This window comes from Paenibacillus sp. NPDC058071, assembly GCF_042885235.1.
Taxonomy (GTDB): Bacteria; Bacillota; Bacilli; order Paenibacillales; family Paenibacillaceae; genus Pristimantibacillus.
On the sequence record NZ_JBHVSK010000002.1, the window covers coordinates 183,435 to 241,105 of the forward strand.

Genomic DNA, 57,671 nt, shown 5'->3' on the forward strand with positions numbered 1-57,671 from the left:
TAAATGCTCGACTTGCTCAGGAGAAGCAATAAATACATGCTCAGCTGTCTCTTCTACAACCTTTTTCAAACGTATAATCAAAATGCTTACTCTCGCTGCCGTATAAGGCTTAAGGATATGGTCCGGCATTTTGATAATGGCTTCCACAATCGCTTTCTCCAAGATTAAGTCTCTTAGCCTTTTACTTGACCCGCTTCCAAATAACGTATTCTCGGGCACAATTGCAAGCACATAACCTCCGGACTTCGTCAATCGAAGCGCTTTTTCTATCATAAGATCCGATGCTTTTGCCTTGCCGTGTTTCGTGACTTCATATTCCTCAGTTAACGGTGCGGAATAGTTATAGCCCAAAGGCGGATCAATCGTTACAAGGTCAAAGTTGCTTGCATGTCCCTTTGGCGGTAACCACGAAATGGCATCCGCTTCAAGCACCTTTATCTGCTCAGTGCTCTTTCCCTCAAGTAAAAATGCTAATCGACAAACGGAGCTAGCAGATCTTGAAAGCTCAAGTCCAATTATTGTTTCGTATCGGCATGTCTCATGAACGGCTTGAATGATGAAACCGAATCCGCTTCCCATATCCAAAGCCTTTGCATTGCTTTGCTCCATTCCTTCGATCACATTCCGAAAAAAAGTAGCGATGTGAGGAGAGGTGATGAATTGACCGTCATCCCCCCCTCTTTCTCTCGAAAGTTGCGAGATCAATTTTAGAAAAGCCTTCGATAGTTCAACCCCTGATGGTGGGAAGCCGTCGAGATATTTAAGTATGCTCGTTAGATTCGGCAACGTATCCATCGATCCGCCGAAATTGAGACCGAAAGCATCCTCGGCTTCTTTGACGACTTGTGCGAATTTTTCGTTAGACAATTCCTCCCATTCGATCATTCGATCTCGTTCATGAAGGAAAAATCGCACTAATAACACGGAACACAGAATTGGAAGATACTGCGAAAGGGAAATGTACCCCCGAAGTTGATTGAACATTTCAAACAACGCCTGACGCAAGTCATCCTCATTTTGTAAGTAGGCAGCTTCGTTTTCGAATGCTGGCGGCTCTTGCAATGGAATGAATGTCTTCGCATTAAACCAATGAGATTGTCCTTCCAAGATGAATAGAACATATTTCGCACCTAATTCCTCTGCAGCTTCGGCCATTGGGGGAATTAGGGTATGTATCGGTAGCATCCTTTGTTTGACTACAACGAGCACTTCCGCTCGCAGCCTTCCATCTTTTCGAATCGTATAACCAACGAAATCGATCATACCTTTATTTCGTTGTTTGCTCCAGGAGATCCCGGATCTAACGATCACGCAGCCCAATGCCTTGAGTTCGTTCTCGATATCATATTGCTTTTCATATTCGATCATCTAGTGTGCTCCTCCAACCGTTTCCTGAATAGGGTTCTTCGGACGATAGGTCATCAATTTTAGCAAATAGAAGTTATCTTGCTCTTCCAACTTGCCTCTCTCAAATGCTGCCTCGTCAATTCTTTCGATACGCAACGCGCCTCTGTTCTTAACGCCTGGCATATTCTGTACCAAGTTCATCACATCTACAATGCCGAATTCGGGTTCAGATTGAATGTATCGAGCAACGCTCACTTCTTTCCCTTTCTTAACATGACCATACCGTAATACTGCACGCCAATATTTATACGCCACCGAAACCACTCCTCATCATTATAATTGATTTATAATGTCAATGTCGTGTTATTTGTTGGTTTCATCTTACCAACCTATATTTGGCATGTCAACACATCTGTGTAAGATTAAATATTTTATTTGTCACTGTCGTGTTTTTGTATTTTCTAAATATAATCCTTTAATTCTAATCTTACTCGCTTCTTTTGACTACAAATTGCCAGCGAATAAATGTTCGCAAAATTCTTTCACAAGCGGGTAACTTGCCTACCCGAACTTCTCCGAGATTGGAATTAGAGGCTCCACGCAAAAGAGGCAAATACCAATCCAATAGACAGGAGTGACATTCGCCTTATTTTAGAAGAGAACGGTACTTTCTGATCTTATCTTGTCGAACCGAGCAATGGTTTCACGGCAGTCGCAACATCATGTTGCCCAAACTCCTAATTGAATAAAGTACAGACCGACTTCTTTCACCTTGAAACCAAAAGCCTGCTCCCATTCCCAAGCATAAGCCTGAACCTGTGGCCGGTAGAAATCAGTAAATGGTTGCAATTTCTCTTCCGTTACGCTGTCCGTCTTGAAATCAACAATAACCCAGCCATCCTCTTCCTCAAAGAGAAAGTCAATGACCCCTCGAACATAGGCATATTTATTTGAACCTGTTCCTTCCAATGCGGCCGCAACCTCTGATGCAGCACTCTCAGCATCGCTAGATACGCTGACTTCATCGGTATTCATGCGAATCATCAGCGGCACCTCGAATAAGCGGCGGCGAGCACGCAAGCTCCTCTGCCACAATTCGCTGGCCATTACGCTTCTTATAACTCGAGTGGCTTCGCTTATGAGATCTGCAACCATGCCTTCTTCATCCGCTATAAAGCGTACAGTGTCCTCGATTTCCGACTCCGGTAACCCCTTGCCCAGCATCTCAATCGTTCTGTGAACAACACTTCCAAATGCCATTCCTTTACCTTCCGCGGACCATTCGGGCTTATCTCCAGTTGCTTTGGTTTGACCGGTAACTGACATAACTGCATAGGTAGGTTCAGCAATCGCATCTAATGGTGTACCCATTTGAATAATCCCTGTGATATCTTCGATGATATTATTCAAGTGAGACTTTTCCTTGCGATGCGTTCCCATAACCTTGTCATAAGCGGTATCGAACCCAGGAGGTAGCTTATCCTTATCCAGCATGGAGGGAAGCAAGGAGAATACGAGCGATTCCTGCTCAGTAAAGTTAAGTGGATAAATAAAGAATTTTACCCATAAATCGGTAGCCGGTTCCTCTGCCCTCTCTAGAGACCGGGGCAATTAGCTCGAGAATATCCATATCTCTGTAAATGGTACGAATATTTACATCACATTTGAAAGCTAGATCTTTTGCCGAAATTCCAGGGTTTGCCTGTATTGCGTTTATGATATTAAAAATGCGAATTACTTTGTCGATCATGACGATCCCCTCAATTTCCCATAATAGGTAGTATTCATTAGAGTTATCGTATCATTGTTGAGGGAATCTATGAAGAAATTCTTTCATTTGTATTCAAAAAGAACAGCCCAAATTTCCTGGCTGCTCTTACAAGGACTGTAATCTATGCACAATGGATTCACTCCATTGAGGAAGGGAATCCGACCGATATGTTATTGAACCGTTATCTGCACTCAGAATAATTACACCTTCTGTATGGCTGTTATCTATAACAATCAGATGGTCGATTAAATGTAGATGAGAAAGTAAATTTTGAATGGAAGTGTCATGTCGTCTGATAATATCCTCAGTAGGAATGTGATGTCCGCCATTTTTAACACGAACCGCTACTCTCTCGATGTTCAAGTGATAATCACCCAGACCAACATAAAACATTGAAACTTCGAATCCATTCGCCCTAGCATCATACATGAGACGAATAACATTGCCTCCGGCCAATGTTGTTTCAACTGAGAAATCACGTTTGTTACGAATACAGTCCCTAGCTAATTTGATAGCCTCTTTCCCTGCAGAAATTTTTCGGCTCTCCGGATTAATTGAATCGATTCCTCGGGCCAAGACATCGGGATCAATATTAACACTGATTCCGAGTCGATCAACAATTAGATTACGGATTGTACTTTTTCCGCTCCCATTGTTCCCTGCAAAAACGTACATGATGGGAGTCGGATCATGCATGAGAACCGTCCTTTTCAGGCACGGGGATAACATTACCGTTATTGTATTCCTTTACAATTTGGCCTTGTGCAGTTTTATATACAATGTATGTCTCGTTTGCTTTAGCATCCAACTTAGCTCGATCACCCGTAAGCTTAATTAGTTTTTGGATGTCTTTGAATTGATTCATTTGCATCACCGTCCTTGTTCGTTAAGTATCGGCATTTGTTTATAATTATAGCACACGTTTCTCATTACATCGGAGTATCAATTATTATATCTATTTGATGACCATCTTCGGGTCTATGGTACATACGGCAAATAATTAGTGCAATCTTGGTGCCGGCGATCCTTCCTATTAAAAATTCATCATCAGGTTTCAATTGAAGCTCTTGTCGCAATTCCTACAAGTTCCGTTCAAAATATTCTATTAGCTCATTAATTTCCTTTTTCAAAAGGGTTCTTCCCCCACTGTCCTGTCGTCTTTTTTATTTCGGCTAATTTCCGATCGGCTTTTATTTCAAATTTACAAGGTTGCTAGGTTGCCGATGCTTAGACAAAAATGTTTCTAGATTACTACAATTCATTAAGCTGATTGATGTTCGCCTTGAGTAGGCCGGTCATTCTTTTCCTGTTCGGGTGAATGTTTTGTTTTGCTTGGTAAGATTGGTTCTATTATTACATTTAGGAATAAAAACGGGAAGTCCTGCTTCTTTTACAATTCTTTGAGCCTCGAAAATCTGTCTATAAAACGGCAAAACGGCACAATTGGTCCTTTATCTTTTCACATCCAAACGGAAGACCTTTACACCATGAATGGTCCTATATGTGGTTCTGACAATTCGTTATGATAAACGGATTTCGATACATATGGTTTCATGATCTTCGGCACACTTCAGCCACGATTCTGATTAATCAAGGCGTACATGCTAAAATCATCTCGGAGCGTTTGGGGAACGGAAGCATCACCACAACAATGAACATACATGGCCACGCTCTTCGAACTGCCGATAAAGCAGCAGCTGATAAATTTGAATCGTTCTTTACATCTAAACCTGCACAAGGACAATAACGAAGACGCCTAGGAGTATCCTGGCGTCTTCGGTTCATTTGGGCTAATTTCTGATCAATTTTTACATCAGTTTTACATCAAGCCTTTATTTCGTCCTCTATACCACTAATATTCTGAATCTGTGCCACATCGAAAAATCCAATATATATAAGGTTTTTATTACGCTGTACCATTCCTCACCAGCAAAGCCACCGATTCTACGTGAACCGTATGCGGGAACATATCCACAGGCGTCACCTCTACTGTCTTGTACCCGCCGTCTTCAAGCACGCGAAGATCACGGGCAAGTGTGGATGGGTTGCAACTGACGTAGACGACGCGCTCAGGCTTCATCGCAAGTATTGTCTCAAGCAGTGCGTTGTCACAGCCTTTGCGCGGCGGGTCGACGACGATGACGTCGGCGACGATGCCTTCCTCACGCCAACGTGGAATAACAACCTCTGCCGGTCCCGCTTCAAAAGAAGCGTTTTCGATGCCGTTCAGCGCCGCGTTGCGTTTGGCATCCTCGATCGCCTCCGGCACAATTTCAACGCCGTACACGCGGCCGGCTTGCCGGGCCAGGAATAGCGAGATCGTGCCAATTCCACAGTAAGCGTCAATAACCGATTCCTTGCCGGTCAAACCAGCATATTGCACCGCTTTGCGGTATAGCTCGACCGTTTGGAGCGGATTCACTTGATAGAACGAACGAGCCGAAATTGCAAAACGAATGCCGTCCAATTCGTCATAGATAACCTCGCTGCCCCATAGCACGCGCGTTTCGTCACCGAAAACAACATTCGTATCCCGCGTATTTACGTTTTGTACAATACTCTTAACCGCAGGAAGAGCTTCGCGAATCCGAGCGATCCATTCTTCTGAACGAGGCAGCTTGCGCCCATTCGTGACAAGCACGACCATAATTTCGCCGGACACAAAGCCGGTTCTTGCCATAACATGGCGAAGCAGCCCTTTGCCGCTTTCCTCATCATAAGGTGCGATTCCAAGCTCACGGCCGATCGTTTTAACCACCCGCACAACTTCATCGTTGCGATGATGCTGAATGAGACAATCGTCCATGTCGATGATCCGATGGCTTCCTCTTGCATAAAAACCGGCAATCAACTCGCCGTTGATCGGTGCGGCCGCGCCGCCGGCATTCGCACTAGGCGTACTGGCGCCTATCGGCACCTGCGCCTTATTGCGATAACGCCACGGCTGGTCCATCCCGATAGTCGGATGCACCACAATACCGCTCTCTGTGGAAGCAGCGCCCGCCGCTCCCCCGTTCGACATCCCTCTATCGCCTTCCCCTGCAACCTGCAGTTTGCCAATACGAGTAAGCGAGTCGACAACGTGCTGGCGCTTCCACTCCAGCTGCGCTTCGTAACTTAAATGCTGCAGCTGGCAACCGCCGCATTTATCGAAAATATCGCAAGGCGGCTCTATACGATCCGGGCTTTCAGATAAAAGCTCCATCAACCGCGCATATCCATACTGCTTCTTAACCTTCATCACTCGTGCCCGTACGCGCTCGCCGGGCAACGCCCCTTGAATAAACAGTGTAAACCCGTCGGCTCGGCCGACACCTTCCCCGTCATGAGTCAATCCGATGATATCGACAGTGACTTCGTCATTTTTCCGAAAAGGCGCGTCGGCACGTTCGCGTTCGACAACAATACCTCCAGACTCTTTCAAACCTGCCGATGCCGCCGATGTTCTGCCGCCGCTCGTTTTTACACGAGATCCGTAGCCGCCCTTTGGCTGCCCGCCCCCGCTTTTGCCACCACGATTGCTATTACCTCTTCTGTTCATAACCTTCTCCGCTTCCTCTATATTAAATAACTGCAAAAAGGCAGTTATTACTTGCCGGTTTGGTCAACACAACCCAAATAAATGACTTTTTGCAGTTATTTCTCACTCTTTCTTAAGCAAGATGCCGATTTCCCGAAAATAGCTGCTCTTTTGCAGTTATTCTCTCAGAACTCCCGCTTTCGCCAAAAATAACTGCCTTTTCGCAGTTATTCTCCTTACAGCAGCATCAAGCATCAACCCTATCCTTCAACACCAGATACTCAAGCCAACGCACTCGGCTTCCTCTCAATTCTCTCTAGTGTAATCCATCCGCAAGCAGAAATAAACCTCCATCTCTACGCTCCGCTACAGGTAGCTAACGTATTAATGAAGGTTCATGACTGAGTTCAGCACTTAGCTCTCAGAATTCAATTTCAAATCATCCTATTTGAAACTGCGAAAAGGCAGCCGAGTCACAAACGCCACCCACCACCACTATACTGCGTACCCCTCACCGACCGTTATCGATACGTCGAAATGCCGAGCTCATCGACAAAAATATCGATATGCCCAGGCAATACCTTGAACTGGAACGGCAGGCGGCCGCCATACTCCCCGTCCAGATTAATTTGTACGTAATCCGGAGTGGTAACCCGAAGGTCGTTCGTACGGAAGTGGATGACATGCGAATCGTTCAAATGCTCCCCGCGCAGCGCGAGCGAGACAAGCCGAATAAACTCGGCAAGGTTGCACTTCTTCACCAGTATAACGTCGAACATGCCGTCGTCGACTTTGGACTCGGGGGCCAACTTCTCGAAGCCGCCGACCGAGTTGCTGTTGCAGATAAGGAACATCATAAATTCGTCGTTGAATTCGCCGACACCAGCCGCATCGAACCGGAGTTCCGTCGGACGAAGGCGGGTCATTTTCTCCAAGCCCTTCATATAATAGGCCAACTGCCCGATCATCGTCTTCAGCCGGCTTGGCACGTCATAGGTCAACTCGGTCAAAGACCCTCCGCCCGCGATATTAATAAAATATCTGCTGTTCGCCTTGCCAACATCAATACTCTTCGTATACTGCTGAAGAATTAAGTCGCAGGCATACTCCCAGTGTCTTGGGATTCCCATCGCGCGGGCAAAATCGTTTGTCGTCCCAAGAGGCAAAATGCCAAGCGGCGGCCTGTTCGGCTTTTCCGCCAGCCCGTTAATGACCTCGTACAGCGTACCGTCGCCGCCTGCTGCAATGATCATATCGTAGTCGCGTTCCGCCGCTTCCGCCGCCGCAAGCGTCGCATCGCCTTCGCCTGTAGTTGCGTGACAGCTAGTCTCGATGCCGGCCTGATCCAGCTTTTGCAAAATATCCGGGAGCCGCCGTTTCATTTCCTCGCGCCCCGATGTCGGGTTGTAAATCAATCTTGCCCGTTTACTTAACATATCGAAAAGCCTCCACACTTACGAAATCGTATTCGCTCGAAGAAAGAAACGACCTTTACTTCGGGAAACTTCATCGTCATTTATAGACGGTCTAACTCGCTCAACGCACGCTCGCGAGCCACCCTATCATCTGGCGCACGAGCCAGCGAGTGACGGCGGGATGAGGAAGCAAAGCTTGCCCGTTATATCTATAATCCAACCCCGCTAATCGGCCGGGGATAACCTTATTCGTAAAATAGCCTTTGCTCAGGAACAGAGGCACCACTATCACCGAATCGCCACTCGGTTGTCCAAGCGCAAGCTCCCGAAGCCGTTCCGCAGCCTGATCTGGGAGCAGCATCGCTGTACCCGCTGCTGCGAAGCCGCCTAATTCACGCAATCGTTCCGCTAACAGCGATAGCCCTTGCTGCCATCGTTCGTGAAATACCGGCTCCTTGCTTCCATGGGCTACCAGCAGCAAGGACTCTCCTGATGGATTAATCGATAGCGGCTTAATGTTGGACAGCAACAGCTCGGCAATTTCCGGATCGTCGTCAATCGGCGTTCCCATATGTATAGCCGCTTCGTTCACTCGAAACACGCCCAAATCGCCTTCCAGCTCCGCAACGGGAGGAAGTCCGAACGCTTGTCCAATCTCATCAACATGCGTACTGCCTGAGGAAACGAACAGCGGAAGTACGAGCATCTCCGTCACACCCGCTTCTTCAAGCCGATCGATACCGTCCTGGATAAGACGCCCCTCTACAATTTCAAGGAACGCGGACACGACCGGGACCTCTGCAAGCTCCGGCGCCGAAGCGGCGGCGGCAACAGCTTCGTCGACCAGCCGTACCCATTCAGGTTCTCTTGAGCCATGGCTGATGACCAGCACTCCCGGCTTCTTCATCGCTATTATCGTCCTAGACGCTCTAATGCCATTTTATAACCATCATTTCCATAATTCAAACAACGCTTCACCCTCGAGATCGTCGCGGTGCTCGCGCCCGTTTCCGCCTCGATCTGGTTGTACGTGCTGCCTTTGCCGAGCATTCTAGCCACTTCCAGACGCTGGGACAGCGATTGAATTTCGTTTACCGTGCACAGATCGTCGAAAAAGACGTAGCATTCTTCTACCGATTTGAGCGTCAGAACGGCCTCGAACAATTGATCGATTGCTTTATCGTTAAGCTTCTTAAGCTGCATCAAACTCACTACTTTCCACTTTTATTTATTGCACTTATTGTAAAGGTTTTAAGTTTTTTATTCAAGCATTACCGTATTGATGCTTTACAGGACAGAAGAGGCTAATCCCTTCAGCCGAAGGGATTATAAAACCTGTAAGAGAGTACATTGCAGAGCAAGAACTTGAGAACTTGAGAACTTGAGAACTTGAGAACTTGCAGTGCGTTCATCTAATCGTTATACATGAGCCATCCTCTAATCAAAACTGGGCCGAATAACGGGAGAATAGTACTGTCAGTTCCTATAAAAGAAGCTACTCCACCCGAGCAACCCTCTACTCAGCCTCACCATCAGCCACTGGCGGATATTATATATGAATTATCATACATATTCGGCCGAAAAACAGAAAAAGGGCCAATTATATATGAATATTCATACATAATTGATCATTTAGCGTCTTTTTCTTAAATTATATATGATTATTCATACATATTGAAATACGAGTGGTACGTATATGACTTTCGGCAGCGCGTGCACCTGCGAGTAGGGCGAGTATCCATAATTTTATTGGGCACCCGTGACAATCGTCCAATCCGTATGTTTGCCTACTCCATAAACTGTTCATAAGCAGATATTATTCAAAAAGGTTGTGATCCGCGTGAACTACCGCAACAACGACGGCAGCGGCGGTTATCCGCACCAGCAGCACTATCCGCCGCACTCGCCTCACGGCGGCCACCACCGCCAAGCGCAGGGGGCAAAAAGCCAAGGCATTCCGAGCTTCTCCTCTAAATCGGTAGGCATCAAAAACAGCGATCCCATTCTGCCGGTATCGGCCGAAATTATCGAAGAAGCGGCTCTTCCCACCGTTGTCGTTCCCGCGACAGCCGCCGAACTCGTCGAAACAACTACCCCCGCAAAAGGAGGTCTACCTTTCTCGCTCGACAAGTTGGGCGATATTAAAGGCTTTGTAGACCGGCTTGGCGGTCTAGACGGCATCCTCAATACCGTCTCCAAAGTGCAAAAGGTTGTTTCCAGCGTTTCGCAAATGGCGCCGCTAGTGAAAGTGCTGATGGGTTCTTTCAAAAAGAGCAGTGACGACGATGATGAGGATGAAATCGATGTTGTGCCGAAAAAACGCAGACGGCGCAAGCCGGGCGGCAGCGGTACCGGACCAAAAGGCCGCAGACGCAAACCGAAGCGTCGACGCTAACCGCAACAACGGCCCGGGTTTGCTAGCTTACGTACCGCCGCTGACTGCAACAACGACCCGGGGTTGCTAACTTATAGCGTCGACGCTGACTGTAAAAAGCGGCCTGACACCGCTTGCGAATCAACGTCCTGTTAACTGACCACTAGTTCCTACTGTTCTGTCCATGTTCCTGAACAGCAAACCTTGTCTTTCCATCGCTATACCGCAGTTTCCCCCCCACCCTTGCTGGCCCGTAGCAACGCCCACCACTATCCCCTCCATCCCACCGCCCTACGCAAAAAAGAGACGTGCAACCTGGAGCAACCACCAGTTTGCGCGTCTCTTTTCATGCAAAGCATTATGATCAATAGAACACATTGTCGATGACCCAGAAAACGATGTAAGCCATAATGACCGTAAACGGAATTGTAATGAACCAAGCGACAATGATTCGGCCCGCTACGCCCCAGTTTACGCTGGAGAAGCGCTTCGCGCTGCCTACACCCAGCAAGGACGATGTAATAACGTGAGTTGTGCTGACCGGCAAATGAATCAACGTAGCGGTCATAATAACCATTGCCGAACCGATATCGGCCGCAAAGCCGTTGATTGGCTCGATCTTGAATATTTTCGTACCCATTGTCTTGATGATTTTCCAACCGCCGACCGAAGTTCCGAGCGCCATAGCCAGCGCCGCCGCCAGCTTGACCCAGAACGGTACGTCCATCGTGTCCTGCACTTCAGCCGCAACCAGCGCGAACGTAATGATACCCATCGCCTTCTGAGCGTCGTTCGTGCCATGCGAGAACGATTGGAAAGCCGCTGTAATCATTTGTCCCGTACGGAAGCCTTTGTTAACCCTGTGAGGACTTGATTTGGCGAAAATATATTTCAATATAATCATGAATGTATAACCGACTGCAAATGCAATGAGCGGCGAAAGAATGAGCGCCTTCACGATGTCGACCATACCCGAGGCGTTAATCGCCCCTGTGCCCGCACCCGCAATAACGGCGCCGGCAAGCGAGCCGATCAGAGCATGGGACGAGGAGGACGGAATGCCGAACCACCATGTAATCAAGTTCCACGCGATTGCAGAGATGAGCGCTGCAATAACGATCTCTACGCCGTTGGTCAAATCGGCCGGATTGGCGACGCCGCTCCCAATTGTCTTCGCGACCCCGGTAAAGGTCATTGCGCCGACAAAGTTCATGACAGCGGCCATCACAATGGCAACCCGCGGTTTCAGGGCCCTTGTCGATACCGATGCCGCAATGGCGTTGGCCGTATCGTGAAAACCGTTAATAAAGTCAAAACTGAGCGCCAGAAAGACAACAACAGCTAAAACAACTAATTCCATTAGAACCTTCTCCCACTCTCTACTGTCATGTTAGCTGTTGCGCATAATGATCGATTCCAACGTATTGGCGACATCTTCGCAATAGTCGGTCGTAAGCTCCAGCATCTCGTAGATTTCTTTGCGTTTGATCAGTTCAATTGGATCTTTTACGTTGGCGAACAGACTTTTCACGGCTACGCGCAGCAGATCGTCGGCCTGATTCTCCAATTCGTTGATGGCAATGTTAGGCTCGCGAATAGCCAGCAGCTTCTTCTCAGTCAGCAAATAGATCGCCTTCTTGATCTGGTTGGCGGAGCGCAACAAAATATCGCCGAATAGCGTAATATACTCGTCCTTTTCATGAACATAGTACATCTCGAAACGCGAAGCGCAAGCTTCAATGCCGTCCAGCACATCGTCGAGAGAAGTCGTAAGCGCCATTATATCTTCCCGTTCGATCGGGGTTATGAACGTTTTGTTCAGTTCTTTCAAAATCGTATGCACGTAAACGTCGCATTTGCTTTCGTACTCTTTCATCGTTTTTGCGAAAGTGGAAACATCCGACAGGTCAGATACCCCGTTAGCGAAGTATTGAACCGCTTCAACCAAAGTGTCTGCCATTTCTTCAAACGTTTTAAAGAAAATGTCTTTTTTCTTGAACATTGTAATCCCCTTTACCTGACTGGATGTTTAGGCTTCTCTAGCAAATAGGCCCAGAATATCTTAACACAGTTTACTTTATATTTGTTAAGGGAATGTAAAGGTTTTATGAAAAGTTTTAGATTTTCACAAAAAAAAGGACGCCCCTTGGCAGGTAGCGTCCTTTTACCATTCGTACCGCACTGTCACCGCGATTGCAGCTCATACGGAAAGCACAACCCTCGCCTAATAAAGAGTGTTTCCTGCGAAGCGTCTTTTTACCCGTATTTCACATGCTCGTCAAAGCTAGGCGTATTCGGGACGATATGGAAAAACGTTTTGCCTTGGACGAGCTTCACTTCTGCCCCGTCCTTCATAATTCGAATCATGTTGTCCTCAGCACGTACCCACTCGCAGTCGATGACCCGGCCCTTCTGCAGCAGCACCGCCTTGCCTCCGGAAGTCAGATTGACTGCCAGCCTGCCGACATCGTCCAATGTTTTATGGCTCGCTTCGAGCACAACCAGGTTCGCCGCCGACAGCTGCTCATTGTTGTTCATATCCACATGCGGTTCATTGTTAATGAACCGTTTGTAAAGTCCCGACGCCTTATCGTAGTCGTAGGATACTTTGTAGTTTTTCAAAGTAAACATAATCTCGACATGCGAAACGTCCGCCACTCCCGTATCGTTAGTAGTCGAAGTGACTGCCGCTACGCTATCCTCCTCTGGAAGGAAGGAATAGACGGGAACGGCTTTGCCCGCAGAATAACCCCGTTTCTCTGCGCCTTGCCTCAGCTTGTCCAGACTTGCGTACAAATTGTGAGGCGCTTTTCGGTCTTTGCTTCTCCAGAAGTATGTACCAGCGTTCGAGATTTCGTCCAAGTACGGCTTCTTCTGCTGCTGTAAAATCGCATACGCATCGGTGCTCGCTCCTGCATGCGCAAGTACAGCCCCATAGGTTTCGCCAATCTCAATCAAATAAGGACGAATGCTGCGAATCGGGCCAATGTTGTCAGTCAATCGATCGGTGCTTTGGAAAATGGCGATCAGTCTTGTAACCCCGCCCTCGGCGAGCACTTCCCATATCACATCGGCGTTCGTCAGCCCCGATTGCGGGCGGGCCGGCTTTAAATTGTTAATCATGACTGCAATCGGTCGTTCCGCCGCTTCCGTCTGACGGCCGACTCCCGTGAGCGGCGCGACATAGGGATAAGCGGGCGCTTCGGTCGCGACTGCGGGCGAGTCAGTTGCCTCGGTCGCTGTCGGATTCGGCGGCGCTTCACCGCCTTTGCCTGCGCAAGCGCTAAGCAGCATAGCTGCCGACAATACGAGTCCTGCCGCCATATTGCGGACTTTGATTCGCCGCTTTCTCGGCTTCTGCCGTTCTTCACGTTTGATATCCATCATTTCTCCCGCCTTTTACATTATTAAAATTGAAATTCGGCGAATTCCTTCTATTCCCATTTAAACACAAACAAGCTCAAACGGCTATTGTCGATTTATAAGACAGCCAACCGCGAGTCATCATTGCTTTTGTCGAAAACGGATGATTTATCCATTATTCGCACATTCTAACGGTATCTCCCGATTGGAAAGGACGTATCTCGCGATGAAAAGAAGGGGTCAAATTAGTATTTGGCTGGCGTTCTGCATTTTGCTGCTTAGCGGAGGCTTGGTTTCCCATGTCATGGCAATCCCGCTTATATTGGGCGCAGCCCATCGCGACGCCTGGGTATCGACGCTCGTCGCGGCTCCCCTATTCCTTCTATGGATAACGATCCTTTATTTTATTATGAAACATTTGGATGGACAACGGCTGACTGATTGGCTGGAGCGGCAGCTCAGCCCATTCGTCGCTTGGCCGTTTCGTATCATAACCGCCGTGATGATCTTCGTTCTTGGCGCTTATACGTTAAACGACACCTCTACCTGGGCGGTCGTTACCTACATGCAGCAAACACCCGCTCTCGTCATTGTAAGCATTGGAGTTCTTGTATCTGCGATCGCAGCTTGCCTAGGCCTCCGCTCGATTGCGCTGACCAGCGGTATTCTGCTGCCGATCGTCATCCTTTTCGGCCTATTTGTCATGACGGCCAACTCCAAGTACAAAGACTACAGTCTGCTGTTTCCGATAATTGAACATGGTTGGTCTCCCGTCCTGAAAGGTGCCTTTTATTCTATTACCGGCTTGATGGAGATATGGATACTGCTGCTCTTCCAGCATCAAATAAAAAGCAAAATCAAGCTATGGCAGCTTCTTGCCTTGTCCGTCTTGCTGATTATTATGACGATCGGCCCAACCGTCGGCTCGATTACCGAGTTCGGTCCGCAGGAAGCGGCAAAGCAACGAAATACGGCCTTTGAGCAATGGAAAATACTGCAGATCGGCGAGTTATTTCAGCACGTCGATTTCATGTCCATCTATCAGTGGATGTGCGGGTCTTTCACCCGCGTCGCGCTTTCTCTTTACCTTTTGCCCGATTTGCTCAATATTCGCAAGCCGAGGAAACGGTACTGGACCATTGCCGTCTTGTCGTTTGTCATGGGCGCCATTGCGGTCTATCCATACAAAGACGATCTGACGCTGGCCTATTTGAGCCAGATTCACTTTCCGGCGTTCTTTTTGTTCATTGTGTGCGTAACCGCGCTTCTGCTCGTTACGATTCCGATCTCTATTTATAGAAAGAAGGCGAGCGCCAGTGAATAATCGCACCGAATCAGCAGAAAAAACAGAAGCGATATTTCCGAACGAGCATATTCTGCGCAAGTGGTTCGGCCATTGCAACGATATTCTCATCCATAGCACCATGTTCGGACAGCCTCCCAGCGGTTCGCATATTACGTTTATCTATTGCAGCGGCATGACAGACTCGAAAGTACTGAACGACGTCATTATGCCGGATTTGCGCGATGTCTACGAGAAAACAAAGTTCGTCCGCAAAGAAGAGTTTATTCGCGCCTCTCAAGTGGAATGGTCTTCGCTTGACGATATATCGCCGAATTACGACCGCGATTTTGTAGCCGCTCGCGTCTTTGAAGGCCATCTGATTTGCTGCATCCCGAATTTAAAAACGATCTATTCGGTCGACATCGCCAACTTTCCTGTCCGTACGCCAAGCGACTCTTCCAGCGAAGTTTCAATTCGGGGACCGAGAGACGGCTTCGTCGAACTCGTGACGACCAATGTCGCCTTAATTCGGAAGCGGCTCCGTACCCCTACGCTTGCTTGCGAGTACTATATTATAGGCACTCGGACGATGACGAAGGTCGCTTACCTCTACATCGAGGATATTACAAACAAAAGCTTGACGCGGCTTATCCGCAGGAAGCTTAAACATATCGATATCGAAGCGCTGCAAACCGTCAATCAACTCGACGAGCTGCTCGTCGGCCATAGATTGATGCTCTTCCCATTGACCGGCTATACGGGCAGGCCCGACTTTGCCGTAGAATGCCTGCTCAATGGACGGATCATTATACTTGTAGACGGCAATCCAACCTGTCTGATCGCGCCGGTTAATTTATTTTTGCTCATCAAATCGCCTGAGGACGCTCATTTCAGCTTTCTTGGAGTCAATGTCGGGCGTGCTCTGCGTGCTGCTGGGCTGCTGCTGACGATTTTCTTGCCAGGCTTCTATATTGCGCTTACGTCGTTTCACCTTGATCAAATTCCATTCGCTCTGCTCGCCACCATTTCGGTAGGACGAATAGGGCTGCCAATGGAATCCGGGCTCGAGATGTTCTTCATTATGTGCTTAATGGAATTGTTTCGCGAAGCAGGCGTCCGCCTTCCTAGCATGATCGGCCAGACGCTTACCGTCGTGGGGGGTCTCATTATCGGGGATGCCGCTATCCGCGCCGGGCTTGTATCACCGCTTATGATCGTCATTACGGCCATAACAATCGTTGCGGGTTCGACGTTAGTCAATCAGGTTTTGACCAGCTCCATGATCATGATGCGCTTCGTTTCTTTTCTGCTGTCGGCGTTCATCGGCATGTACGGTCTAATCCTGTCCTTTATCATCTTCATCCTCTACGTGACGAGCCTGAAGTCGTTCGGGATGCCTTATTTGACTCCGATCTCGCCTCTTAATCTGAAAATGGCCATGCATGCGCTGTTCAAGCTGCCCTTCTTTTGGCGCAAACGTCGCCCGGAATCTTTGCACACGCAAAAACCGATCAGAAGCGGAGAAAATGGATGAGCGCCCGGCTGTTCACTCATCCTGTCCGCCATTTGTACGGAACCGCCGCCCGAATCGCTCTGTCGATCGTATTGCTCATCACGATGACCGGATGCTGGAGCAGCAAGAGCATTCAAGTGCAAGGCTATGCAACAGCTTTAGGTATCGATTACAAAGAGGGGATGTTTACGGTATACGTCCAATTGCTCGATTTCAGCAGCATCGCTAAAAAAGAAGGAGCCGTGCTGAATCCGGAAGCAGCGGTATGGGTCGGCAAAGGAATGGGACGAACGTTGAACGACGCGGTAAACGATGTCTATAAAACATCTCAGCTCAGTCTGTTCTGGGGGCATATTACAGCCATCGTTTTATCGGAGTCGGTGCTGATGGAGAAGGGAATTCTGGTTGCCGATATGCTGGTGCGCTATCCGGAAATTCGTTATAACGCCTGGTTGTATGGAACGAGGGAGCCGATCGACAAGCTGCTCAGCGCTACGCCCCTATTCCGACTGTCTCCGCTCGATTCGATTCTTCATCATCCGGAGGACAGCTACAAGCAGTATTCGATGTTTAAGCCGATTCTGTTCTTCAAGTATATTTCCGATTTCAAAGAAGAGGCAGTTTCCGCCTTCCTGCCGAGTCTTGCCTTGAACAATACGCAGTGGAAAGAAAATGAGAAGGAGCACCCGCTTCTGACAATCGACGGCGCCTTTGTCGAATCGGATCGACAGGTCAAAGGATTTATGCCGCGCAGCAAGCTGCTTGGCTATCACTGGATGGAGCCAAAAATGTACCGCGCACCGCTTCCGGTAATAAAAGACGGCGTTGTGTACGGTCAGCTGTCAGTGATGCTTACGAAGCTAAAAATCAAACCGGTTGTTCAGGGCTCTACGGTTAAATTCCGTGTTAAAGCGAAGTATCTGGCCGGGATGTATGAATACGATACGCCAATTTCTGCGGAGGAGATGACTCAGATCGCCTCGGATACGATCAAGAAGGAGATTATGGAGACCTACGAGAAAGCGTTGGCGAAAGAGGTGGACATCTACAATTTGGAGGAAAGGCTTTATCGCAAAAATCCGACCAAATGGCATGAACTAACGGACAACGGAAAGCATTTGTTTCTGGACAAGCAATCGATTGAGAAGCTGGACTTGAAGCTGGACATTGTCTACAACGGGAAGCATAAGCGCGTTATGGAATAGTCTGCTGATCGGTTGGCGACGATGTCAGCGGGAACAAAAACGCACCGCGCTCAACTTTCTGCGCAGTGCGTAAGAGGAGTACCGAGCACCACGTGCCGCGATGGCACCGTACGCGGGAGTCGCGCGCGGTACGGCTTAGCTAGCCTCTCCCCATCGTTAAATACTCCAATGATGCCATTCCTGCTGCTGGCGCTCTAATCCTGCCAGCCACTCGGAGCTAACGCGAATCGCTTCTTCCTGGTGAAGACGCGTGGAGTAGGTATGATTAGCTTGAAAAATAATTTCTTTATCGCAGAGCCCTTCGCTGCGAGTCCAGAATACTTTTTGGTACAAGAAGCTGTAATCGACCGGAATCAGCTCGTCGCTCGTTCCGTGAACGAGCAGCACGTCTCCGCCGAACTTGGTCGCCGCTTGAAACGGCTGATGCTGAAGCAGCGAATCGAAGAAAACCGGCTGCAACGTAAAGCCGTTGTAATCGGTACTGCCTTGCTTGACCGCCTCGTCATAGCTGCTTCGGCCGACGATCCGCACGATGTCGTTAAACGGATAGGCGACCGGGGACCACAGCACAAGCCGTTTTACCCGTTTGTCCTTCACGGCCGTCATCATCGCTATCGCACCGCCAAGACTGTGCCCGAGCAATACGATCTTTCTCGGATCGATGCAATCCATCGAGCTGATGTAATCGATGGCGGTGCGCGTCTGATCGACCATGCTGTCGAAGCCGAGCGCGCCGTAATCGCCGTCGCTTTCACCGCAGCCGCCGTAGTCGAAACGCAGCACGTACGAGCCTTGAGCAGCAAGCGCCCGTGCCGTTTTCACGAATAGCCGATCCACACCGATCCGGCTTCCGATAAACCCGTGGCAAATAATAATCGCTTGTTGCTTTTTATTGCCGCAATCCGTTCCATTTGTCGGATAATGCAGTGTCGCAGCAAGCTCCAATCCGTCATGGTGCAGTACCAGTTGTTTTTCCATAGCAAAGCCCTCCGATCAAGTCCGTAAATCCGTCGTTCGATTTATATAATTCCTACCCGAATACTTTGAATTAAGTTAGGATCATATTATCACCGACCGGTCGATAATGTCAACATGAAATTTGACGCAGATTGGGCATACTAGCTCTATCCGGCATTCCGGCAGCAAGCTGCCGAATCATGCCGAGAAGGAGTTGAATTGCCGATGCCTGCTTGGATCGAATGGCTGACGGATCATTGGCTGTCCGTCATGCTAATACTCGGAGCGATAATCGCCGCCGCTTACGTTATTGTTAATCGGGATCTGCTATTCTATAAGGAATAGCAGTCCCTTTTTTTTCGCCGAACCGACAGCGCATTTGAAGCGTGATTCGTCATTCGGGATGCCGGGAGATCGGAAGCTTAACCGTTACGACCGTCCCGGCTCCATGCTCGCTGTCCACGTTCAGCTCCCCGCCGTGCAGCTCGGTAATTTCCTTGCATATCGCAAGTCCGAGCCCGCTTCCTCCTTGACCGGTCTTTGCCTTATAGAATCGTTCCGTCACATGAGGCAAATCTTCCCGCTCGATGCCGCTGCCCGTATCCGCAACCGTTAACAAGGCGTATGACAAGTCTGCATTGACCGTGGTCGAAATTCGAATCGTTCCTCCGCTTGGCGTAAACTTGAACGCATTGTCGATCAAATTAATAATGACCTGCTTCAGCCGGTTGGCATCTCCATAGACCAGAATGGGCCCTTTGCCAAGCGAAGCGGTCAGCTTCACGCCTGTTTTTTCTTCGCGAACCGCCAACTGGTGAACGGTTTCCTTCACCGGACTGTTCAAATCGAGCATTTCCGAATGCAGCTCCATACTTCCCGCCGACAGCTTGGAGAAGTCGAGCAAATCCTCGACAAGGCCGGACAGACGGTCGGTTTCTCGGCTAATAATATTTAAGCCAAGGCTTAAGTCCTCCGCGTCTTCACCGGGCTCGCCTTCTTTTAACGTTTCGCTCCACCCCTTAATCGACGTAAGCGGCGTCCGCAGCTCATGCGAAATCGAAGATATAAAATCGTTTTTCAGCTTCTCGCGTTTGTTCAGTTCGACAACCATCGCGTTAAACGTCTCCGCCAGCTGTCCGATTTCGTCATCGCTCCGTTTTACCGCCCTTCTGGTCCAGTCGCCTTCCGCCATGTAACGAGCCGCTCTCGTCAATTCCCGAATTGGCCTCACGATCCGCTGCGTCATCCACAGGCTAAGCGCCAAAAACAGCAGCACAACGGCTGCGGCCACTATCGCCGACATCTGCAGAAGTCGGCTGACCATATCATCGACTTGCTCGAGCGAAGCCGAGTACCTCAGCATCGATACGACCCGCTTATCGTTAAATACCGGAATAGTGACCGAGGTGACCCGTACGCCATAATACGGATCGACGCCCTGCCAAGTGCCCGGCATGCCGCCAAGCGCTGTTCGGACATCAGGAGTCGAATATTGCGCCCGATCGGCAAAACCGTCTGAATCGATGCGAATTTCGCCGGTATTGTCGAGCAGCTGCAGCCGAATATCGCCCTCCGCCATATATTGCAGCATATACTCTGCCTGGTCGTGGACCTTCAAGGAAGCGAGCGAGCGGCCGTGCATCGTCAGAGCCGATACGGCCCGCTGTTTCACCGAGCTTTGCGCGCTGCCGTAATAATAGTTCCAGATCAAGGTGAAAAACAGTCCGCCAAGTACGCAGACGACAAGAAAAATAAGCAGCATATAGCTCCATACGATTCTCGTTTTCAAGCTTTTCATCCGCCGCTGCTCCGTTTCCACCGATAGCCGAGTCCCCATACCGTCTCAATGAATGCGGGCTCGGAAGGGTTGCTTTCAATTTTTTGCCGAATTCTGCGAATATTGACGTCAACGACCTTTAAATCCCCGACATAGTATCTGCCCCATACTTCCGTTAAAATGTCATCGCGGCTGACGTTCTTCCCTTCCCGCTCCATTAGGAGGCGAACAAGCGTCCACTCCGTCGGCGTGAGTACGATTTCCTCCACGCCCTTCCACAGTTTACGGTCGCCGAACGTCAATCGAAACGGTCCGATCCGAAGCTCGTCTGACGGTTGGGCTGCTATGGCGGCGGCTTCTGCCAAAGACTGTACCTGCAGCGCATCACCAGCCTCTACCTCGGCGCCCTGAACCGGCTGCCCCTGCCTCATCCGGCGATGCAGCGACTTGATTCGAGCCATCAACTCGCCGGGGCTGAACGGCTTTTGCACATAATCGTCCGCGCCCAGCTCCAGTCCGTATATTTTGTCCTCCTCCTGCGATTTGGCGGTTAGCATAATGATGCCCATCGCCGGGTATCGCTCTCTTAGCCGCTCGCATACTTCAAAGCCGCTAATCGTCGGAAGCATGACATCCAGCAGCGCGATATCGAAGGGTCCTTCCGTTTCCGCCAGTGCAAGCGCCGCCTCACCATGGTCGGCCTCCATGACCTCCATGTCGTTGCGTTTCAAGTTAATCCGTACAAAACCGCGAATCGCTTCTTCGTCTTCCAGCAATAAAATACGCATCATTGGCTAGTCCTCCAACTGGCTAAATAAAGAAATAAGCTCTTGATCGGTCAGCTTCATGTCCTGGAGCGCCAGAAGATCGGCTCCGCCTATTCCTGTTGACGGCTCCGCATACGAGAAAACGTACAATACGCCGCCCCCGGCGCCTAACAGAACATAAGAGCGCCCTTTGTCTTTATAATTAGCCTCGGCTTCATTCCATTTCTGTGAAGGCACGGCGTACAAGACTCCCAGCTTGGCCTTGTAGTCGGTCTCTTCGTTCCAATACTCGAAAGCGGCAATGCCGTACTCATCCGATTGGTCCGGCTTGCGAAGCGTGAAACGATTCTGCCACTTCTCAGGAATGGTTAAGCTGATCCGATAGTCGTAATCGCTATATTCCAGCCTGATCGGCATAAAGCCTTTTTTTCCGTCCCACTGCACCCAATCGTTCAGCCAGAGCTGATCGACATAAGAGAACTCGTCGTATCCGTAGCCCGGCGCTTGCCGCGCCTTCATCAGTTCGATAATGCCGTCGCCGTTAATATCCTCGCTTTGAACTGGCCGTCCTTCAATCGAGCCGTCCTCGTCCGGACCCTGCGCTTCCGCTTGCGGACGCACGAGCTTCAGCTTTCCGTTCTCCCATGCGTACAAAGCCGTATAGGTCGCATGAGCTCCGGTGGATGCTTCGACGATCACCCCATGATGACGGTCGGAAACCCTCCCGATGACCATTCGCTCGTACGTATTGACGCCGTCATACAGCGGCACCTCCTGCTGAAGCTTCATACTAGTATCCTGCCACCCGTAAACGGTAAGCCGATAGGAAGGCAACTGGTACTCTTGATTCAAACCGTCTGCCGTAATAACGGCCAGCTCCGTATTACCGTCTCCGTTGATATCGCCGGTCTCCGCGTAGATATAAGGAATCGAAGCGAGCGGCTGCAGCGCCAGCTTGCCGTCGTCGTTGCGGGAAGGCTTCGACTGGAACGAGTAGACCTCCGCAAGGCTTGGACTTTCAAAAGAGCCGATCCATCCGATAGCCAGCTCCACTTGGCCATTGCGGTCGAAATCAACAAGTCGGATCCAATCGATCTGTCTCGCCATCGGCTGTTGTATCGACAGCCATGGACGCCACATGCCCGACGTAAAACGCAACGTAAGCAGCTCCGGCGTGCTGTATTCGTTGTAAAAAGAAACAATCGCTTCATCGATCCCATCGCCGTTTAGATCGACGAGCCTGACCGAACCGAGGCCGTCGTCGCGCAGCGGCAGCGTCAGCTTCGCATACATCGGCAGCACGTTGTTGACCGCCTGCATCAACGCTTGTTTTTCGCCGGACAACGTCGGCTTCGTCAATAAATCAGCCGGGGCTGCCGTATACCGGCAGCCCGACAGAAATAAACAGAACAAGACGGCTGTAAGCGCCGCCCTGCTGAATGAATATCGTTTCAAGGGTTAACCTCCTATATCCGCCCGCGAAGCGAACGTACCGTTCTCCGTTCGCCTCGAGAGTTTAGGCCGCCAATTCATCGGCGGTCACGAATGTATAGCCCATTTTTTTCAAATCGTCGATAATGCCCGGCAAAGCTTCAACAGTATGCTGAATGTTTTTGCTGCCGAACGAATGCATTAATATTATATCACCCGGATCGGCTTCTTTCCGAATCATTTCGCGCATCGCTTTCGGGCTCGTTCCCGCCCAGTCTTTGGTATCTATATTCCAGCCGACCAGCGTACGACCGTCCTCTGCAAGCTGCTTCTTCAATGAATCCGACACAGCGCCGTAAGGGGCGCGGAACATATTCGGCTTCTCGCCAATCGCTTTCTCAATCAACTCATCCGCCTCGGAAATTTCGTCGGCAATCTCTTGATCGGTCAGTTTGGACATTTTTTTATGATGCATCGAATGATTGCCTACCGCATGCCCTTCATCTACGATTCGCTTTGCTACTTCCGGTTCCTTCTTGACCTGCTGTCCAACGAGGAAAAAGGTTGCCTTCACTCCCTTTTTCTTCAATATATCCAAAATAGCCGGCGTATAACGCTGATCGGGACCGTCGTCGAACGTCAGTGCAATCCGCTTCTCTTTATGTCCCTTCACGGACTCCGGCGGTTTCTCATGCCCAGATGGAGGGGATGGCGGCACAGTAACGTTCGTATCCGGCTTCGTACTCGGATCCGTATTCGGTTTGCCGTTCGAATTCGGATCCGTGTTCGGAGTGGGACTTGGCGACGGCCGATTAACGGCCTGCTCGTTCGGCGTTGGAGTACCGCTCGACTGAGGCGGTGGACCTGAAACCGTCGATTCCCCGCTCGGGTTATTCGTTTGCCCGTCCAAACCGCTATCTGTCGCTGGGTGACGTCCGTCTCCCGCTCCTCCATCCCCGTCTGCGCTTTCCGCCGACACCAAGGAAGACAGTCCGAAAGGCCCGCGCGTAGCGCAGCCTGTTATCGCCGTCAAAGCCATTAGCGCCGCTATTGCCACCAACAGCATCTTCACTTTCCGAAATTTGTATACTCCGCCTTTATGTTTCCCCATTCCGCTCACCAACCCATTATGCTGATAGATTTATAGTAACGGATTGCTAGAAATATGGTGTTACAAATTAGTTACGACTTTCTAAAATGGGCTGCTACGGCTTTTTTTGCCGTTGCAAAGAGGGGAAACAGACGATCCGGCTGTTTAGCGGTCGATTTGGCCGGTAAACCTTACGAGCTGTAGCGGCCATTTATGACCGTTGCAAAGAGAAAAGGCAGACATCTAGCCGTTTAGCGGCCATTTTGGGCCGTTAAATCTTATGCTGGCCGCTATCACTAGCTCATACGAGCTGCAACGGTCATTTTGGGCCGTTGCAGAGAGGGGAAGCAGACATTCTGCCGTTTAGCAGCCGCTTTTGTCCGTTAAACCTAGTGCTGGCTGCTGATCCCTGTCTGAGGAGGTACTATCGCGAGCTGTAACGGCCTATTTGGCCGTTGCAGAGAGGAAAAGCAGGCAATCCTGCTATTTAGCGGCCGTTTTGGCCGTTAAATCTAGTGCTGGCTGCTGCTCCCTGTCTGAGGAGGTACTAACGCGAGCTGTAACGGCCTTTTTGGCCGTTGCAGCGAGGAGAAGCGGACCATTCAGCTATTTAGTGGCCGTTTTGGCCGTTAAACCTAGTGCTGGCTGCTGATCCCTGTCTGAGGAGGTACTACCGCGAGCTGTAACGGCCTTTTTGGCCGTTGCAGCGAGGAGAAGCGGACCATTCAGCTGTTTAGCGGCCGTTTGGGCCGTTGCAGAGAGGAAAAGGAGGCAATCCAGCTGTATAGCGGCCGTTCTGTCCGTTGTACCAGTGTTGTTGCTGAAACTCAGCTAGCTAAAAAAGGGATCAAACTTAAAATCAGTGTTTGACTGAAAAGAGCACAAGTGGAGGGGGAACGGGACTCTGGAGAAACGATAGTGGTCGCTTTTTAAAGCCAGAATACTTCCTCAGACTACTATCAAATTAAATAAAGGAATCAGGCTCTAATGGCGATCGAAAGAAATCGCGCGCTTCTCCCAGCGCACGTTATGGCGCTGAAGGCGCCGTGCGTCAGAACGCAGCACGATGGCGGCGATCGCACACCCTTGGACCCGCGGCGATCGCACACCCTCGGACCCGCAGCGATCCCCCTCCCTTCAAGCCATACACTGACTCAGCTTTGAGCCCAAAAAAAGACCTCAATTTCCACTTTCCGTCGGAAATTGAGGTCTTAACTGTCTTTCTAAAGCAGCAGTCGCTAAAGGTCACAAACCGCAACGCGGTTTATTGCAGACCCTTCAGCGCCTTAGCAGCGATATCGGTACGGCTGTGCATGCCGTCGAAATGAATGACGCTGACCGCTTCGTACGCGCGAGCGCGCGCTTCGGCGATATCGCGTCCGCGGCCGACAATGCCGAGCACGCGGCCGCCGTTAGTTACGATTTGACCGTCCTTCTCCGCCGTGCCGGCATGGAAGACAAGCGCGCCTTGCTCGGCTGCTTTATCCAGTCCGGTAATGACACGGCCTTTCGGGTACGATGCCGGATATCCTTCGGATGCGGCAATAACGCAAACTGCGGCCTCGTCGCTCCAGACGATGTCAAGTTGATCCAATCTGCCGTTCAGCGAGGCGAGTACGATGTCGATCAGTTCAGTTTCCAGACGAGGCAGGACAACCTGCGTCTCTGGGTCGCCCATCCGAGCGTTGAACTCGATTGTTTTCGGACCGTCCTTCGTGATCATCAGGCCCGCGAACAGCACGCCGCGGAACGGACGGCCTTCGCTGACCATCGCTTTTGCAGTCGGCTTGATGATGTTCTCGATCGAGTCGTCCACAATCGATTGCGGAATATGCGGCAACGGCGTGTAGGTGCCCATGCCGCCCGTATTCGGTCCTTTGTCGTTATCGAAGACCGGCTTATGGTCCTGCGCCGGCACCATCGCACGAACGGTTTCGCCGTCGACAAACGCCAGAATCGACATCTCCTGGCCTTCCAAAAACTCCTCGATGACGATTTGATTTCCGGCGTCGCCGAACACTTTATCGACCATCGCTTCGCGCAGCGCCTTCTCCGCTTCTTCTATCGAATACGCAACCGTAACGCCTTTGCCTGCGGCAAGACCGTCGGCTTTGATGACGATTGGCACGGATTGCGCCTTGAGGTAGGCTTGCGCCGATTCGTAATCGGTGAACGTCTCGTATTTCGCTGTTGGAATATTGTATTTTCTCAGCAAGTCTTTCATAAAGATTTTGCTGCCTTCGATTTCCGCAGCCGCTTTGTTCGGCCCGTAAACCGGGATATTCTTCGCCTCGAACGCATCAACGATGCCCGCCGCGAGCGGATCATCCGGACCGATGAAGACCAGATCGATCGCCGCATCCTTCGCGAACTGCACGAGCTCGTCGAATTGATCGACGCCGATCGGCACACATTCCGCCAACTGAGCGATGCCGGCATTACCCGGCGCGCAGAACACTTCTTTTACTTTCTCACTTTTCTTAAGGGACCAGACGACCGCATGCTCGCGACCGCCGCCACCTACTACTAATACTCGCATTGCTGCATCCCCCTTGGATCGAAATGAAATCGCCGGATTAGTGCTTAAAGTGGCGAACGCCGGTGAATACCATGGCGATGTTGTTCGCATTTGCCGCCGCAATCGATTCCTCGTCTTTAATCGAACCGCCGGTTTGAATGATCGCTGTAACGCCGTGCTTAGCAGCCAGCTCAACCGTATCGCCCATTGGGAAGAACGCGTCGGAAGCGAGTACGCCGCCATTCGCGCCTTCACCCGCTTGCTCGAGTGCAATACGAGCGGAGCCTACGCGGTTCATTTGACCTGCGCCTACCCCAATCGTCATGTTGTCCTTCACAAGCACGATGGCATTCGATTTCACATGCTTAACGACTTTCCAGCCGAAGAGCAGCTGCTTCAGTTCTTCTTCTGTCGGCTTGCGGTTTGTCACGAATTGCAGATCTGCTTCTGTCAGGCTGCGCACATCGCTCTCTTGCACAAGCATACCGCCGTCGACGCTCGTTACGAGCCAATCCGACTTGCGATCCGCGGCTGCGGCAGATAGTTCGCCAAGCTTGAGCAGACGGATGTTTTTCTTCTTCGACAAAATCGCAAAAGCTTCTTCTGTGAAATCTGGCGCGATAATGATTTCGAGGAAAATTTGGCTCAACAGTTCAGCTGTGTCGGCGCCAATCGTGCGGTTCGCCGCAACGATACCGCCGAAGATCGACGTCGGATCAGCCGCGTAAGCTTTTTGATACGCTTCATGAATGGTCGCACCGATGCCTACGCCGCATGGGTTCATATGCTTGATCGCCACTACCGCAGGCTCATCGAATTCTTTTACGATTGCCAGCGCCGCGTTAGCGTCGTTAATGTTGTTGTAAGAAAGCTCCTTGCCGTGCAACTGCTCCGCCGTCGTAATGTTGCCTTGAGCGGCAAGCGGCTTGCTGTAGAACGCTGCGTTTTGATGCGGGTTCTCGCCGTAACGCAGGTCCTGCACTTTCTCGTAGGTTACCGTATAGCTCTCAGGCAGCGTTTCGCCGACCTGCTTCGTCAAGTATTCGGCGATCAAGGAGTCGTAAGCAGCTGTGTGACGGAATACTTTTGCCGTCAGGCGCTTGCGCGTTTCGAGCGTTGTATCGCCGTTTGCCTTCACTTCTTCGATAACAGCCGCGTAATCGGCTGCATCGACAACGACAGTAACGAACTTATGGTTTTTCGCCGCGGAACGGAGCATGGTCGGACCGCCGATATCGATGTTTTCGATCGCGTCAGCGTACTCCACGTCAGGCTTCGCGATTGTTTGCTTGAACGGATACAGATTCACGACAACGAGGTCGATGTACGAAAGTCCAAGCTCTTCCATCACTTTCTGATGCTCGGCATCGTCGCGTACGGCCAGAAGTCCGCTGTGTACAGCCGGATGAAGCGTCTTAACGCGGCCGTCCAAAATTTCCGGGAAACCCGTTACGTCAGAAATGCCGATAACCGGAATGCCTTCCTTTTGCAGCAGGTTGAAGGTGCCGCCTGTCGAAATAATTTCTACGCCTTGCGCCGCGAGCTCGCGGGAAAACTCCACAATACCTGTCTTGTCCGATACACTGATTAACGCTCTGCGAATAGCCACGCTCGAAATCCTCCTTGATTGTTTCAAAATGTTGGCCTGGGTGGGTCCTGCGGATCTGCCATCTGCACATTCACAACCCCAACGGCCTGCCTGCCTAAAATCTATTTTAGTCCGCTCACTGTCTTTATCTTCAGCTTCGTACGGTTACATGTCGGCCGTTCAGCTCGACCCGCCCTTCGGCGATCAGCTGCGTCACACGCGGCAGCAGCTGCTGTTCCGCCGCATGAATACGTTCGGCGAGAGAATCTTCCGTGTCGCCTTCTAGCACCTCGACAGCGCTCTGCGCAATAATCGGTCCGGTGTCCATACCGCCGTCTACGTAATGGACGGTCACGCCGGTCACCTTTACGCCGTAATCAAGCGCCTGCCCGATGCCATTCACGCCGGGAAAAGCCGGCAGCAGCGTCGGATGGACGTTGATCATTCGGCCATAGAAGGGTTCTACCAATACGTCAGTAATAATGCGCATATAACCGGCGAGCACGATCAACTGGATGCCCCGACGCTCCAGCTCGGCCAATATTTCGGCGTCGTAAGCTTCGCGATTCGGGTACTCCTTCGGACGGAACACGAATGTCTCAATTCCCGCTTTGCGCGCCCGTTCGATAACCGGGGCGGACGGCTTATCACAAACAAGAAGCTCGATGGTTGCATCGAGCCTTCCTTGTTGCACCGCATCGGCCAGGGCTTGGAAGTTCGTTCCTTGCCCCGACGCGAATATCGCGAGTCGCAATGCTCCCATTACACTTCCGCTCCCGTGAACGTCACGATTTTGCTGCCTTCCGTTACCGTTCCGATGCGGTAAGCCTTCTCGCCCAGCTCAGCGGCGATGCGAAGTGCTTCTTCCGCTTGCTCGGCAGGAACCACGACGACGAGTCCGATGCCCATATTAAATGTTTTAAACATATCGCGGTTCGTGATCGCGCCTTTTTCCTGCATGAGGCTGAAAATTGGCTGAATCGGCCACGAGCCGTATTCGATGTCAACGTTGACGCCTTCCGGCAATACGCGAGGAATGTTCTCAATAAAGCCGCCGCCTGTAATGTGCGCCATGCCCTTCACTTGCACGCTCTCGATCAGCTTCAGCGCCGATTTCACGTAAATGCGAGTAGGCTCGATCAGAACATCGCCAAGCACCGCATCGCCGAGCTCCGGCAGGCGCTGATCAAGCGAGTAGCCGCTCTCTTCGAGCAGCAAACGGCGAACGAGCGAGAAGCCGTTGCTGTGGATGCCGCTGGATGCGAAGCCGAGCACCGCGTCGCCAGGAGCGATTGTGCTGCCGTCGATGATGTTCTTCTTGTCGACAACACCGACCGTAAAGCCAGCAATGTCATATTCTTCGCCTTGATACATGCCCGGCATTTCCGCCGTTTCGCCGCCGATCAACGCGCAGCCAGACTGTTCGCAGCCGTCAGCGATGCCTTTGACGATCGCTTCGATTTTGGCCGGCTCCACTTTGCCGCATGCCAAGTAATCGAGGAAGAACAACGGTTCAGCGCCTTGAACGATAATGTCGTTCACGCACATGGCTACCGCGTCGATGCCGATCGTGTCGTGCTTATCCAGCGCGAAAGCCAGTTTCAGCTTCGTGCCTACGCCGTCCGTGCCGGAGACGAGAACCGGCTCTTCGTATTTTGATTTGTCCAAGCCGAACAGGCCGCCGAAACCGCCCAGATCGGTCAGCACTCCGGGACGCATCGTTCTTTTTACGTGCTTCTTCATGCGCTCGACAGCTTCATTCCCTGCGTCGATATCGACCCCTGCTTTTTTGTACGCTTCTGACACTTCAGGTCAACCCCTTTACCTATATCTTGATTTGGCCGGCAGCCGCCTAACCGTCCTTGCAGACGTTAGCAGCTGCAGCTTTTATCCGATTCCTCGTTGACCGGCGTCGGATAGTCGTTATCGAAGCAGGCCAGGCACATGCCGCGGTTGTACGCGCCGTCGTTGCCGCCTACGGAGTCGATAAAGCCTTCATTGCTTAAGAAAAATAACGAGTCCGCGTTAATCATCTCGCGAATTTCTTCCACCGTCCGGGAAGAAGCGATCAGCTCCTTGCGGTCCGGCGTGTCGATGCCGTAGTAGCAAGGGTTTTTGAAAGGTGGAGACGTAATGCGCACATGCACTTCGATCGCGCCTGCTTCGCGCAGCATATTGACGATCCGGCGCGAAGTCGTGCCGCGAACGATCGAATCGTCGATCATGACGACGCGTTTGCCTTCAACGACTTTCCGTACAGCCGACAGCTTCATCTTCACGCCTTGCTCGCGAAGCTCCTGCGAAGGCTGGATGAACGTCCGGCCGGTATATTTATTTTTAATCAAGCCAAGCTCGTATGGAATCCCCGTTTGTTCAGCATAGCCGATAGCAGCCGAAATACTCGAATCCGGTACGCCAGTTACGATATCCGCATCGACGAAAGATTCCATCGCCAGCTGCTTGCCCATCCGCTTGCGCGCAGAGTGGATGTTGATCGTATTAATGTCGCTGTCCGGGCGAGCAAAATAGATGTATTCCATCGCGCAGGTCGCGCGGCGCTCAACCGTCGCGTAACGGTCCTCGCGCATGCCGTTCTCGTCCAAAATAAGCAGCTCGCCCGGTTGAACGTCGCGGACATATTCCGCACCGATCGATTCGAAGGCGCACGATTCGGAAGAGAACACATAGCCGTTGTTGCCCATCTTGCCCATCACGAGCGGACGAAGTCCATTCGGATCGGAAGCGACAAGCAGCTTGTCGTTCGTCATGAGCAGGAACGCAAAACCGCCAACAAGACGCTGCAGCGCTTCCTTGGCCGCCGCCTCGAAATCTTTCGGCGAACGGGCGATCAAGTGGGCGATAACCTCAGTGTCGCTGGACGTCTGGAAGATCGAGCCTTGGCTCTCCAGCTCCTTGCGAATTTCCGGCGCATTAACGATGTTGCCATTCGTCGCAACGGCCAGGTCGCCGTCTCGATAACGGAAAATAAGCGGCTGCGCATTCGCCAGCTTGCTCTCTCCCGCCGTCGAATAGCGGACGTGGCCGATGGAACGGTCGCCCTTGAGCGAAGCAATCTTTTCTTTATCGAAAACTTCCTTTACAAGGCCCATGCCCCGGTGGTAAGCGAAGTTATTATTGTCCGCCGTATCGACGGTGCAGATGCCAGCGCTCTCTTCCCCGCGATGCTGGAGAGCGTGCAGGCCGTAATAGGAAAGGGAGGACGCGTTCGGGATGTTGAACACCCCGAACACGCCGCATTCCTCGCGCAATTTATCGAAAATATCGTCGCGGCCGATTCCTTCGTTATAATGATTTCCCGTCCACAGCTTCAGCTGTTTTATTTCATCAGACATGGAATCGCATCCTTCCAGACCTTCTCCAGTTGTTGTACCGGCGCTGCAATGCCGGCTTTGCCGTTGACGTTGACGGTCAGGTCGCTGCCTTTTACCGTGCCGATGACTGCATTCGCTACACCTTGCTCAGCAAGCAGCGCTTGAAGCGCAGTAGCTTGCTCCGGCTTAGCGGAGAGCAGAATGCGGGATTGCGATTCGCTGAACAGCGCATGGTCGGCGCGCAGCGCAGTCGCTACGTTGACTTCAGCGCCGATGCCGCCGCTGATGCACGATTCGGCCAGCGCAGTTGCCAGACCGCCTTCGGAAAGGTCATGCGCCGAAGCGACAAGGCCTTGCTGAATAGCGTTCAGTACAGCGCCGAGCATTTTCTTCTCGTTTGCGAGGTCGATAACCGGAGGACGGCCTTTCGCTTCGCCTGTTGTTACATATTGCAGCTCGCTGCCGCCGAATTCGGCTTTTGTCTCGCCAACGAGGATGATCGCATCGCCTTCGTTCTTGAAGCTTTGCGTCGTAATATGATCGATGTCATGCACCAAGCCAACCATACCGATAACCGGAGTTGGGTAGATGGCGCCTTTTGCATTTTCATTGTACAAGCTGACGTTGCCGCCGATAACCGGCGTATCCAGCACGCGGCAAGCTTCGGACATGCCGTCTGCCGACTTCTCCAGCTGCCAGAACACTTCTGGTTTCTCTGGGTTGCCGAAGTTCAGGTTGTCCGTAATCGCCAGCGGCTCGGCGCCCGAGCAGACGATGTTGCGCGCCGCTTCAGCAACCGCAATGCGCCCGCCCATCTCAGGGTCGAGATAAACGTAACGGCCGTTGCAGTCCGTAGTCATCGCCAAGCCTTTGCGCGTGCCGTCGATCGTAACGACTGCAGCGTCAGAACCCGGTTGAACTGCCGTGGACGTGCGAACCATATAATCATATTGGCTGTAGACCCACTCTTTGCTTGCAACCGTAGGGGATGCGAGCACTTTCTCAAGCGCGCCGTTCAGATCCGTAATTTCTGCGAAATCAGCCGTGTCGATCGCTTCGCTTTCTGCGAAGTAAGCTGGCTCGCTTGATGGCTTCTCGTATACCGGGCACTCGTCAACGAGCGCTTTAACCGGCATATCCGCCACTTCCTCGCCTTTGTGGAACAAGCGCAGACGGCCGTCGTCGGTTACTTTGCCGACTTTGGCGCAAATGATGCCCCAACGGTCGAAAATTTCTTTCGCTTGCTCTTCGTGCTGCGGTTCAACAACGAACAGCATCCGTTCTTGCGATTCCGACAGCATCATCTCGTACGGCGTCATGTCCGTTTCGCGTTGCGGCACTTCGTCGAGGTACAGCTCAAGGCCGTTGCCTGCTTTGGAAGCCATCTCCGCGCTGGAGCACGTAAGACCCGCCGCACCCATATCCTGAATACCGAGAACGATGCCGGAGTTGATCAGCTCGAGCGTAGCTTCCATAACGAGCTTCTCCATAAATGGATCGCCGACCTGTACCGCCGTACGCTTCTCTTCCGATTCCTCAGACAGTTCAACGGAAGCGAAAGTCGCGCCGTGAATGCCGTCGCGGCCTGTTGCCGGACCTACGTAGAAGACCGGGTTGCCAACGCCTTTTGCGACGCCGCGTTGAATTTTATCGTGATCGATGAGGCCTACGCACATCGCGTTAACGAGCGGGTTGCCTTCATAGCTTTCGTCGAACATAACTTCGCCCGCAACAGTCGGAATGCCGATACAGTTGCCATAGCCGGCGATGCCGCTAACGACGTTTTCAAACAAATATTTGACGCGCTCATTCTCGAGGCGGCCGAAGCGCAAGCTGTTCAGCAGGGCAACGGGACGTGCGCCCATCGAGAAAATGTCGCGGATAATGCCGCCTACGCCTGTTGCCGCGCCTTGGTAAGGCTCGACTGCGGACGGATGGTTATGCGACTCGATTTTGAAAACAACCGCTTGATTGTCACCGATATCGACGATGCCGGCGCCTTCACCCGGTCCCATCAGGACGCGTGGTCCGCTGATCGGGAACTTTTTCAAGATCGGTTTGGAGTTTTTGTAGGAGCAATGCTCCGACCACATAACGCTAAATACGCCGATTTCCGTGTAGTTAGGCTTACGGCCGAGAAAACCGCAAATTAATTCGTACTCGTAATCCGTTACGCCGAACTGCGTATAGATACGCTGATCCGCGATTTGTTCTGCCGTAGGCTCCTTAGCCGTTAACTGCTGCGTCATGTTGTTCCCTCCATGCATTCAAAATCGATGTAAACATACGTTTGCCGCCTTCCGAGCCGAACAGTTGATCCATCGCCCGCTCTGGGTGAGGCATCATGCCAACGACGTTGCCGCGCTCGTTGCTAACGCCAGCAATGTTGTCGACCGACCCGTTCGGGTTCGTGTCGCCCGCATAGCGGAATACGATTTGATCATTTGCTTTCAGCTTCGCAAGCGTCTCGTCGTCGCAGAAGTAGTTCCCTTCGCCGTGTGCGATCGGAATATCGATCACTTCGCCTTGAGCGTATTGGTTTGTAAAAGCCGTCTTGTTGTTAACCACTTCAAGCGGCGTTTGATGACAGCGGAATTTCAGACCTGTATTGCGAATCAGGGCGCCTGGCAGCAGTCCTGCTTCCGTCAAAATTTGGAATCCGTTGCAGATGCCAAGCACGAACTTGCCTTGCTCAGCCGCTTTCTTCACTTCGTTCATAACCGGAGCGAAACGGGCAATCGCGCCGCAGCGCAGGTAGTCGCCGTAGGAGAAGCCGCCTGGTACAAGAATAGCGTCATAGCTCGACAAATCCGTCGTGGTGTGCCAGACGTATTCGGCTTGCTCGCCGATCGCTTCGACCGCTTTGAAGCAGTCGATATCGCAGTTGGAGCCGGGAAATACGAGAACCGCAAACTTCATTGTCTTAACCCTCCAGTTCGAAACGGTAGTCTTCCACAACCGTGTTAGCCAACAGCTTTTCGCACATCGCTTTCACTTGCTCTTCCGCTTGGGCGCGGTCGTTCGTATCGAGCGTCAGCTCCAAATATTTACCGATGCGCACTTTGCCGACCTCGGCGAAGCCCATCGTATGCAGCGCGCCTTGAACGGCGGTTCCTTGCGGATCAAGTACATTTTCTTTAATGGTAACGTAAACGATTGCTTTCATTATGGCCTCCTGGGGGTTTAAGTTTTCCGATTATTGAGCCGTACGGCCCGTTCGGTTAAAAGACAAGCCGGGCAGCCTCCTGAAGTGGAGGACGCGCCGGTTATGTTATGTGAAATCGGGAAGCTTGCTTCCTCGTTGATCATGCCTTTTAGCATTCGCCAGATGCTCCTGACGTCTCTTGCCTTGCTATGCTGGTGTTCCTATTCCGTCAACCGACGGTAAATATCAAGATAGCGGTCAGTCGTCGCTTTCACGACTTCTTCTGGAAGCGGAGCCGGCTTGCTGTCGCGGTCCCAATCGGATCCGAGCAAGTAGGTACGCACCGGTTCTTTGTCCATGCTGTCGATCTCGATATCAAACGCATAATTTTCTTCGGCCCAGAAGCGGGAAGCGTCCGGCGTGAAAATTTCGTCGATCAGAATGACTTTGCCGTCGATCAAGCCGAACTCGAATTTGCAGTCGGCCAGGATGATGCCGCGTTTGGCGCAGTAAGCGTGAGCGAACTCGTACAGCTTGATGCTGCGATCACGCAGTTCTTCGGCCAGTTCTGCGCCGACCATCTCCTGCATTTTCGCGAACGGAATATCCTCGTCGTGCCCGACGTCGTTCTTCGCCGCCGGCGTGAAAATCGGCTCCGCGAACTTTTCGTTTTTGCGCATGCCCGCCGGAAGCTCGATGCCGTTGATCGCCTGCGTTTGCTGATATTGTCTCCAGCCGCCGCCGGTGATATAGCCGCGCACGACGCATTCGATATCGATGCGTTCCGCTTTGCGGGTCACCATAATGCGATCCTTCAACAATTCCGGTGCCGTAACAAGATCGCCGAGCTTTTCCACGTCGGTATGAACGACATGATTCGGCTGAATGTCTGCCGTTTGCTCAAACCAGAACGCCGAGAGGCGGTTGAGCACGTTGCCTTTCTCCGGCACAGCTGGATCTAGCACATAGTCAAAGGCCGAGATGCGATCGGTAACGACGATCAGGTAATGCTCGCCAAGATCGTACAGCTCGCGAACTTTCCCTTTGTACAGCAGCGGAGCCTTCACATATTCAGCAGCGCTGGACAAGCTAATCGGTTGCGTAGTCATTCCCCTCGAATCCCCTTTTCCCTTAATTCAATCCCAGACGCGTGAAAATCGTATCGACATGCTTCAGATGCCACGAAGGATTAAACGCATCGTCGATCTCTTCCTTGCTCAGCAAGCCCGTAATCTCAGGCGTCGATTCGATAATGTCGCGGAATTGACGCTGCTCTTCCCAAGCTTGCATCGCGCGCGGTTGAACCGTGTCATATGCTTGCTCGCGGCTAAGCCCTTTGTCGATCAGCTTCGTCATAACGCGGCCGGAGAACGGTACGCCGAACGTGCGCTGCATATTGCGTTTCATGTTCTCAGGGAACACGGTCAAGTTGTTGATAATGTTGCCGAGACGATTCAGCATGTAGTTCAGAAGCATCGTCGCATCCGGCAAAATAACGCGCTCCGCCGAGGAATGGCTGATGTCGCGCTCATGCCAGAGAGGTACGTTCTCGTACGCCGTCAGCATGTGGCCGCGAATGACGCGGGACAGGCCGGAAATGTTCTCGCAGCCGATTGGATTGCGTTTGTGCGGCATTGCGGAAGAACCTTTTTGCCCTTTTGCAAACGGCTCTTCAACTTCACGGAATTCCGATTTTTGCAGCGCGCGAATTTCAGTTGCGAATTTGTCAAGCGAAGTCGCGATGAGCGCTACTGTTGCCATATATTCAGCGTGACGGTCGCGCTGCAGTGTTTGCGTCGAGATCGGAGCAGCGGAAATGCCAAGTTTGTTGCAGACGAATTCTTCGACGAACGGATCGATGTTGGCGTAAGTGCCGACAGCGCCGGAAATTTTACCGAATTCAACGCCTTTGGCCGCATGCTCGAAGCGCTCCAGGTTGCGTTTCATTTCTTCGTGCCAGAGCGCCATTTTCAAACCGAAAGTCGTCGGCTCGGCATGCACGCCGTGCGTCCGTCCCATCATCGGCGTATCTTTATATTGGATCGCTTTCTCGCGGAGAATCGCGACGAAGCGCTCGATATCTTTTTTCAGGATGGCATTGGCTTGCAGAAGCAAGTAGCCTGTCGCTGTGTCGACAACGTCCGTCGACGTCAAGCCGTAATGCACCCATTTGCGTTCCGGACCAACCGTCTCGGATACGGCGCGGGTAAACGCAATTACGTCATGGCGCGTATCTTGCTCGATTTCATAAATACGGTCGATGTTGAAGCTTGCAGCTTTGCGCAGCTCCTCGACGTCTTCCTTCGGAATAACGCCCAGTTCAGCCCAAGCCTCACAGGAGCAAAGCTCGACTTCCAGCCATGCCTGGAATTTATTTTGCTCGGTCCAAATTGCTCTCATTTCCGGTCTGCTGTAACGCTCTAACATGTACGGATCACACCTTCCAAATTTTTGTTTCTTCTATCCAATGAAGCGCAGTTTCCACATCGGCGGCCAGGACGTTGACATGGCCCATTTTGCGTTTGTGCACCGCGTCTTTTTTTCCATATAAATGAACCTTCGGAGCGACGTTCAGCTTTTTCGCAGCTTCGTCATGCCTTGCCATTCTCGCCAGCAGCGGCTCAACGTGCTGCCCCAGCACATTGACCATCACAACCGGCGTCAGCAGCGACGTGTCGCCAAGCGGCAAGTTGCAAACGGCGCGAACATGCTGCTCGAATTGCGACGTTCGGCAAGCCTCCATCGTGTAGTGGCCGCTGTTGTGCGGGCGGGGAGCAAGCTCGTTCACGAACAGCTCGCCCTCCGGCGTCAGGAACAGTTCCACCGCAATCAGGCCGACGGCGCCGAGCCCTTCGGCGATTCGCTTCGCTAACTCCTCCGCTTTGCGCTGAATGTCCTCCGCAATGCGCGCCGGAACGATCGACAAATGCAGGATGTTATCCACATGGATGTTCTCAGCCGCAGGGAAGGTTCGCACTTCGCCTTGCGGGCTTCTCGCCGCAATGACCGACAATTCCTTGTCGAACTTGATGAATTGCTCCAGCACCAGTTCAGCGCCGCTCCGGCTCAGCGTCTCGTAGGCTTCGCCGATCTCATCGAAGCTGCGGATCACCCACTGGCCTTTGCCATCGTAGCCGCCGGTCGCTGTTTTCAAGACGCAAGGCAATCCAAAACGGTTAGCCGCTTCGCGCAGCTCCTCTGCGCTGCGAATCTCGCTGTAAGGCGCAACCTGCACGCCCGCCGCTTCGATCGCGCGCTTCTCGCGAAGGCGATGCTGCGTTGTGTACAGCAACTCACTGCCTTGCGGGACGTATGATTCCGCCATTAGCATGGACGCGACGTCAGCATCGACGTTCTCGAATTCATACGTAATGACGTCCGAGCGCTTCGCCAGCTCTCTCGCGGCTTCACGATCGTCATAAGCGGCGACAATCTGCTCCGATACTTGTCCACAAGGACCGTCCGGCGTCGGGTCAAGCGCAACGAACCGATAACCTATCGCACTGCCGGCGAGCGCCATCATCCGTCCGAGCTGTCCGCCGCCAAGAATGCCGATTGTGCTGCCGGGCAGCAATGTGCGCTGCTCAGCGTTCCGCTGTTCTTTTTCAGCCGTCATAGCGTTTCACTGCTTTCCAGCACTTCTTGCTTTATCCGTTCTCTGCGGGCTTCAACGCGCGCCTGCAGGTCGGCGTCGAAAGCGCCCAAAATTTGCGCCGCGAGCAAGCCCGCGTTCGTACCGCCCGCATTGCCGATCGCCACTGTTGCAACCGGAATGCCCCCTGGCATTTGCACGATCGACAGCAGCGAGTCCAGCCCGTTCAAATTCGACGACTTAACGGGAACGCCAATAACCGGCAGAGCCGTTTTGGCGGCTACCATGCCGGGCAGATGCGCGGCTCCGCCAGCGCCCGCGATAATGACCTTCAATCCGCGTTCAGCTGCCGTTTCCGCATATTCGAACATTAAATCCGGCGTGCGATGCGCCGAAACAACCTTTTTCTCGTAAGGGATTTGCAGTTCTTCCAGTACGTCGCAGGCTAGCTTCATTGTATCCCAATCGGACTTGCTTCCCATGATGACGCCTACCTTCGCAGACATGCGTTCAAACCTTCCTTCATCTATTAGTTATATCCTCGAAATGGAACCGGCCCGGCCCGAACCGGACAAACAAAAAAGTCCGATTGGCAACCGCCGTTCAATGAAAGAACCGCGATTCGCCGTACCGGACTTGCGAGCATCGCGCCGTGCTTGCCCCGCCTGGAGCAGCCATGCGCGTCCGGACGAAGTTGACCTGTCTTTACTTCTCTAATGCGATAACGTAAAGACAGCATAAGGCTGCCTCTTGAAGGAGGCAACCTCTATTCTTGTTCCGGCCTGCTCGTAGTCCGGAAATTACGGTTTCCGGGTAGAAACTCTCGAGCCAAATCCCGAGGATATACGAGTCTTCAACTATTGTGGCGGAGCGCTTCCGCCTTAACCTTCTTTAGTTTATCCAATCCCTCATGGACTGTCAATGAAATATGAATTAAATACGAACATTAAAATGATGCCATTTTAAAAAGGTTCGCTTTTGTGACATATGTAGATTCAAAATTGGATTTAAGCGCCTTCTTCGCCGGACATATTCCATAAAACCTTTAAAAAACGGCACCCCTTTTCGGAAGTATTCCCCATTTTTGCAAATCGATCGGATATTCGCAAAGTGCAACCGGCAGCCGGCAGCCGATTCTCTCATAAACAATCGACAACGCCGATTTCCGGTCAAGTAACGCCTCTGCGACGAATAGAATAGAACGACAGCATTATTCGAACGGAGCGAGGGGGACTTGGGCTTGCTGATCCATACAGTTAAATACGGCGAGTCGCTGGAGCGGCTGGCCGAACGATTCGGCATCGACGTCACTGAACTGGCAAGGGTCAACGGCATGGCGCTGCCATCGCCGCAAGGGGACGGCGTGTGGCTTGCCGTCGGTCAAGCGTTGATTGTGCCGGTAACTGTGCAAGGCCACATCGTTCGCGCTGGCGAATCGCTGTGGGCAATCGCGCAGCGCTACGGAGCGACGCTGCGCGAGCTGATGCAGGTGAACGGGCTGAGCAATCCGGCGCTAATCAAACCCGGACAGCGGATCCATATTCCGCTTCCGCAGAAGCCTACTATCGAGACGAACGCCTATATCGAGAAATTCGGAGCTGAAGGCTACGCGCTTGCGGGCGAGGCGGCTCCTTATTTGACGACGTTAAGTCCGTTCAGCTACCGCATCCAGCAGGATGGTTCCTTGTCGGCACTGGACGACATCGGCGTCATCCAAGCCGCTTACGAGCATGAAGCGGTCCCGATGATGGTCGTCACCAATTTCGAGAACGGCATGTTCAGTACCGACATTGCGAGCTCCGTACTGAATGATCCGGCGATTCAAAGCCGGACAATTACGAATCTAGTCTGCGTGATGCAATCGAAGGGTTATATGGCGCTGCACGTTGATTTTGAATATGTCGCTCCAGAGGACCGCGAATCGTATAACCGGTTTCTAAGCCGTGTCGTCGAGGTTATGCATCGTTACGGCTGGATCGTATCATCCGCTCTTGCGCCTAAGCTTTCCGAGGACCAGCAAGGCCTTCTGTATGAAGCGCATGATTACGCCGCACAGGGACGCATCGTCGATTTCGTTATTTTGATGACCTATGAATGGGGCTGGTCAGGCGGCGCACCGATGGCGGTTGCTCCGTTGAATGAGGTCGTTAAGGTGATCAGCCACGCGCTGAGCGTTATTCCGCCTCATAAAATTATGATGGGGATGCCGCTATACGGCTACGATTGGACGCTTCCTTACGATCAGGGCAATAAGTGGGCGCCTTCGGTCAGCCCCGAGGAAGCCGTATCGCTGGCCGCGCGCACAGGCAGGACTATTCAGTTCGACGAGCTTGCGCAGTCGCCTTACTTTTATTACGAGGACGTACAAGGGAACGAGCATGTCGTCTGGTACGAGGATGCTCGCAGCGTACAGGCCAAGCTTGACATCGTCAAGCAGTTCAAGCTGCGCGGCGTCAGCTATTGGGTGCTCGGCGTCCCATTCCCGCAAAACTGGCAGGCACTGCTGCGGAATTTTAATATTCGCAAGCTTTATTAATTGGAGGGTACTCGTACTAAAAGAGCAACAAGTAGTAGTTGTAACGGCCAAAACGGCCGTTACAGTGGGGTAAAGTAGGCGGACGGGCGATTTAACGGCCATTGTGGCCGTTGGACGGAACGCTAGAGGTCGCATTGGGTCTCCTAAGTAACTTGCTGGAGCTGTAGCGGCCAAAACGGCCGTTACAGTGGGGTAAAGTAGGCGGACGGGCGATTTAACGGCCATTTTGGCCGTTGGGCGGAACGCTAGAGGTCAAATTTAGTCTCCAATGTAACTTGCAGGAGCTGTAGCGGCCAAAACGGCCGTTACAGTGGGGTAAAGTAGGCGGACGGGCGACTTAACGGCCATTTTGGCCGTTGGATGGAACGCTAGAGGTCGAATTTAGTCTCCAAAGCAACTTGCAGGAGCTGCAACGGCCAAAACGGCCGTTACAGTGGGGTAAAATAGCCGATATTGGCCCGAAAAACAAAAAAGGCAGTGCAGGGAAAAGCCCTGACACTGCCTTTTTTCTATAGATTCTTACTCGCCTTGACCGGCAAGTTTATTAATAGCAGGAGCCGATTTATCATCTGCCGCTGTTCCTTCTTCCGACGCTTTATTCGTCGTACGAAGCGGAATTTCTTTAATAAAGAATGTCAGCACGACAGCAACCACGAGAATAAGCGCACCCGTCAAGAACACGGTGGACAACGAAGAGCTGAGCGCTTCGCGCAGCATGTCGACCATTTTCGTAAATGCTGGCTGCAGCTCGGCAGGCAAGCTCTCGAACGTGCTTTTCAGCGCCGGCTGGTCGGTCAGCATTTGCGGGTTGGCGAACTTCGCGAATTTCTCCGCAGTTGCCGGATCGAGCTTCGAAAGGTCGCCGCCGGCGCCCGATTTAGCCAGATCGGTCAAGTTATGCTTCAAGCTCGACGCCAGTACAGTACCCATTACCGCGATACCGATCGTGCCGCCCAAGTTACGGAACAATTGCATCGTTGCCGTAGCAGCGCCCAATTCTTTATGCGGCACGGCATTTTGAATCGTAAGAGAGAAGACTGGCATGCCAAGACCAAGACCGAAGCCGAACACGACCATCGCCAGGACAGCCATCCACACACTGTTCATAACAACCATGATCAGCATACCTGCAAGCATAATCGGCATACCGATCAGCGCGAAACGTTTGTACTTGCCCGTTTTGCTGATCAGCGAGCCGCCGATCGCGCTTGTAATAACCATACCGATCGACATCGGCATCGTCACGTAGCCGGCATGAGTCGGCGAAATGGCAAGCACGCCTTGAACGAAGAAGCTCAAGTAGATAAGCGCGCCCATCATACCGAAGTTCATAATAAAACCAATTACGTTGGACAAAGTAACAATATTGTTTTTAAACATCGAGAGAGGCAGTACCGGGCTTTTCGCTTTCGACTCCACAAAGAGGAAGACCCCCAGCGACACAAGCGTCAGCGCGAACAGACCCAATATTTGACCGGAAGCCCATTCGTACTTCGAACCCGCCCAAGTGAAAGCGAGCAATAAAGGTACGATAGTTGTCGTCAGGAACAACGAACCGAGATAATCAATGGACTCGCCTTGCTTTTTATCTGTTTTCGGAAACAATGCCAAGATCATGACAAAAGCGACGACGCCAAGCGGCAGGAAGATCCAGAACACCCAGTGCCAAGCCATATGGTCAATGATGTAGCCGCCGAGCGTCGGTCCAATCACGCTGGAGAAGCCAAATACGGCGGTCATCAGACCGGTCCATTTGCCCCGCTCGCGCGGAGGGAACAAGTCACCCACGGCAGTAAATGCCGTTGCCATAATAATACCGGCTCCGACGCCTTGAATACCGCGATAAATAATAAATTGATAAACGTCAGTTGCAAGACCTGAAGTAAACGCGCCGATAATAAATAATAAAATACCGACCAGCAAGAACGGCTTGCGTCCATAAATATCAGACAGCTTGCCAACTAGAACGGTCGCAATTGTAGACGTCAGCATGTAAATCGTGATCGTCCAGGTATATAGCTCCATTCCGCCCAGTATGGCAATAATTCTCGGCATGGCAGTACTTACGATCGTTTGGTTGATCGCCGCGAAAAACATCGCGAACATGATGGCAACCATGATCGATAACTTGCGCTTGCTCGATAAATGTTCCATGTTTTCTCTTCCCCTTTTACTAATTTAAATTATCTATATGTGCCAGAAGCTTCGCAAAAATGCGTTTTAAATGCTGAATATCTTCTTCTGGCAATACCATAAACAAGGTCGATATCGATTCGCTCTGCGTATCAAGTAATTGTTCGACCAAACCTCTGCCTTCAGGCGTCATCTCGACGTACACAACCCGACGGTCGTCAGTTGCGCGTTCGCGGACGACATAGCCTTCGGCGACCAGTTTATCGCATACGCCCGTAATGGCGCCCGACGTAAGTCCCATCGACTCGGCCAGCTCCGACACCTTCAATCGTTCTTCCCGATGCAGACTAAACAACAATTTGAACTGCGTATAGGACAACTCACTCGGCATCCGCTTCTTCCACTCATGCTGTATGGATCGGAGCAAGCATCTGAATTGTCCCGAAAATGCAATCAATTCGGCGCTTGTATCCACTATTATTCCTCCCCTACACTCCCGTAATCCCCCTCATTAAAAGCTTGGCTCAATTGCTTTAGGAGTAAAACAATTAATAACAAAGTATTTACAACTATATATTTATTTCATGAAGCAGTCAAATGCAAAAAAAGCCTTTCCGAGCCGCTTAACGAACGCATTTCGCCGTTTTAGCAGCCGGAAGGCCTTTTTACTACTTTAATAATGCTATATCGTGTCTCTTGCTCAATCTTCCAGCCAAATCGTCTTGTCCGCCGCTGCCGTACGCTTCACATCCGGAGGCGTCATATCGGGATAACCGATGTAAATCAGGCCGATGATTTGTTCCTCTGCGCCAAGACCGAATGTATCCTTCATCAACGGATGGTACATCGGGTCGCCGGAGCGCCAGATGGCGCCCAGTCCGTTAGCATGAGCGGCCAGCAGCAGGTTTTGCACGGCGGCATGCGCCGCTGCAATTTCTTCAGTCAACGTCGCACGAGGATCATCCGACGGCGAGCATACAGCAGCGATCACAACGGGAGCACGATAAGCCTTTGTCCGCTCCTTTGCCAGCCTTTCCTCCAATGCCGTGCCGATGCCCGTCTCAAGAGAAGCGAGAGCCACTCTTGCGTAGCCTTCTCCAAGCTTCGCTCTGCCCTCGCCGGTCATCACGATGAATTTCCATGGCTGCGTATTATGATGGCTAGGCGCCCATATGGCGGCATCCAATACCTTTTCGATCAGCTGCTTGTCGACCGGGTCCTTCTTCACCCTTCCGATGGAGCGTCTCGTTCGAATCGCTTCTTCAATGTTCATCGTTTTCAAATCTCCAATCTATTGATTATTGAAATAGCGAGGCGTACTCGCCGTATCCTTCTTTCTCCAAATCCGCTTTCGGAATGAACCGCAACGACGCCGAGTTGATGCAGTATCTCAAACCCGTCGGCCCTGGACCGTCGTTGAACACGTGGCCAAGATGAGAGTCGCCTTCCTTGCTTCGAACCTCCGTCCGAATCATAAAATGGCTCGTATCCGTCAGTTCGGTAACCGTCGACTGTTTCACCGGAGCGGTAAAGCTCGGCCAGCCGCAGCCGGAATCGTATTTCTCGCGCGAGCTGAACAGCGGCTCACCCGATACGATATCGACATACAGACCTTCCTCTTTGTGATCCCAAAATTCGCCGGTAAACGCCCGTTCCGTGGCGTTGTTTTGCGTCACTTCGTATTGCAGTGGAGTGAGGCGGCCCTTCAGCTCGTTTTGATCCTTTTTCACTTTCCAATGACTATCGATAAAAGCGTCGCGTCCCGAGCCTTTTCGATACATTTTATAACGAAGCGGGTTGGTGTGATGATAGCCTTGGTGATAGTCTTCGGCCGGATAAAACGGTTTGGCCGGTTCAATCGCCGTCACAATCGGTTTGTCGAAGCGTCCGCTTTCCTGCAAAGCTTGCTTGGAGGCTTCTGCTGCCGCGCGCTGCTCCTCGCTATAATAGAAGATAGCCGACCGGTACGACTCGCCGCGGTCATGAAATTGGCCGCCCGCATCCGTCGGATCGATTTGCCGCCAGAAAACTTCGAGCAGCTTTTCATAAGTATAAATGGCCGGATCGAATGTGATATGCACAACTTCCGCATGCCCCGTCGTCTCGGAGCAGACCTCTTCGTAAGTCGGGTTTTCCTTATGTCCTCCGCTATAGCCGGATACGACCGACAAAATGCCCGGCGTCTCCTCGAAAGGCGAAACCATGCACCAGAAGCAGCCTCCAGCAAACATCGCTTGTTCTACAGATCCACTCATACCATAACCTCCTATGCCCGTCATCTTCAAGTAAAAGCGAACGGGCTAAATATAAGTATGCAAGCCTTGGCACGTACCATTACGGCTCGCTTTTTATTTACTAACGTCCTTCTATTATAACGCATCCGGCAAATCCCACAAACTGCTATGAAGACCTGCGGCTTTTTCTTTGTTAAAATGTATGGAAACCCGCAACCTTTCACCTATGAACCAACGTCAAAAAATACGGAAACATATTTAGATGCTTTTCGACAAGCGATGGAAACCCGGTAGAATCGGGGAATGTCTTGGTTCGAGGCGGTATTTCGGCAGGGCCGGCGGATATCTTCGGACATCGTTAGAAGCATGTAGATCGGCGGATGGATGCATTCGTTTAATGTTAAAGCCTGACAGAATCGCTGGATGCCTCGTTTGATGTTGAATGCCCGAGGAACCCCGGATGCATTCGTTCAATGTCAACACTCGGTTCGATTAGATCATCTTTCGCCTTTATTTTGACGATAGTAATTACACGGGGACCAACAGATGCCTTCAAATACGTCCTTTGCAGTTCGTTCACTCGCTTCGCAGTTCGACAACGACGACTACATGCGCAGAAGAGGTGAACGTAAAAACGATGAGTAACGCACCATTGGAAGCTTCTAAACCGGGGCTCTACGGAACGCCTCCCCGTTCCCGTAGAAGCAGACGGTATTTCTATTTATTCGTTATGATTTGGCTAATTCTTATTATGCTCGGAATCGGCGGCGCTAAGCTGTACAGCGACCATATTCAACGACAAGTAACGGCGGATATTGCCGTGCAAACGGAAACCCAGCTCGCTGCTATGCAGAAGCAGTACGACGAGAAGCTGGACAAGCTCGAAGCTAGCTACAAAGAGGATCTCGCCGGCCTGGAATCCAAGGTCGACGCATTAAACGAGCTGCTTACTTTTACGAAGGATAACGCCGATGTTAAGACCGACAACAGCAATAAGCTGTATACGCAATTGAACGAAGTGAAGAAGAAGCTGAATGAACTGCAAAAAAGCTTGGACGTGCTGAAATGAATACGTCCATTCGTTACATGAACCGCACCCTGTTGCTCGCCTGCACACCATTTCTCGGCATGCTGATCTGGCTGCTATTTACCGACATTTCGGTTATTGTTGCAGACACTCCGCTGCCGGAATTGGCAGAACGGGCTCCTGAGCATGCCGCTGCGCCAGACAAGGCGAATGCCGCGCTCGATCAGGCCCATCAGACCGCCGCTCAAACGAGCACTTCGCTGCAGAAACAGTTGAAGCTATACAAGCAGACGAACTCGGAGATGTCCGAAATTGTAAAAAAGGCGACGGTTCAGGCAAAGCGGCCGCTCGAGATCTACGACCGCAACATCACATCGAAGCTTGGCAATCCTGCGGGAACGATCAATTCGGATAACATTAGGGCGCAGCTGTTCTACATACAAGCCGAGAATTTTAAATTGTACGCCATTAAAGTAAAGCTGAAATCCGATAAAGCGATGCGGATGGTGCTTGGCGACGATAAATATGGCGGAGCCGAAACGACATTGTCAGCGGTCAAGCGAACGGGCGCGATTGCGGGAGTCAACGCTGGCGGTTATGCCGACGGTGGCGGAAAACGTTACCCTCTTAGCACGACAATGCTCAACGGAGATTATGTAAACGGCTTTGAAGCCTCCTACTCCGATCTTTTCTTCGTCGGCTTGAATGAAAACAACAAGCTTGTCGGAGGCAACTTTACCAATCGCAATCAACTTGACGGAAAAAACGTCAAGTTCGGCGCATCCTTTGTACCGGTACTATTGAAGAACGGCTCTGCGATGCAGATCCCGTCCAAATGGCAATCCAGTCCCGCCCGCGCGCCGCGGACCGTCATTGCGAACTACAAGGATGATCAGCTGCTCATCCTTGTCGCCGACGGCCGCAACGAGGGCGGAAGCTCCGGGGCAACGCTTGCCGAGCTCCAAATCCTGCTGCGCCGCTTCGGTGCCGTCGATGCTTATAACCTCGATGGCGGAGGCTCGTCCTCGCTCATCTGGAACGGTCGCATCATCAACAAACCTTCCGACGGACAGCTTCGCAGGCTGCCGACGCACTTTTTATTTTTTAAATAGCACTGCTGTGTAAAGAGCAAGGGGCATCTCGTCAACTACGGTTGACGGGATGCCCCTTTTTTGTTAGATGACCCGTGCGAGCATAGCTGTAAGGCTAGTTGGAGCCTTACAGCTATGCTCGCATGGGTTTTTCCCTTCTGTAAGGCTAATTGGAGCCTTACGGGCATGCTCACACGGGCTTTTCCCTTCTGTAAGGCCAGTTGGAGCCTTACAGACATTCTCACACGGGCTTTTCTCTTCTGTAAGGCCAGTTGGAGCCTTACAGACATTCTCACACGGTATTTTCCTTTCTGTAAGGCCAGTTGGAGCCTTACAGACATTCTCACACGGTATTTTCCCTTCTGTAAGGCCAGTTGGAGCCTTACAGACATGTTCGCACGATATTTTCTCTTCTGTAAGGCCAGTTAGAGCCTTACAGACATTCTCACGCGGGCTTTTCACTTCTGTAAGGCCAGTTGGAGCCTTACAGCTATGCTCGCACGGACTTTTCTCTTCTGTAAGGCTAGTTGGAGCCTTACAGCTGTGCTCGTATGGGTTTTTCCCTTCTGTAAGGCTAGTTGGAGCCTTACAGACATTCTCACGCGGGCTTTTCCCTTCTGTAAGGCCAGTTGGAGCCTTACAGACATGCTCGCATGGGTTTTTCCGTCTTACAGCTACGCTCAACACGCACTTTTCTAGGCTGTAAGACGGAAAACCGGCTTACAGCGGCTCTCACTCGCACTTTTCCGGGCTGTAAGACGGAAAAACGTCTTACAGCCGCCCTCATACGCACTTTTCCATGCTGTAAGACGGAAAACCGTCTTACAGCGGCGCTCACACGCGTTTTTCCGAGCTGTAAGACGGAAAACCGGCTTACAGCGGCCCTCACACCCACTTTTCCGGGCTGTAAGACGGAAAAACGTCTTACAACGGCGCTCACACGCGTTTTTCCGAGCTGTAAGACGGAAAACCGTCTTACAGCGGTCCTCACACCCACTTTTCCGGGCTGTAAGACGGAAAATCGTCTTACAGCTGTGCTCACACGCACTTTTCCATGCTGTAAGACGAAAAACCGTCTTACAGCTACCCTCACACGCTCTTTTCCATGCTGTAAGACGGAAAACCGGCTTACAGCGGCCCTCACACGCACTTTTCCATGCTGTAAGACGGAAAAACGTCTTACAGCCGCCCTCACACGCTCTTTTCCATGCTGTAAGACGGAAAAACGTCTTACAGCCGCCCTTACACGCACTTTTCCATGCTGTAAGACGGAAAAACGTCTTACAGCCGCCCTCAACGCTCTTTTCCATGCTGTAAGACGGAAAAACGTCTTACAGCTACGCCCACACGCACTTTTCCATGCTGTAAGACGGAAAACCGTCTTACAGCTACGCCCACACGCTCTTTTCCGTGCTCGCACGGATACCACTCGCTCCACAAAGCCAAGACGGCGCTACCCCAATAAAAAAAGCAAGACCGGACACGGGAGCCCCCCAGCTCTCTGTCCGGTCTTGCTTGAACGGCGCCGGTCCAGCGCCAGTTCATTCATTTTCTTTTTATTCGCCGCCCATGAAGAGATAGCGGCCGAGGATGACGAGGGCGATAACCCACATCAGCCAGTGAATCTTATATTTGCCTTTGCCGGACACGTTCGCAACAGTAGCCAAAGCTACATAAGTTACGATACCGAACGAGATACCGTTAGCAATGTTGTAAGTAAGCGGCATAAGCGCGAACGTCAGGAACGACGGGATCGCATATACCATGTCGGAGAAGTCGATCTCCTTAATGGATTGCATCATGAGTACGCCGACAATGATCAGCGCTGCGTTAGTTGCCGCTGCTGGAACGAGCGCTACGAGCGGCGACAGGAAGATCGCGAGCAAGAAGCAGATACCCGTTGTAACGGAAGTCAGACCTGTACGTCCGCCTTGCGCGATACCGGAAGAGCTCTCTACAAAAGCCGTTACCGTACTTGTACCAAGCACTGCACCGCCGCTGACGCCGATTGCGTCAACGAACATCGCTTTACCAACGCGTTTCTTGCCCTTCTCAGCGTCTTTCATCAAGCCTGCACGGTTAGCTGTGCCGACAAGCGTTCCGAACGTGTCGAACAATTCAACGAACGTGAACGTCAGGATAACCGTTACTAGGCCAACTTCGAATACGCCAGCGAAGTCGAAGTGCCAGATATTCATTGTCGAGAAGTCAGGAATCCAAGTTTTTCCGGAAACCGTATCACCTACATTAACTTTACCGGTCAAAATGGAAATAGCCGTTGTGCCAAGGATACCCCACAGTATTGCCCCAGGAACACGCAGAACCATCAGAACGCCAATCAACAGCAAACCGATAATCGTCATGTACACATCGGAATGAGCCAGGCTGCCCAGATGGATAACCGATTCATTACTAGTAATTTCCGTATAAGCGCCAGCTTTAATGTCGTCAAAGCTCGATACGGCAATTGACATGATGCCGCTGCCTTTCAAGGCGATGATCGTGATAAAAAGACCGATACCGACCGTAATGGCATGCTTCAAGCTGTCCGGAACAGCTGTAATCAGCATCTGGCGGATTTGCGTCACCGTCAGAATGATGAAAATAATACCGGAAATAAAGACCGCGGTCAGACCCATCGCTACCGAAATCGGCTGGTCCGTTGCCTGCGAAGCGATAATAACCGAAGCAAAGTAAGCATTAAGGCCCATGCCCGGCGCGAGCGCTACCGGGAAGTTTACGAAAATCCCCATCGCGATCGAGAAAACACCTGCGGCAATCGCCGTTGCCAAAAATACTGCCGTCCAGTCAAGTCCAGCTGGAGTCAATATAATCGGGTTGACAGCCAAAATATAAGCCATCGTCATAAACGTGGTCAGACCGGCCATAATCTCCGTTCTAACGTTAGAACCATGTTCCTTTAACTTAAAGAAACGTTCCATTATGCATCATTACCTCCCCAAAATGTGTACAAGCACGCAAATAAGCCCAGGAATGCGAATTGTCGCACAATATCCCTAGGCTCTGCAAAAAGCGGAAAAGTATCCGTGGACCGGACGGTCTTTTCCTCGCCTTTCGTAGCCTGATCATTTACGGTGATCGGTAGAGACTCTCAAGCCAATTCTTGAGAATATACGAAAAGAGTATTCAATTGAGTTAATCGTTATCATTCTAATAGCGGTTAAATCATTTTGTCAACCCATTTCACATGAGTTGATGGTAAAAAATAACTATATTATACACACTTGATTCGTACTATTGACTCATAGCGACCATAACTTTACAGTTTTAGTTTAAATTATTCCGCCTAAAGCAATAAATTTTGTCAGCATTAGTCTTCTACCGGCCAATATCGGGATAACGATGTAGTTTATCGCCTAGTTTGTAACCCTCATCGAAAATCAAATAACGGGCCAGATAGGATAGAAAACCGATCCTCCTTCAAGCCCGTTATTTGATGGGTAACCTTGTATATCAATCCCACACTGCCCAGTTGCATGGCTTCACGCCATACTCACAGCACCTGGATGGGTCGGGTTAAGCGCGGAAAAAATTCGGCAAATAGTCGCGGTTTGCTTCCAGCATATCGTTCAGCATCGGCTTGGCAACGGCAATGCCCGGCACAAGCGGATGATGAACCATCGCCTGCAGCGCAACGCCGCGGTCGCCTGTAATGGCGGCTTCAACCGTCATCGCCTCATACGTTTTAACCGCATGGATCAGCCCTTTAATATGCTCAGGGACACGTTGCGGCGGAATCGGAATCGGCCCTTGTCCCGTGACGACGCAGTTTACTTCAATGCTGGCGTCATCCGGCAAAAAGTCGAGAATGCCGTTGTTCCGCACGTTCAGCGTCTGAATATCCCGGCGATCGGTATAAAGCGAGTGCATCAAATTAACAGCCGCTTCGGAGTAGTAAGCGCCGCCGCGCTGCTCCAGCTGTTTTGGCTTCTCCTTCAGATTGACGTCCTTATAAAGCTCGAACAACTCTCCCTCTACTCGGCTGACGACATCTGCGCGCGTACCGTTTTTCGCAATCGATTCCTTCATATCCGCCAGCATCGTATCCGTCATGTAGAAATAACGAAGATAGTACGTCGGAATAGCGCCTAGCGATGAAAGGAAGTCGGCGTCCCAGTCGAAAGCCTTCACGTTCGAAGCCGTATACTCCTTACCGGAACCGATCATCTCGCCGAGCTTATCTTCGCCGTTCACATAAGCGGCAGTCACCCAGTGCAAATGGTTAATGCCCACAAATTCCGGCAGCGTCTCGCGCTCTGTAACGCCGTACTGCTTGGCCAGGAACTTCTGGAAGTTGATCGGCGAATTGCACAAGCCAACGGTCTTCACTTTGGTGTGCTTCTGTACCGCTTCGGTTACGATGCCCGCCGGATTGGTAAAGTTCAGCATCCAAGCGTTTGGCGCCAGCTCCTCGATATCTTTGCAAATGTCGAGAATAACCGGTACCGTCCGCAACGCTTTAAACATGCCGCCTGGCCCCGTTGTTTCTTGCCCAATGACGTCGTACGAAATCGGGATATGCTCATCGCGCTTACGCGCTGCCAACAGTCCGACGCGAATTTGCGTCGTAACGAAGTCCGCACCCGCAATCGCCTCGCGGCGGTTCAACGTCAGCTTGACCTCCATCGGCAGCCCCGCCTGCTCGACCATCCGTTTCGCCAATTCTCCGACGATCTCCAGCTTGTGGCGGCCTTCCTCAATATCGACCAGCCAAAGCTCGCGAATCGGCATTTCGTCGTATTTTTTAATAAAACCTTCTACAATTTCAGGCGTATACGAGGAGCCTCCCCCGATAACGGCAACTTTCAGCGCTTTTTTCTCCATCTGAATCAAGCCTCCTGTTTGTTATATCAATCTAACTCTATTCAAGCTTTATTTAAAACTGATGGACCTAAGCGCAGCATCCACCTGTTCGCTAATAACGAGTCCCCCGTTATCCATTGCGCTCATGACAGCGCCGATAACCGGATCGACCTCAAGCCTTACGATTTCGGCATTAGGCGCCGTTTCGGCTACCTTCCGTTTGATGGCCTCCACCATATGCGCCGAGCTTCCCTTGGACATGACGCTCCCGGCAAGCACAACGTCAAAACGTTCTTGCTCCATTCCAAGCCTTTTAATCAAGGCATTCACAGCGTTTCCGTGCTCAGCGCCGGCCTCCTCCAAAATACGAATGGCGACCTCATCCCCCAGCGCCGCCGCTTCGAACATCGTTCTAGCCAGCACCGCTTGCGGTCGTTTACCGTTATATAAAGCGTCATCGTACATGTCCCATACCGAGTCGTAGCCGAGCTTCTTCGGCACCATTTCCAGCAGCATCGTCTGCTTCTCCCGACCTTCCGCAGCCCGGATAGCCGCCCGGAACGCATGCACGGCCAGATCAGAACCCGACCCCATACCGTCGCCGAACAAATAGCCGAACCCGCCGTATTGCAGTTCCTCGCCTTTCGCATTGCGCGCAGCGCTGTTAAAGCCCGTACCGCTAATAATAACGGCGCCATAAGAGCGTTTCGTACCCGCCCTCATGCCGATCATCGTATCGCAAGAAATCGCGTACCGTTCGTAACCGAGCGAAGCAATCAATGGACGGAGAATCACGTAGTCTGGCTCCCGGTCCGCTCCTGCCAAGCCGAAGTATGCGTAAGTAATGTCGCTTTTCGTCAAGCCGGCTTGCTGCAGCGCTTCGTTGCAAGCTTTCTCAATATTCGCTCTCGCGTCGCCAGACGTCTGATGGTTGCCGTTGCCGCCTTGGCCCCGGCCAAGCTCGCGTCCTTCCGCATCGACAATGAGCGCATGCGTTTTGCTGCCCCCCGCGTCGATTCCTAAAAAGATCATGTCTGTTTCCCCTTCCGCTAGTTAATGCAAATTCATCATCTCCTGCAATTATTGCAAGCTTCGACGGCCGCGTCCGCAGCGCATCGCAGTTTCATTTCGCGTCAAAGCCTTAATGCTGCGACGGGAAGGATTTTTTGAACTTATATTTGCTTTTATTTTAAAACAAAAAAACACCGTTCTCTAATGATTTAGAACGATGTTGTAATACAATCTTACTGTTTTTCACTTTGACGCAGCTCGGAAGGTAGCTTGCCTATATGCAGTTTGAACAGCCGATTAAAATTGGATAAATTGCGGAATCCGCAATCAGCCGCGATTTGTATAATTTTGGAGTCTGTCGTCTCGATCAAGCTGACCGCTTTCGAGAGCCTAAGCTGAATTAAATAATCCATCGGCGACGTGCCGACCGTTTGGACGAACAGGGCGCTGTACCGCGACGGACTTAAATGCGCCATCTCCGCTAACTTGCCAAGCGTCCACGAATAAGCGATATCCGCCTCGATTGCGCGCAGCGATTGGCGGATCGGCTCAACCCCTCTTGTGCGAAGCGCGGCTGCTCCGCCCTTTTTCGCAAAATAGCGATTGATGTAGGCAAACAGCCGAATAAATTGAGAGCGCACGATTGCCTCGTAGTGAGGCTCTTTCGTTTTATATTCGCGCTCCAGATCGAGCAGCATTTCACCGAATCCGGGAACCATGGGGTGGCTGCCGGGAAGAACGTGGTCAAACCGCTGCCCCAGCTCACGAAAAGGCTGCAGCAGGTCGGTATCGTAACGCTGCTCTGTCGCAAAATAACCGCCGTCAAACATAATAATTTGCATAACCAGCCCTTCATTCTCAAAGGCGCGGTGCAAATCGTTGGAGTTAATGAGCACAATATCTCCTTGATGAAAGTCGTGACGGGTACCGTTGATTAGAACATGTCCGCTTCCTTTGACAATGTAATTGATCTCGAATGCGGAATGCCAGTGCAGCCGTTGAAAGGTCGGGCTGACCCCCTCCGTCTGCGACACCAGAATAGGAAAGGACGCCGGAAGCGCGATGTAATCCGGACTGAGCTGCAGATGCGTTTTGATCAAAGGCGATTTCATGTCTTCTGCTACCCCTTTCCTTGAACTTGCGGAGAATATACTCAGTATAACAGAGGCCCCGGGCGGAAAACTACGTGCCGCACAGCCAACTGCCGCCACATATGCAATCCCGGTGTTCAGAAGAAAGAGCCCCGACTCGAATCGCACAAAGGACTGGACTTTAGGCGGAGCACAAGACTGGGCTTCAGTTGTTCAAATCTCAGGCTGACGGTTGATATACTACTCCTTGGAAATACATACTTGAAAAAAGGAGCACTATCATGAACCGAACGACTGGCAGCTTCACTCCTATACCACCCCGAGGAAATAACGAAAAAATCCGCAGAGCCCGGAAGGGACTGCTTTACTTTTTCGCAATGCTTATCCCGCTCTCTATACTTAGTTATGTGCTAGTCTCGAAACAAACCCCGATGTCTGTACTGCTGCTCATGTGGTCGCCTGCCTTGGCCTCCATATTTGCCCGTCTGATGATGCGTGAAGGCACGTCTGACATTTCCTTGCGCTTCGGAGGACGCCGATTCTTTAAGAGTCTTCCGTTCGTTCTGCTGTTCCCGATTTTCATTGGACTCGTTTCCTACGGAACTGCCTGGGCGACGGGACTTGTCGAATTTGTCGCTCCGGACACTTTTATTAAAGCACCTCCAGCAGTAATTTTCACAGGTCTTCTGTTGGCCCAAATGGTCGCAGGCACCGCTATAGGTATAATTACCAGTTTCGGCGAGGAGCTTGGCTGGAGAGGCTATATGCTCACCCGTCTAATCGATGCTCGCATTCCTGCTCCGATGCTAACAAGCGGTATCATCTGGGGACTATGGCATCTTCCCGTTCTGTTTATGGGACTATATTATTCGGGTCCTAACCTTGCGTTATCTGCGCTGTTGTTCATGGTAAGCTGTACGTCGATGAGCTACATTATCGGACGCGTGCGAATGACTACCGGCAGCTTATGGCCTGCCGTGCTCCTGCACGCATGCTGGAATGCCGTCATCCAAGACGTTTTCGACGCCTTCTCCCAAGGGAGCAACGCGCTATTGTGGACGGGCGAGTCTGGCGTACTGGTCGCATCGGCTTTATTTATTGCGGCTGTGCTGTTGTCACGTAAGACGATGAATGTGAGACAGCTTTATTAGTTTTGAAAAAACGCCCGCTATTTGCTGAATCTCGTGCAAATAGCGGGCGTTTCTTTGTTTTCAAATCTAATTCTCACCAGATTGATCAACATTAAGCACATCAAGCAAAAACATGAAAATCGGAATGCCGATAATCAATCCCCATATGCCCATGAAATGCTGGGCAAATATAAGGATAATGAACGTATAGAACATAGGTAATTTTGTTTTTTGAGCATATAGTCTTGGGTTTAAAAGATACGTCTCAATTCCATGTATGACAACAATCAAAACAATTGACCAGATGACCAAAGAAAGTCCGCCAATTTGGTATCCAATCATACCTATTGGAATGAAGGAAATGACAACACCTGCAACAGGAATGAGGCTCAATAGGAACACCATAATGGTAAGTGCAAATAGATATGGATAACCTAATATCCATAGACCCGCAATGGTCAATACCGTATTAAACAATGCAATCATAAGCTGTACTTCGATTACTTTACCGAAAGAAGATGTGAATTTTCCACCGAAATATTTAAATTCCTTATACAGCCATCCTATTTTACTGCTGCCGAACTTTTCTGTGAATTTAACGACTTTATTTTTTTGCATAAGATAGAAGAAACTCAAAACAATGACGAAAAGAATCATTTCTACCGATTTACCAAGCTTCAAAATATAGTTGACTGTATTGCCCCAATAACTTTGGAAATCCAGTTTTTGAAGTATCTCGACAATCAGCTGGGCTGTATCATTTTGCGGCGGTGAATTTAGGAAATTTATACTGTAATTATACAGTTCTGCAACTTGAACCACGAGCTTAGGTACATAATTCAGGAAACCAATTACGATTCCCGAAATAAGGAGTACATAGATTACGATATTTACTACTATCGGAGATATAGGAATAAAGCGGGAAAGCTTCTTCGTAATAAATCCCTCTAAACGCCCTAATACAAAAGTAACTAGGAACACTAGAAGTATTAAATTGATCATATCCCTAAGTACGAATAGCAGAAGCGCAACTATTGCTAAAAATATTATCCTTTTCACGATGTGATTAGAAAAAAACTCTCTTAAAAATCCCATTAGCCTTCCTCACTTCTCCCATTCATTATTCATCAAGTCATTAGACTAATTATACTTCTTACGTACCCAATAAAACTACGTTTCTCATTTATTTAGCGGTAAAGGAAATTTACATAACTTTGGGACATTTGAGACCTAGTATAAGGAATTATCCCCACATCCACGCAAAAAAACTCTCTTTTATCTGGTTATAAAACACAAATAAAAGAGAGTTATTTTTAAATATCTATAGTTGCATCAAGCCCTAAAGGTCACATCACCTAAAGACGATTCAACCTATTCCCACTCGATCGTCGCTGGCGGTTTCGATGTAACGTCGTAAACGATACGGTTAACGTTCTCGACTTCGTTGACGATACGAACGGAGATTTTCTCGAGCACGTCCCAAGGGATACGCGCCCAGTCCGCCGTCATGCCATCGATAGAAGTAACAGCGCGAATGCCGACCGTATACGAATACGTACGAGCATCGCCCATTACGCCAACGCTCTTCATGTTCGGGAGCGCTGTGAAGTATTGCCAGATTTCGCGGTCCAAACCGTGTTTAGCGATTTCATCACGAAGAATCGCATCGGATTCGCGAACGATCGTCAGCTTCTCTTCCGTCACTTCGCCAAGCACGCGGATCGCAAGACCCGGACCTGGGAACGGCTGACGCCATACGATTTCGTCTGGCAGGCCGCATTCTGTGCCGACTTTGCGCACTTCGTCCTTGAAGAGAGTTTTCAAAGGCTCTACGAGCTTGAACTTAATGTCTTCCGGCAAGCCGCCGACATTGTGGTGAGATTTGATTGTTTGCGCCGTTGCAGTGCCGCTTTCTACGATATCCGTGTAAAGCGTGCCTTGCGCCAAAAATTCGAAATCGTCGAATTTCGCCGATTCCTCTTGGAACACGTAAATGAACTCGTTGCCGATAATTTTACGTTTTTGCTCTGGATCGTCCACGCCTTTAAGCTTGGACATAAAACGCTCGCGAGCGTCAATTTTGACCACTTTCATGTCGAATTTGCCGACGAAAGTCTCCATAACGCCTTCAGCTTCACCTTTGCGCAGCAGGCCGTGATCAATGAACATACAAGTCAATTGATCGCCAACTGCTTTGTGAAGCAGCATTGCAACGACAGAAGAATCGACACCGCCGGACAATGCGCAAAGCACTTTTTTATCGCCAACTTGCTGGCGGATCTCACGAATCTGATCTTCGATAAACGATTCCATCGTCCAGTTGCCTTCGCAACCGCACACTTGGAACAGGAAGTTGCTGATCATTTCATTGCCTTTTTCCGAATGACGCACTTCCGGATGGAACTGAACCGCATAGAAATGACGATCCGTATTGCTCATCGCAGCAATTGGCGCATGGTCAGTGCTGGCATCCACTTTGAAACCGGATGGAAGCTCAACGACATGGTCGCCGTGGCTCATCCATACCGTTTGACGCTGCTCCAGCCCGTGAATCAAACGGCTGTCAGCTGTAAAGTCGACTTCCGCTTTGCCGTACTCGCGTTT

The 57,671-nt window shown here is 51.1% G+C and carries 50 protein-coding genes and 2 riboswitches (2 of these 52 cut by a window edge); of the genes, 9 read left to right on the forward strand and 41 right to left on the reverse strand.

Annotation, left to right across the window (positions count from 1 at the left end; genetic code table 11):
- The 6 genes from ACFVTB_RS03690 to ACFVTB_RS03715 form a co-directional block, all read right to left on the reverse strand.
- Positions 1-1,368: the 5' portion of an HsdM family class I SAM-dependent methyltransferase gene (locus ACFVTB_RS03690; RefSeq protein ID WP_387745351.1), read on the reverse strand. It extends 54 nt beyond the left edge of the window; only the first 1,368 of its 1,422 coding nucleotides appear in the window; its start codon is at positions 1,366-1,368; the stop codon falls past the left edge of the window.
- Positions 1,369-1,662, reverse strand: a complete 294-nt coding sequence (locus ACFVTB_RS03695; protein ID WP_387745354.1) for a hypothetical protein — start codon at positions 1,660-1,662, stop codon at positions 1,369-1,371.
- A 405-nt stretch (positions 1,663-2,067) separates the two neighbouring features.
- Positions 2,068-2,757 (reverse strand): PD-(D/E)XK nuclease family protein, encoded by a 690-nt coding sequence (locus tag ACFVTB_RS03700; protein ID WP_387745361.1) that lies wholly within the window; start codon positions 2,755-2,757, stop codon positions 2,068-2,070.
- 127 nt (positions 2,758-2,884) lie between these two features.
- Complete coding sequence (locus ACFVTB_RS03705; protein ID WP_387745364.1) at positions 2,885-3,097, reverse strand: helix-turn-helix transcriptional regulator; 213 nt, start codon at positions 3,095-3,097, stop codon at positions 2,885-2,887.
- A 126-nt stretch (positions 3,098-3,223) separates the two neighbouring features.
- Positions 3,224-3,814, reverse strand: a complete 591-nt coding sequence (locus tag ACFVTB_RS03710; RefSeq protein WP_387745367.1) for an ATPase — start codon at positions 3,812-3,814, stop codon at positions 3,224-3,226.
- Entirely contained in the window at positions 3,807-3,983 is a 177-nt protein-coding gene (locus tag ACFVTB_RS03715; RefSeq protein ID WP_387745370.1) for a hypothetical protein, read from the reverse strand. The genes ACFVTB_RS03710 and ACFVTB_RS03715 overlap by 8 nt, the downstream gene beginning before the upstream one ends.
- A 657-nt stretch (positions 3,984-4,640) precedes the next feature.
- Here ACFVTB_RS03715 and ACFVTB_RS03720 point away from each other — a divergent pair.
- Complete coding sequence (locus ACFVTB_RS03720; RefSeq protein WP_387745373.1) at positions 4,641-4,865, forward strand: tyrosine-type recombinase/integrase; 225 nt, start codon at positions 4,641-4,643, stop codon at positions 4,863-4,865.
- A gap of 159 nt (positions 4,866-5,024) precedes the next feature.
- On the opposite strand, the gene rlmD is transcribed toward ACFVTB_RS03720, so the two are convergent.
- From rlmD to ACFVTB_RS03740, 4 genes are all read right to left on the reverse strand, one after another.
- A complete protein-coding gene (gene rlmD / locus ACFVTB_RS03725) occupies positions 5,025-6,659 on the reverse strand; it encodes a 23S rRNA (uracil(1939)-C(5))-methyltransferase RlmD (RefSeq protein WP_387745376.1) in 1,635 nt (544 codons plus the stop codon).
- A 500-nt stretch (positions 6,660-7,159) separates the two neighbouring features.
- Complete coding sequence (locus ACFVTB_RS03730; RefSeq protein WP_387745379.1) at positions 7,160-8,074, reverse strand: diacylglycerol kinase; 915 nt, start codon at positions 8,072-8,074, stop codon at positions 7,160-7,162.
- 100 nt (positions 8,075-8,174) lie between these two features.
- Positions 8,175-8,960, reverse strand: coding sequence for a sirohydrochlorin chelatase (locus tag ACFVTB_RS03735; RefSeq protein WP_387745382.1), 786 nt, complete (start codon positions 8,958-8,960; stop codon positions 8,175-8,177).
- 5 nt (positions 8,961-8,965) lie between these two features.
- Positions 8,966-9,256 carry a YerC/YecD family TrpR-related protein gene (locus ACFVTB_RS03740; protein WP_020619046.1) on the reverse strand — a complete coding sequence of 97 codons (291 nt, stop codon included), beginning with the start codon at positions 9,254-9,256 and terminating at the stop codon, positions 8,966-8,968.
- 637 nt (positions 9,257-9,893) lie between these two features.
- Between ACFVTB_RS03740 and ACFVTB_RS03745 the strand changes: the two genes are divergently transcribed.
- Complete coding sequence (locus tag ACFVTB_RS03745; RefSeq protein ID WP_387745385.1) at positions 9,894-10,448, forward strand: hypothetical protein; 555 nt, start codon at positions 9,894-9,896, stop codon at positions 10,446-10,448.
- Between the two features lie 343 nt (positions 10,449-10,791).
- Here ACFVTB_RS03745 and ACFVTB_RS03750 read toward each other — a convergent pair whose 3' ends face one another.
- The 3 genes from ACFVTB_RS03750 to ACFVTB_RS03760 form a co-directional block, all read right to left on the reverse strand.
- Complete coding sequence (locus ACFVTB_RS03750; protein WP_387745388.1) at positions 10,792-11,787, reverse strand: inorganic phosphate transporter; 996 nt, start codon at positions 11,785-11,787, stop codon at positions 10,792-10,794.
- Positions 11,788-11,817: 30 nt separating this feature from the next.
- Entirely contained in the window at positions 11,818-12,429 is a 612-nt protein-coding gene (locus tag ACFVTB_RS03755; RefSeq protein ID WP_387745391.1) for a DUF47 domain-containing protein, read from the reverse strand.
- A 254-nt stretch (positions 12,430-12,683) separates the two neighbouring features.
- On the reverse strand, positions 12,684-13,814 hold the full coding sequence (locus tag ACFVTB_RS03760; protein WP_387745394.1) for a DUF3048 domain-containing protein: 1,131 nt from the start codon (positions 13,812-13,814) through the stop codon (positions 12,684-12,686).
- Positions 13,815-14,016: 202 nt separating this feature from the next.
- Here ACFVTB_RS03760 and ACFVTB_RS03765 point away from each other — a divergent pair, with 202 nt between their 5' ends.
- The 3 genes from ACFVTB_RS03765 to ACFVTB_RS03775 are packed head-to-tail and all read left to right on the forward strand — an operon-like array spanning position 14,017 to position 17,793.
- On the forward strand, positions 14,017-15,114 hold the full coding sequence (locus ACFVTB_RS03765; protein WP_387745397.1) for a GerAB/ArcD/ProY family transporter: 1,098 nt from the start codon (positions 14,017-14,019) through the stop codon (positions 15,112-15,114).
- Positions 15,107-16,609: a spore germination protein gene (locus ACFVTB_RS03770; RefSeq protein WP_387745400.1), complete on the forward strand. Its 1,503-nt coding sequence runs from the start codon at positions 15,107-15,109 to the stop codon at positions 16,607-16,609. Before ACFVTB_RS03765 ends, ACFVTB_RS03770 begins: the two co-directional genes overlap by 8 nt.
- Entirely contained in the window at positions 16,606-17,793 is a 1,188-nt protein-coding gene (locus ACFVTB_RS03775; protein WP_387745403.1) for a Ger(x)C family spore germination protein, read from the forward strand. Before ACFVTB_RS03770 ends, ACFVTB_RS03775 begins: the two co-directional genes overlap by 4 nt.
- A gap of 156 nt (positions 17,794-17,949) precedes the next feature.
- Here the strand turns inward: ACFVTB_RS03775 and ACFVTB_RS03780 are convergent, their stop codons facing one another.
- The 18 genes from ACFVTB_RS03780 to ACFVTB_RS03865 all read right to left on the reverse strand — a co-directional run bounded on the left by ACFVTB_RS03780 (position 17,950) and on the right by ACFVTB_RS03865 (position 38,729).
- Positions 17,950-18,771 (reverse strand): alpha/beta hydrolase, encoded by an 822-nt coding sequence (locus ACFVTB_RS03780; protein WP_387745406.1) that lies wholly within the window; start codon positions 18,769-18,771, stop codon positions 17,950-17,952.
- 373 nt (positions 18,772-19,144) lie between these two features.
- Positions 19,145-20,548: an ATP-binding protein gene (locus ACFVTB_RS03785; protein ID WP_387745409.1), complete on the reverse strand. Its 1,404-nt coding sequence runs from the start codon at positions 20,546-20,548 to the stop codon at positions 19,145-19,147.
- Positions 20,545-21,315 (reverse strand): response regulator transcription factor, encoded by a 771-nt coding sequence (locus ACFVTB_RS03790; protein ID WP_387746177.1) that lies wholly within the window; start codon positions 21,313-21,315, stop codon positions 20,545-20,547. Before ACFVTB_RS03790 ends, ACFVTB_RS03785 begins: the two co-directional genes overlap by 4 nt.
- A 6-nt stretch (positions 21,316-21,321) precedes the next feature.
- A complete protein-coding gene (locus ACFVTB_RS03795; RefSeq protein ID WP_387745412.1) occupies positions 21,322-22,749 on the reverse strand; it encodes a hypothetical protein in 1,428 nt (475 codons plus the stop codon).
- A 61-nt stretch (positions 22,750-22,810) separates the two neighbouring features.
- On the reverse strand, positions 22,811-23,836 hold the full coding sequence (locus tag ACFVTB_RS03800) for a polysaccharide deacetylase family protein (RefSeq protein WP_387745415.1): 1,026 nt from the start codon (positions 23,834-23,836) through the stop codon (positions 22,811-22,813).
- Between the two features lie 1,243 nt (positions 23,837-25,079).
- Positions 25,080-26,354 (reverse strand): phosphoribosylamine--glycine ligase, encoded by a 1,275-nt coding sequence (purD, locus tag ACFVTB_RS03805; protein WP_387745418.1) that lies wholly within the window; start codon positions 26,352-26,354, stop codon positions 25,080-25,082.
- Between the two features lie 37 nt (positions 26,355-26,391).
- Positions 26,392-27,942, reverse strand: a complete 1,551-nt coding sequence (purH, locus tag ACFVTB_RS03810) for a bifunctional phosphoribosylaminoimidazolecarboxamide formyltransferase/IMP cyclohydrolase (RefSeq protein ID WP_387745421.1) — start codon at positions 27,940-27,942, stop codon at positions 26,392-26,394.
- Between the two features lie 130 nt (positions 27,943-28,072).
- Positions 28,073-28,684: a phosphoribosylglycinamide formyltransferase gene (gene purN / locus ACFVTB_RS03815; RefSeq protein WP_387745424.1), complete on the reverse strand. Its 612-nt coding sequence runs from the start codon at positions 28,682-28,684 to the stop codon at positions 28,073-28,075.
- On the reverse strand, positions 28,684-29,727 hold the full coding sequence (purM, locus tag ACFVTB_RS03820; RefSeq protein WP_387745427.1) for a phosphoribosylformylglycinamidine cyclo-ligase: 1,044 nt from the start codon (positions 29,725-29,727) through the stop codon (positions 28,684-28,686). Before purM ends, purN begins: the two co-directional genes overlap by 1 nt.
- 65 nt (positions 29,728-29,792) lie before the next feature.
- Positions 29,793-31,274: an amidophosphoribosyltransferase gene (purF, locus tag ACFVTB_RS03825; RefSeq protein ID WP_387745430.1), complete on the reverse strand. Its 1,482-nt coding sequence runs from the start codon at positions 31,272-31,274 to the stop codon at positions 29,793-29,795.
- Positions 31,259-33,502, reverse strand: coding sequence for a phosphoribosylformylglycinamidine synthase subunit PurL (gene purL / locus ACFVTB_RS03830; protein WP_387745433.1), 2,244 nt, complete (start codon positions 33,500-33,502; stop codon positions 31,259-31,261). Before purL ends, purF begins: the two co-directional genes overlap by 16 nt.
- Positions 33,480-34,172, reverse strand: coding sequence for a phosphoribosylformylglycinamidine synthase subunit PurQ (gene purQ / locus ACFVTB_RS03835; protein ID WP_387745436.1), 693 nt, complete (start codon positions 34,170-34,172; stop codon positions 33,480-33,482). Before purQ ends, purL begins: the two co-directional genes overlap by 23 nt.
- A gap of 4 nt (positions 34,173-34,176) precedes the next feature.
- The gene (gene purS, locus ACFVTB_RS03840; protein WP_387746179.1) at positions 34,177-34,422 is read right to left on the reverse strand and encodes a phosphoribosylformylglycinamidine synthase subunit PurS; all 246 of its coding nucleotides are present in this window, start codon (positions 34,420-34,422) and stop codon (positions 34,177-34,179) included.
- A 197-nt stretch (positions 34,423-34,619) separates the two neighbouring features.
- Positions 34,620-35,507, reverse strand: coding sequence for a phosphoribosylaminoimidazolesuccinocarboxamide synthase (locus ACFVTB_RS03845; protein WP_387745439.1), 888 nt, complete (start codon positions 35,505-35,507; stop codon positions 34,620-34,622).
- Positions 35,508-35,529: 22 nt separating this feature from the next.
- Positions 35,530-36,825, reverse strand: coding sequence for an adenylosuccinate lyase (purB, locus tag ACFVTB_RS03850; RefSeq protein WP_387745442.1), 1,296 nt, complete (start codon positions 36,823-36,825; stop codon positions 35,530-35,532).
- A 7-nt stretch (positions 36,826-36,832) separates the two neighbouring features.
- Entirely contained in the window at positions 36,833-38,014 is a 1,182-nt protein-coding gene (purK, locus tag ACFVTB_RS03855) for a 5-(carboxyamino)imidazole ribonucleotide synthase (protein ID WP_387745445.1), read from the reverse strand.
- Positions 38,011-38,496, reverse strand: a complete 486-nt coding sequence (gene purE / locus ACFVTB_RS03860) for a 5-(carboxyamino)imidazole ribonucleotide mutase (RefSeq protein WP_387745448.1) — start codon at positions 38,494-38,496, stop codon at positions 38,011-38,013. The genes purK and purE overlap by 4 nt, the downstream gene beginning before the upstream one ends.
- A gap of 23 nt (positions 38,497-38,519) precedes the next feature.
- On the reverse strand, positions 38,520-38,729 hold the full coding sequence (locus ACFVTB_RS03865; RefSeq protein WP_387745451.1) for a hypothetical protein: 210 nt from the start codon (positions 38,727-38,729) through the stop codon (positions 38,520-38,522).
- Between the two features lie 30 nt (positions 38,730-38,759).
- Positions 38,760-38,859: riboswitch (purine riboswitch) on the reverse strand.
- A 371-nt stretch (positions 38,860-39,230) separates the two neighbouring features.
- On the opposite strand from ACFVTB_RS03865, the gene ACFVTB_RS03870 reads away from it, so the two are divergent.
- Positions 39,231-40,526 (forward strand): LysM peptidoglycan-binding domain-containing protein, encoded by a 1,296-nt coding sequence (locus ACFVTB_RS03870; protein ID WP_387745454.1) that lies wholly within the window; start codon positions 39,231-39,233, stop codon positions 40,524-40,526.
- 519 nt (positions 40,527-41,045) lie between these two features.
- On the opposite strand, the gene ACFVTB_RS03875 is transcribed toward ACFVTB_RS03870, so the two are convergent.
- From ACFVTB_RS03875 to msrA, 4 genes are all read right to left on the reverse strand, one after another.
- The gene (locus ACFVTB_RS03875) at positions 41,046-42,680 is read right to left on the reverse strand and encodes an MDR family MFS transporter (RefSeq protein ID WP_387745457.1); all 1,635 of its coding nucleotides are present in this window, start codon (positions 42,678-42,680) and stop codon (positions 41,046-41,048) included.
- A gap of 19 nt (positions 42,681-42,699) precedes the next feature.
- Positions 42,700-43,134 carry a MarR family winged helix-turn-helix transcriptional regulator gene (locus ACFVTB_RS03880; RefSeq protein ID WP_387745460.1) on the reverse strand — a complete coding sequence of 145 codons (435 nt, stop codon included), beginning with the start codon at positions 43,132-43,134 and terminating at the stop codon, positions 42,700-42,702.
- Positions 43,135-43,359: 225 nt separating this feature from the next.
- The gene (locus ACFVTB_RS03885; RefSeq protein WP_387745463.1) at positions 43,360-43,932 is read right to left on the reverse strand and encodes a nitroreductase family protein; all 573 of its coding nucleotides are present in this window, start codon (positions 43,930-43,932) and stop codon (positions 43,360-43,362) included.
- Between the two features lie 25 nt (positions 43,933-43,957).
- Positions 43,958-44,914: a peptide-methionine (S)-S-oxide reductase MsrA gene (gene msrA / locus ACFVTB_RS03890; protein WP_387745466.1), complete on the reverse strand. Its 957-nt coding sequence runs from the start codon at positions 44,912-44,914 to the stop codon at positions 43,958-43,960.
- 616 nt (positions 44,915-45,530) lie between these two features.
- On the opposite strand from msrA, the gene ACFVTB_RS03895 reads away from it, so the two are divergent.
- Entirely contained in the window at positions 45,531-45,962 is a 432-nt protein-coding gene (locus ACFVTB_RS03895) for a hypothetical protein (protein WP_387745469.1), read from the forward strand.
- Positions 45,959-47,032, forward strand: a complete 1,074-nt coding sequence (locus tag ACFVTB_RS03900; protein WP_387745473.1) for a phosphodiester glycosidase family protein — start codon at positions 45,959-45,961, stop codon at positions 47,030-47,032. The genes ACFVTB_RS03895 and ACFVTB_RS03900 overlap by 4 nt, the downstream gene beginning before the upstream one ends.
- A gap of 1,535 nt (positions 47,033-48,567) precedes the next feature.
- Here the strand turns inward: ACFVTB_RS03900 and ACFVTB_RS03905 are convergent.
- From ACFVTB_RS03905 to ACFVTB_RS03920, 4 genes are all read right to left on the reverse strand, one after another.
- Positions 48,568-49,953 carry an NCS2 family permease gene (locus ACFVTB_RS03905; protein WP_387745476.1) on the reverse strand — a complete coding sequence of 462 codons (1,386 nt, stop codon included), beginning with the start codon at positions 49,951-49,953 and terminating at the stop codon, positions 48,568-48,570.
- Between the two features lie 116 nt (positions 49,954-50,069).
- A riboswitch (purine riboswitch) is annotated at positions 50,070-50,169 on the reverse strand.
- A gap of 379 nt (positions 50,170-50,548) precedes the next feature.
- Positions 50,549-51,856, reverse strand: coding sequence for a 6-phospho-beta-glucosidase (locus ACFVTB_RS03910; RefSeq protein ID WP_387745479.1), 1,308 nt, complete (start codon positions 51,854-51,856; stop codon positions 50,549-50,551).
- Between the two features lie 48 nt (positions 51,857-51,904).
- Positions 51,905-52,867, reverse strand: a complete 963-nt coding sequence (locus ACFVTB_RS03915) for an N-acetylglucosamine kinase (protein ID WP_387745482.1) — start codon at positions 52,865-52,867, stop codon at positions 51,905-51,907.
- A 212-nt stretch (positions 52,868-53,079) separates the two neighbouring features.
- Complete coding sequence (locus ACFVTB_RS03920; RefSeq protein ID WP_387745485.1) at positions 53,080-53,958, reverse strand: helix-turn-helix transcriptional regulator; 879 nt, start codon at positions 53,956-53,958, stop codon at positions 53,080-53,082.
- Between the two features lie 260 nt (positions 53,959-54,218).
- On the opposite strand from ACFVTB_RS03920, the gene ACFVTB_RS03925 reads away from it, so the two are divergent.
- Positions 54,219-55,088: a CPBP family glutamic-type intramembrane protease gene (locus ACFVTB_RS03925; protein WP_387745488.1), complete on the forward strand. Its 870-nt coding sequence runs from the start codon at positions 54,219-54,221 to the stop codon at positions 55,086-55,088.
- A 66-nt stretch (positions 55,089-55,154) separates the two neighbouring features.
- On the opposite strand, the gene ACFVTB_RS03930 is transcribed toward ACFVTB_RS03925, so the two are convergent.
- Positions 55,155-56,162, reverse strand: coding sequence for an AI-2E family transporter (locus ACFVTB_RS03930; RefSeq protein WP_387745491.1), 1,008 nt, complete (start codon positions 56,160-56,162; stop codon positions 55,155-55,157).
- A 276-nt stretch (positions 56,163-56,438) separates the two neighbouring features.
- Positions 56,439-57,671 carry the 3' portion of a glutamine-hydrolyzing GMP synthase gene (gene guaA / locus ACFVTB_RS03935; RefSeq protein WP_387745494.1) on the reverse strand. It continues 306 nt past the right edge of the window, so 1,233 of the gene's 1,539 nt are visible here — the last part of the coding sequence; its start codon lies beyond the right edge, outside the window; its stop codon occupies positions 56,439-56,441.

Bases quoted from the DNA above. Each gene is read 5' to 3' on its own strand.
- ACFVTB_RS03705 (WP_387745364.1), bottom strand. From the start codon at position 3,097: ATGATCGACAAAGTAATTCGCATTTTTAATATCATAAACGCAATACAG.
- ACFVTB_RS03710 (WP_387745367.1), bottom strand. From the start codon at position 3,814: ATGCATGATCCGACTCCCATCATGTACGTTTTTGCAGGGAACAATGGG.
- ACFVTB_RS03715 (WP_387745370.1), bottom strand. From the start codon at position 3,983: ATGAATCAATTCAAAGACATCCAAAAACTAATTAAGCTTACGGGTGAT.
- ACFVTB_RS03720 (WP_387745373.1), top strand. From the start codon at position 4,641: ATGATAAACGGATTTCGATACATATGGTTTCATGATCTTCGGCACACT.
- rlmD (WP_387745376.1), bottom strand. From the start codon at position 6,659: ATGAACAGAAGAGGTAATAGCAATCGTGGTGGCAAAAGCGGGGGCGGG.
- ACFVTB_RS03730 (WP_387745379.1), bottom strand. From the start codon at position 8,074: ATGTTAAGTAAACGGGCAAGATTGATTTACAACCCGACATCGGGGCGC.
- ACFVTB_RS03735 (WP_387745382.1), bottom strand. From the start codon at position 8,960: ATGAAGAAGCCGGGAGTGCTGGTCATCAGCCATGGCTCAAGAGAACCT.
- ACFVTB_RS03740 (WP_020619046.1), bottom strand. From the start codon at position 9,256: ATGCAGCTTAAGAAGCTTAACGATAAAGCAATCGATCAATTGTTCGAG.
- ACFVTB_RS03750 (WP_387745388.1), bottom strand. From the start codon at position 11,787: ATGGAATTAGTTGTTTTAGCTGTTGTTGTCTTTCTGGCGCTCAGTTTT.
- ACFVTB_RS03755 (WP_387745391.1), bottom strand. From the start codon at position 12,429: ATGTTCAAGAAAAAAGACATTTTCTTTAAAACGTTTGAAGAAATGGCA.
- ACFVTB_RS03760 (WP_387745394.1), bottom strand. From the start codon at position 13,814: ATGATGGATATCAAACGTGAAGAACGGCAGAAGCCGAGAAAGCGGCGA.
- ACFVTB_RS03765 (WP_387745397.1), top strand. From the start codon at position 14,017: ATGAAAAGAAGGGGTCAAATTAGTATTTGGCTGGCGTTCTGCATTTTG.
- ACFVTB_RS03775 (WP_387745403.1), top strand. From the start codon at position 16,606: ATGAGCGCCCGGCTGTTCACTCATCCTGTCCGCCATTTGTACGGAACC.
- ACFVTB_RS03780 (WP_387745406.1), bottom strand. From the start codon at position 18,771: ATGGAAAAACAACTGGTACTGCACCATGACGGATTGGAGCTTGCTGCG.
- ACFVTB_RS03785 (WP_387745409.1), bottom strand. From the start codon at position 20,548: ATGAAAAGCTTGAAAACGAGAATCGTATGGAGCTATATGCTGCTTATT.
- ACFVTB_RS03790 (WP_387746177.1), bottom strand. From the start codon at position 21,315: ATGCGTATTTTATTGCTGGAAGACGAAGAAGCGATTCGCGGTTTTGTA.
- ACFVTB_RS03800 (WP_387745415.1), bottom strand. From the start codon at position 23,836: ATGGGGAAACATAAAGGCGGAGTATACAAATTTCGGAAAGTGAAGATG.
- purD (WP_387745418.1), bottom strand. From the start codon at position 26,354: ATGCGAGTATTAGTAGTAGGTGGCGGCGGTCGCGAGCATGCGGTCGTC.
- purN (WP_387745424.1), bottom strand. From the start codon at position 28,684: ATGGGAGCATTGCGACTCGCGATATTCGCGTCGGGGCAAGGAACGAAC.
- purF (WP_387745430.1), bottom strand. From the start codon at position 31,274: ATGTCTGATGAAATAAAACAGCTGAAGCTGTGGACGGGAAATCATTAT.
- purL (WP_387745433.1), bottom strand. From the start codon at position 33,502: ATGACGCAGCAGTTAACGGCTAAGGAGCCTACGGCAGAACAAATCGCG.
- purQ (WP_387745436.1), bottom strand. From the start codon at position 34,172: ATGAAGTTTGCGGTTCTCGTATTTCCCGGCTCCAACTGCGATATCGAC.
- ACFVTB_RS03845 (WP_387745439.1), bottom strand. From the start codon at position 35,507: ATGACTACGCAACCGATTAGCTTGTCCAGCGCTGCTGAATATGTGAAG.
- purB (WP_387745442.1), bottom strand. From the start codon at position 36,825: ATGTTAGAGCGTTACAGCAGACCGGAAATGAGAGCAATTTGGACCGAG.
- purK (WP_387745445.1), bottom strand. From the start codon at position 38,014: ATGACGGCTGAAAAAGAACAGCGGAACGCTGAGCAGCGCACATTGCTG.
- purE (WP_387745448.1), bottom strand. From the start codon at position 38,496: ATGTCTGCGAAGGTAGGCGTCATCATGGGAAGCAAGTCCGATTGGGAT.
- ACFVTB_RS03865 (WP_387745451.1), bottom strand. From the start codon at position 38,729: ATGCTGTCTTTACGTTATCGCATTAGAGAAGTAAAGACAGGTCAACTT.
- ACFVTB_RS03875 (WP_387745457.1), bottom strand. From the start codon at position 42,680: ATGGAACATTTATCGAGCAAGCGCAAGTTATCGATCATGGTTGCCATC.
- ACFVTB_RS03885 (WP_387745463.1), bottom strand. From the start codon at position 43,932: ATGAACATTGAAGAAGCGATTCGAACGAGACGCTCCATCGGAAGGGTG.
- msrA (WP_387745466.1), bottom strand. From the start codon at position 44,914: ATGAGTGGATCTGTAGAACAAGCGATGTTTGCTGGAGGCTGCTTCTGG.
- ACFVTB_RS03895 (WP_387745469.1), top strand. From the start codon at position 45,531: ATGAGTAACGCACCATTGGAAGCTTCTAAACCGGGGCTCTACGGAACG.
- ACFVTB_RS03900 (WP_387745473.1), top strand. From the start codon at position 45,959: ATGAATACGTCCATTCGTTACATGAACCGCACCCTGTTGCTCGCCTGC.
- ACFVTB_RS03905 (WP_387745476.1), bottom strand. From the start codon at position 49,953: ATGGAACGTTTCTTTAAGTTAAAGGAACATGGTTCTAACGTTAGAACG.
- ACFVTB_RS03910 (WP_387745479.1), bottom strand. From the start codon at position 51,856: ATGGAGAAAAAAGCGCTGAAAGTTGCCGTTATCGGGGGAGGCTCCTCG.
- ACFVTB_RS03915 (WP_387745482.1), bottom strand. From the start codon at position 52,867: ATGATCTTTTTAGGAATCGACGCGGGGGGCAGCAAAACGCATGCGCTC.
- ACFVTB_RS03920 (WP_387745485.1), bottom strand. From the start codon at position 53,958: ATGAAATCGCCTTTGATCAAAACGCATCTGCAGCTCAGTCCGGATTAC.
- ACFVTB_RS03925 (WP_387745488.1), top strand. From the start codon at position 54,219: ATGAACCGAACGACTGGCAGCTTCACTCCTATACCACCCCGAGGAAAT.
- ACFVTB_RS03930 (WP_387745491.1), bottom strand. From the start codon at position 56,162: ATGGGATTTTTAAGAGAGTTTTTTTCTAATCACATCGTGAAAAGGATA.